Origin of the sequence: Streptomyces sp. NPDC006610 (genome assembly GCF_040611575.1) — a bacterium.
Taxonomy (GTDB): domain Bacteria; phylum Actinomycetota; class Actinomycetes; order Streptomycetales; family Streptomycetaceae; genus Streptomyces.
The window spans coordinates 55,419-111,562 of the sequence record NZ_JBEXOP010000022.1; the positions used below are offsets into that span (position 1 = coordinate 55,419).

General features: G+C 73.7%; 53 protein-coding genes, 1 other RNA gene, 2 pseudogenes and 1 riboswitch (2 of these 57 cut by a window edge). Of the genes and pseudogenes, 31 read left to right on the plus strand and 25 right to left on the minus strand.

The genetic code is table 11. From position 1 onward, the window contains the following. Positions 1-168 carry the 3' end of a hypothetical protein gene (locus tag ABZY13_RS19150; protein WP_356632157.1) on the plus strand. 492 nt of this gene lie to the left of the window's left edge, so the window shows 168 of its 660 coding nt (coding positions 493-660); its start codon lies beyond the left edge, outside the window; the stop codon is at positions 166-168. Further along, the gene (locus tag ABZY13_RS19155) at positions 165-779 is read left to right on the plus strand and encodes a hypothetical protein (RefSeq protein ID WP_356632159.1); all 615 of its coding nucleotides are present in this window, start codon (positions 165-167) and stop codon (positions 777-779) included. Before ABZY13_RS19150 ends, ABZY13_RS19155 begins: the two co-directional genes overlap by 4 nt. Positions 780-1,235: 456 nt before the next feature. On the opposite strand, the gene rnpB is transcribed toward ABZY13_RS19155, so the two are convergent. The 4 genes and pseudogenes from rnpB to ABZY13_RS19175 all read right to left on the minus strand — a co-directional run bounded on the left by rnpB (position 1,236) and on the right by ABZY13_RS19175 (position 5,102). After that, an RNA gene (rnpB, locus tag ABZY13_RS19160) (RNase P RNA component class A) lies at positions 1,236-1,640 on the minus strand. 115 nt (positions 1,641-1,755) lie between these two features. Beyond that, positions 1,756-2,535: pseudogene (locus ABZY13_RS19165) on the minus strand (DMT family transporter); the annotation flags it as partial. A gap of 19 nt (positions 2,536-2,554) precedes the next feature. Next, positions 2,555-3,397 (minus strand): AraC family transcriptional regulator, encoded by an 843-nt coding sequence (locus ABZY13_RS19170; protein WP_356632283.1) that lies wholly within the window; start codon positions 3,395-3,397, stop codon positions 2,555-2,557. Positions 3,398-3,662: 265 nt separating this feature from the next. Then, entirely contained in the window at positions 3,663-5,102 is a 1,440-nt protein-coding gene (locus ABZY13_RS19175; RefSeq protein WP_356632161.1) for an RNB domain-containing ribonuclease, read from the minus strand. 135 nt (positions 5,103-5,237) lie between these two features. On the opposite strand from ABZY13_RS19175, the gene yaaA reads away from it, so the two are divergent. Then, on the plus strand, positions 5,238-6,020 hold the full coding sequence (yaaA, locus tag ABZY13_RS19180; protein WP_356632163.1) for a peroxide stress protein YaaA: 783 nt from the start codon (positions 5,238-5,240) through the stop codon (positions 6,018-6,020). Between the two features lie 723 nt (positions 6,021-6,743). Continuing rightward, positions 6,744-7,472 (plus strand): bifunctional 4-hydroxy-2-oxoglutarate aldolase/2-dehydro-3-deoxy-phosphogluconate aldolase, encoded by a 729-nt coding sequence (eda, locus tag ABZY13_RS19185; RefSeq protein WP_356632165.1) that lies wholly within the window; start codon positions 6,744-6,746, stop codon positions 7,470-7,472. Here eda and ABZY13_RS19190 read toward each other — a convergent pair. The 3 genes from ABZY13_RS19190 to ABZY13_RS19200 all read right to left on the minus strand — a co-directional run bounded on the left by ABZY13_RS19190 (position 7,447) and on the right by ABZY13_RS19200 (position 10,355). Continuing rightward, positions 7,447-8,607 carry a bifunctional RNase H/acid phosphatase gene (locus ABZY13_RS19190; RefSeq protein WP_356632167.1) on the minus strand — a complete coding sequence of 387 codons (1,161 nt, stop codon included), beginning with the start codon at positions 8,605-8,607 and terminating at the stop codon, positions 7,447-7,449. The two genes, eda and ABZY13_RS19190, sit on opposite strands and share 26 nt — an antisense overlap. Before the next feature lie 168 nt (positions 8,608-8,775). Continuing rightward, entirely contained in the window at positions 8,776-9,519 is a 744-nt protein-coding gene (locus ABZY13_RS19195; RefSeq protein WP_356632285.1) for a C4-type zinc ribbon domain-containing protein, read from the minus strand. Further along, positions 9,516-10,355, minus strand: a complete 840-nt coding sequence (locus ABZY13_RS19200; protein ID WP_356632169.1) for a Nif3-like dinuclear metal center hexameric protein — start codon at positions 10,353-10,355, stop codon at positions 9,516-9,518. Before ABZY13_RS19200 ends, ABZY13_RS19195 begins: the two co-directional genes overlap by 4 nt. 187 nt (positions 10,356-10,542) lie before the next feature. Here ABZY13_RS19200 and ABZY13_RS19205 point away from each other — a divergent pair, with 187 nt between their 5' ends. Further along, positions 10,543-11,790: a hypothetical protein gene (locus ABZY13_RS19205; RefSeq protein WP_356632171.1), complete on the plus strand. Its 1,248-nt coding sequence runs from the start codon at positions 10,543-10,545 to the stop codon at positions 11,788-11,790. 98 nt (positions 11,791-11,888) lie between these two features. Next, positions 11,889-12,077 (plus strand): hypothetical protein, encoded by a 189-nt coding sequence (locus ABZY13_RS19210; protein WP_356632173.1) that lies wholly within the window; start codon positions 11,889-11,891, stop codon positions 12,075-12,077. A gap of 177 nt (positions 12,078-12,254) precedes the next feature. Here ABZY13_RS19210 and ABZY13_RS19215 read toward each other — a convergent pair whose 3' ends face one another. Beyond that, positions 12,255-13,178 (minus strand): MaoC/PaaZ C-terminal domain-containing protein, encoded by a 924-nt coding sequence (locus ABZY13_RS19215; protein ID WP_356632175.1) that lies wholly within the window; start codon positions 13,176-13,178, stop codon positions 12,255-12,257. A 154-nt stretch (positions 13,179-13,332) separates the two neighbouring features. On the opposite strand from ABZY13_RS19215, the pseudogene ABZY13_RS19220 reads away from it, so the two are divergent. From ABZY13_RS19220 to ABZY13_RS19235, 4 genes and pseudogenes are all read left to right on the plus strand, one after another. Further along, a pseudogene (locus tag ABZY13_RS19220) lies at positions 13,333-13,764 on the plus strand (response regulator); the annotation flags it as partial. A gap of 71 nt (positions 13,765-13,835) precedes the next feature. Next, positions 13,836-14,486 carry a class I SAM-dependent methyltransferase gene (locus tag ABZY13_RS19225; protein WP_356632287.1) on the plus strand — a complete coding sequence of 217 codons (651 nt, stop codon included), beginning with the start codon at positions 13,836-13,838 and terminating at the stop codon, positions 14,484-14,486. A 37-nt stretch (positions 14,487-14,523) separates the two neighbouring features. Beyond that, positions 14,524-15,465 carry an N-acetylmuramoyl-L-alanine amidase gene (locus tag ABZY13_RS19230; protein WP_356632177.1) on the plus strand — a complete coding sequence of 314 codons (942 nt, stop codon included), beginning with the start codon at positions 14,524-14,526 and terminating at the stop codon, positions 15,463-15,465. A gap of 154 nt (positions 15,466-15,619) precedes the next feature. Next, positions 15,620-16,468: a hypothetical protein gene (locus tag ABZY13_RS19235; RefSeq protein ID WP_356632179.1), complete on the plus strand. Its 849-nt coding sequence runs from the start codon at positions 15,620-15,622 to the stop codon at positions 16,466-16,468. Between the two features lie 83 nt (positions 16,469-16,551). On the opposite strand, the gene ABZY13_RS19240 is transcribed toward ABZY13_RS19235, so the two are convergent. From ABZY13_RS19240 to ABZY13_RS19250, 3 genes are read right to left on the minus strand one after another with little or no spacing between them, the layout of a single operon-like run. Continuing rightward, on the minus strand, positions 16,552-17,328 hold the full coding sequence (locus ABZY13_RS19240) for a hypothetical protein (protein WP_356632181.1): 777 nt from the start codon (positions 17,326-17,328) through the stop codon (positions 16,552-16,554). After that, positions 17,315-18,901 (minus strand): VWA domain-containing protein, encoded by a 1,587-nt coding sequence (locus ABZY13_RS19245; RefSeq protein ID WP_356632183.1) that lies wholly within the window; start codon positions 18,899-18,901, stop codon positions 17,315-17,317. The genes ABZY13_RS19240 and ABZY13_RS19245 overlap by 14 nt, the downstream gene beginning before the upstream one ends. Further along, entirely contained in the window at positions 18,898-20,193 is a 1,296-nt protein-coding gene (locus ABZY13_RS19250) for a hypothetical protein (protein WP_356632185.1), read from the minus strand. The genes ABZY13_RS19245 and ABZY13_RS19250 overlap by 4 nt, the downstream gene beginning before the upstream one ends. A gap of 157 nt (positions 20,194-20,350) precedes the next feature. On the opposite strand from ABZY13_RS19250, the gene ABZY13_RS19255 reads away from it, so the two are divergent. Next, a complete protein-coding gene (locus ABZY13_RS19255; protein WP_356632187.1) occupies positions 20,351-20,644 on the plus strand; it encodes a hypothetical protein in 294 nt (97 codons plus the stop codon). 157 nt (positions 20,645-20,801) lie between these two features. Here the strand turns inward: ABZY13_RS19255 and ABZY13_RS19260 are convergent, their stop codons facing one another. From ABZY13_RS19260 to ABZY13_RS19270, 3 genes are read right to left on the minus strand one after another with little or no spacing between them, the layout of a single operon-like run. Then, positions 20,802-21,878 (minus strand): prenyltransferase, encoded by a 1,077-nt coding sequence (locus ABZY13_RS19260; RefSeq protein ID WP_356632189.1) that lies wholly within the window; start codon positions 21,876-21,878, stop codon positions 20,802-20,804. Further along, the gene (locus ABZY13_RS19265; protein WP_356632191.1) at positions 21,875-22,609 is read right to left on the minus strand and encodes a methyltransferase domain-containing protein; all 735 of its coding nucleotides are present in this window, start codon (positions 22,607-22,609) and stop codon (positions 21,875-21,877) included. The genes ABZY13_RS19260 and ABZY13_RS19265 overlap by 4 nt, the downstream gene beginning before the upstream one ends. Beyond that, complete coding sequence (locus tag ABZY13_RS19270) at positions 22,603-23,991, minus strand: glycosyltransferase family 4 protein (protein ID WP_356632193.1); 1,389 nt, start codon at positions 23,989-23,991, stop codon at positions 22,603-22,605. Before ABZY13_RS19270 ends, ABZY13_RS19265 begins: the two co-directional genes overlap by 7 nt. A 166-nt stretch (positions 23,992-24,157) precedes the next feature. On the opposite strand from ABZY13_RS19270, the gene ABZY13_RS19275 reads away from it, so the two are divergent. From ABZY13_RS19275 to ABZY13_RS19310, 8 genes are all read left to right on the plus strand, one after another. Next, the gene (locus ABZY13_RS19275; RefSeq protein WP_356632195.1) at positions 24,158-24,793 is read left to right on the plus strand and encodes a TetR family transcriptional regulator; all 636 of its coding nucleotides are present in this window, start codon (positions 24,158-24,160) and stop codon (positions 24,791-24,793) included. Between the two features lie 117 nt (positions 24,794-24,910). Then, positions 24,911-24,983: riboswitch (cobalamin riboswitch) on the plus strand. Positions 24,984-25,115: 132 nt separating this feature from the next. Beyond that, positions 25,116-26,357, plus strand: coding sequence for a prenyltransferase/squalene oxidase repeat-containing protein (locus ABZY13_RS19280; protein ID WP_356632197.1), 1,242 nt, complete (start codon positions 25,116-25,118; stop codon positions 26,355-26,357). Beyond that, positions 26,354-27,001 (plus strand): SCO2322 family protein, encoded by a 648-nt coding sequence (locus tag ABZY13_RS19285; protein WP_356632199.1) that lies wholly within the window; start codon positions 26,354-26,356, stop codon positions 26,999-27,001. The genes ABZY13_RS19280 and ABZY13_RS19285 overlap by 4 nt, the downstream gene beginning before the upstream one ends. A 1-nt stretch (position 27,002) precedes the next feature. After that, positions 27,003-28,109 (plus strand): CbiQ family ECF transporter T component, encoded by a 1,107-nt coding sequence (locus ABZY13_RS19290; protein ID WP_356632201.1) that lies wholly within the window; start codon positions 27,003-27,005, stop codon positions 28,107-28,109. Then, on the plus strand, positions 28,106-29,956 hold the full coding sequence (locus ABZY13_RS19295; protein ID WP_356632203.1) for an ATP-binding cassette domain-containing protein: 1,851 nt from the start codon (positions 28,106-28,108) through the stop codon (positions 29,954-29,956). Before ABZY13_RS19290 ends, ABZY13_RS19295 begins: the two co-directional genes overlap by 4 nt. Further along, complete coding sequence (locus ABZY13_RS19300; protein WP_356632205.1) at positions 29,953-30,888, plus strand: ECF transporter S component; 936 nt, start codon at positions 29,953-29,955, stop codon at positions 30,886-30,888. The genes ABZY13_RS19295 and ABZY13_RS19300 overlap by 4 nt, the downstream gene beginning before the upstream one ends. A gap of 282 nt (positions 30,889-31,170) precedes the next feature. Beyond that, a complete protein-coding gene (locus ABZY13_RS19305) occupies positions 31,171-31,587 on the plus strand; it encodes a transglycosylase SLT domain-containing protein (RefSeq protein WP_356632207.1) in 417 nt (138 codons plus the stop codon). Positions 31,588-31,928: 341 nt separating this feature from the next. Further along, positions 31,929-34,244 (plus strand): RICIN domain-containing protein, encoded by a 2,316-nt coding sequence (locus ABZY13_RS19310; RefSeq protein ID WP_356632209.1) that lies wholly within the window; start codon positions 31,929-31,931, stop codon positions 34,242-34,244. Between the two features lie 48 nt (positions 34,245-34,292). Here the strand turns inward: ABZY13_RS19310 and ABZY13_RS19315 are convergent, their stop codons facing one another. Then, positions 34,293-34,625 (minus strand): DUF397 domain-containing protein, encoded by a 333-nt coding sequence (locus tag ABZY13_RS19315; protein ID WP_356632211.1) that lies wholly within the window; start codon positions 34,623-34,625, stop codon positions 34,293-34,295. Further along, the gene (locus ABZY13_RS19320) at positions 34,597-35,433 is read right to left on the minus strand and encodes a helix-turn-helix transcriptional regulator (RefSeq protein ID WP_356632213.1); all 837 of its coding nucleotides are present in this window, start codon (positions 35,431-35,433) and stop codon (positions 34,597-34,599) included. The genes ABZY13_RS19315 and ABZY13_RS19320 overlap by 29 nt, the downstream gene beginning before the upstream one ends. A 91-nt stretch (positions 35,434-35,524) precedes the next feature. Between ABZY13_RS19320 and ABZY13_RS19325 the strand changes: the two genes are divergently transcribed. Next, the gene (locus ABZY13_RS19325) at positions 35,525-35,932 is read left to right on the plus strand and encodes an ATP-binding protein (protein ID WP_356632215.1); all 408 of its coding nucleotides are present in this window, start codon (positions 35,525-35,527) and stop codon (positions 35,930-35,932) included. Positions 35,933-36,262: 330 nt separating this feature from the next. Beyond that, entirely contained in the window at positions 36,263-36,805 is a 543-nt protein-coding gene (locus ABZY13_RS19330; RefSeq protein ID WP_356632217.1) for a hypothetical protein, read from the plus strand. Between the two features lie 96 nt (positions 36,806-36,901). Here the strand turns inward: ABZY13_RS19330 and ABZY13_RS19335 are convergent, their stop codons facing one another. Further along, positions 36,902-37,570 (minus strand): MOSC domain-containing protein, encoded by a 669-nt coding sequence (locus tag ABZY13_RS19335; RefSeq protein ID WP_356632219.1) that lies wholly within the window; start codon positions 37,568-37,570, stop codon positions 36,902-36,904. A gap of 96 nt (positions 37,571-37,666) precedes the next feature. Next, entirely contained in the window at positions 37,667-39,733 is a 2,067-nt protein-coding gene (locus tag ABZY13_RS19340; protein ID WP_356632221.1) for a phosphatase PAP2 family protein, read from the minus strand. Positions 39,734-40,074: 341 nt separating this feature from the next. Between ABZY13_RS19340 and ABZY13_RS19345 the strand changes: the two genes are divergently transcribed. Together ABZY13_RS19345 and ABZY13_RS19350 are read left to right on the plus strand one after the other, a co-directional pair. Further along, complete coding sequence (locus tag ABZY13_RS19345; RefSeq protein WP_356632223.1) at positions 40,075-41,292, plus strand: DUF2330 domain-containing protein; 1,218 nt, start codon at positions 40,075-40,077, stop codon at positions 41,290-41,292. Between the two features lie 86 nt (positions 41,293-41,378). Continuing rightward, a complete protein-coding gene (locus tag ABZY13_RS19350) occupies positions 41,379-42,053 on the plus strand; it encodes an O-methyltransferase (protein WP_356632225.1) in 675 nt (224 codons plus the stop codon). A 21-nt stretch (positions 42,054-42,074) separates the two neighbouring features. On the opposite strand, the gene ABZY13_RS19355 is transcribed toward ABZY13_RS19350, so the two are convergent. Further along, complete coding sequence (locus tag ABZY13_RS19355; protein WP_356632227.1) at positions 42,075-42,467, minus strand: hypothetical protein; 393 nt, start codon at positions 42,465-42,467, stop codon at positions 42,075-42,077. Positions 42,468-42,587: 120 nt separating this feature from the next. Between ABZY13_RS19355 and ABZY13_RS19360 the strand changes: the two genes are divergently transcribed. Beyond that, positions 42,588-42,995 carry a DUF1992 domain-containing protein gene (locus tag ABZY13_RS19360; RefSeq protein ID WP_356632229.1) on the plus strand — a complete coding sequence of 136 codons (408 nt, stop codon included), beginning with the start codon at positions 42,588-42,590 and terminating at the stop codon, positions 42,993-42,995. Between the two features lie 37 nt (positions 42,996-43,032). Here ABZY13_RS19360 and ABZY13_RS19365 read toward each other — a convergent pair whose 3' ends face one another. Next, positions 43,033-43,683: a hypothetical protein gene (locus tag ABZY13_RS19365; RefSeq protein ID WP_356632231.1), complete on the minus strand. Its 651-nt coding sequence runs from the start codon at positions 43,681-43,683 to the stop codon at positions 43,033-43,035. 5 nt (positions 43,684-43,688) lie between these two features. Further along, positions 43,689-44,405, minus strand: coding sequence for a hypothetical protein (locus ABZY13_RS19370; protein ID WP_356632233.1), 717 nt, complete (start codon positions 44,403-44,405; stop codon positions 43,689-43,691). A 122-nt stretch (positions 44,406-44,527) separates the two neighbouring features. Here ABZY13_RS19370 and ABZY13_RS19375 point away from each other — a divergent pair, with 122 nt between their 5' ends. Next, a complete protein-coding gene (locus ABZY13_RS19375) occupies positions 44,528-45,034 on the plus strand; it encodes a GNAT family N-acetyltransferase (RefSeq protein WP_356632235.1) in 507 nt (168 codons plus the stop codon). A gap of 182 nt (positions 45,035-45,216) precedes the next feature. On the opposite strand, the gene ABZY13_RS19380 is transcribed toward ABZY13_RS19375, so the two are convergent. Beyond that, entirely contained in the window at positions 45,217-47,250 is a 2,034-nt protein-coding gene (locus ABZY13_RS19380; RefSeq protein ID WP_356632237.1) for an MDR family MFS transporter, read from the minus strand. A 266-nt stretch (positions 47,251-47,516) separates the two neighbouring features. On the opposite strand from ABZY13_RS19380, the gene ABZY13_RS19385 reads away from it, so the two are divergent. After that, a complete protein-coding gene (locus tag ABZY13_RS19385; RefSeq protein WP_356632239.1) occupies positions 47,517-48,494 on the plus strand; it encodes a peptidoglycan-binding domain-containing protein in 978 nt (325 codons plus the stop codon). 183 nt (positions 48,495-48,677) lie between these two features. Here the strand turns inward: ABZY13_RS19385 and ABZY13_RS19390 are convergent, their stop codons facing one another. Both ABZY13_RS19390 and ABZY13_RS19395 read right to left on the minus strand, forming a co-directional pair. Next, positions 48,678-49,337, minus strand: a complete 660-nt coding sequence (locus tag ABZY13_RS19390; protein WP_356632241.1) for an HAD family hydrolase — start codon at positions 49,335-49,337, stop codon at positions 48,678-48,680. A 230-nt stretch (positions 49,338-49,567) separates the two neighbouring features. Further along, positions 49,568-50,149 (minus strand): TMEM165/GDT1 family protein, encoded by a 582-nt coding sequence (locus tag ABZY13_RS19395; RefSeq protein WP_356632243.1) that lies wholly within the window; start codon positions 50,147-50,149, stop codon positions 49,568-49,570. A 608-nt stretch (positions 50,150-50,757) separates the two neighbouring features. On the opposite strand from ABZY13_RS19395, the gene ABZY13_RS19400 reads away from it, so the two are divergent. The 5 genes from ABZY13_RS19400 (at position 50,758) to ABZY13_RS19420 (ending at position 55,910) form a co-directional block, all read left to right on the plus strand. After that, positions 50,758-51,402 carry an HNH endonuclease family protein gene (locus ABZY13_RS19400; protein ID WP_356632245.1) on the plus strand — a complete coding sequence of 215 codons (645 nt, stop codon included), beginning with the start codon at positions 50,758-50,760 and terminating at the stop codon, positions 51,400-51,402. A gap of 213 nt (positions 51,403-51,615) precedes the next feature. Next, entirely contained in the window at positions 51,616-53,286 is a 1,671-nt protein-coding gene (locus ABZY13_RS19405) for an alkaline phosphatase D family protein (RefSeq protein WP_356632247.1), read from the plus strand. A gap of 226 nt (positions 53,287-53,512) precedes the next feature. Beyond that, positions 53,513-54,280 (plus strand): histidine phosphatase family protein, encoded by a 768-nt coding sequence (locus ABZY13_RS19410; protein WP_356632249.1) that lies wholly within the window; start codon positions 53,513-53,515, stop codon positions 54,278-54,280. After that, complete coding sequence (locus tag ABZY13_RS19415) at positions 54,277-54,570, plus strand: hypothetical protein (protein WP_356632251.1); 294 nt, start codon at positions 54,277-54,279, stop codon at positions 54,568-54,570. Before ABZY13_RS19410 ends, ABZY13_RS19415 begins: the two co-directional genes overlap by 4 nt. Further along, on the plus strand, positions 54,567-55,910 hold the full coding sequence (locus ABZY13_RS19420; protein WP_356632253.1) for a zeta toxin family protein: 1,344 nt from the start codon (positions 54,567-54,569) through the stop codon (positions 55,908-55,910). Before ABZY13_RS19415 ends, ABZY13_RS19420 begins: the two co-directional genes overlap by 4 nt. 120 nt (positions 55,911-56,030) lie before the next feature. Here ABZY13_RS19420 and ABZY13_RS19425 read toward each other — a convergent pair whose 3' ends face one another. Beyond that, positions 56,031-56,144: the final stretch of a superoxide dismutase family protein gene (locus ABZY13_RS19425; protein ID WP_356632255.1), read on the minus strand. 399 nt of this gene lie beyond the right edge of the window; the window shows 114 of its 513 coding nt (coding positions 400-513); its start codon lies beyond the right edge, outside the window — the gene reads right to left on this strand; it ends in the stop codon at positions 56,031-56,033.

Genomic DNA, 56,144 nt, shown 5'->3' on the forward strand with positions numbered 1-56,144 from the left:
GCATCTCGCAGAGTGGAATACATGGTGTCCGTGCCGAACGACCCCGACCGCTGGTTCGTCGTCGCCTTCTCCACCGTGGGCGGCGGGAATCCGCGGGATGAACTGGCCGATGCGCTCGTCGAATGGTTCGATGCCGTAATGGGCACCCTTCGCTGGAGCCATGGATGAACGGCTTCTTCGCAGTTCTCGACATCGAGCACATCAACCTCGATCCGTGGACGGTGCTTCCTCCCCGCTCTGACGAGGAGAGCCCGTTCGAGGCATGGGTCGACATCGCCGCCTGGTGTCGCGAAGAGGCGGAGGATCTGTGGGAGGAACACGGACTCGCCCCTGACTCGCACAGTGTCGAACTTCTCGGCGGGACCCTCCAGCGCTGTGCCGAAGCCTTTTCACCGCCCGGATCGGACCACTGGCTCTTCCTCCACCACTCCACACCGTCCGATCTGCCCCTGCCCGTATGCGCGGTCATCGGGCAGGCCTCGGGTCCTCGCGAGGAAACCCTGCGCGCCCTGACCCTGGCGGACGATCCGCAGGCCGTCGAACCCCCGGTCGTCAAGCGTTTTCGGTCGGAGCACCTGGGCGAAGGGCTGTCGGTGTTTCGTTATGTGGCGGAAGACGGCTCGGCCCGCCTGCGCGCTTGCGTGCGCTACGCATGGCGGGTCGAGGAGTACGCGGCCGACGTCGTGATCTGGACCGCCTCGGACGACACCGCTCGCATCCTGCGGGCGGCCGAGGACATCGAAGAACTGGCGCGCTCGTTGACGATCTTCGATCCATGACCGGTCGCCAACGCCTGCCGGGCCCGACCCTCGGTAAAGGTTGTGGCGCAGGCACACGGGTCGGCCGGGTACGGCAACCGCGTTGCTGCCGGCCACCAAAGAGATATGCACATGGCTGCGTCACTCCTCAGTCCACCGAAACCCGTCGATGCCGTGCATTTCGCCTTCCTCGCCCTGGTCTCGCTGCCGCCCCATAAGGCGCACGCCCAGGGCGAGAGCACCGGTGAACAGCCCGCAGACACACCAGTCCGACCACAAGCCCGAACAGAGCAACCAGCCCCTGGGCAGCGAAGTGCGCCGCGATGTTGACGGGGTTCATCAACCGCATGCGAGCATGGGCCGCATGCGGTCTCGCGGCACCCACCATGTTGTGGGCTCATCCCATATCGCCGCCGCACGGTCATCCTTCCGCGAGGATCTCCTCGCGGTCGGCCGGAGCTTCGCCGCAGGCAGCGGCAGACGAGTCGGGCTGTACGCCGGGTCCTGTTCCCGGGGTTCCTCGCGGAGCCCCGGGTGACGGCCATCCATCTAGGGCCGGTGTTGCCACCGGCCTCGTGCGGTCTACCCGCGGACTCGGGCGGGCAGCCCTCGAACGTCCGCGCAGAGCGCCTGTTACGGCGCTCCTTTTGACCTTGCTCCGGGTGGGGTTTACCTAGCTGCCCAGGTCACCCTGGGCACTGGTGGTCTCTTACACCACCGTTTCACCCTTACCGAGGACCGAGGTCCCCGGCGGTCTGTTTTCTGTGGCACTGTCCCGCGGGTCACCCCGGGTGGCCGTTAGCCACCACCCTGCCCTGTGGAGCCCGGACGTTCCTCGGGAAGCCCCCTAGGGGGACTCCACGCGGCCGTCCGCCCGGCTCGTCTGCCGTGTCGACCATGGTACCCGGCGCGGCGCCCGCCGCGGCGCCGTCGCCGTGGCCAGGACCGAGCCGGCGAGGATCAGGGCGAAGGCGGCCAGGACCGTCCCGGTCAGGTGTTCGTCGAGGAGGACGGCCCCGGCCGCCACCGCGACCGCCGGGTTGACGTACGTGATGACCGACGCGCGGGCCGGGCCGGCCTCCTTGATCAGTTCGAGGAAGGCGACGAAGGCGACCGCCGTGCAGACGACGCCCAGGGCGGCGAGGGCGCCCAGGGTCTCGGGTGAGGGGAGGGCGGCCGGGCGGGTGGCGATGGCGGCGGGGGCGTAGACGAGGGCCGACAGGGTCAGGCAGGGGGTGATGAGGTGCAGGGTCGGGACGTCCTTGAGGTGCCGTGCCGCTATCAGGGGGGCGGTGGCGTAGCCGACGACCGTCAGCAGGACCTCCGCCAGCGAACGGGCGTCGCCGCCGGTCAGGTGCGGGAGGGTCAGGACGGCCACGCCGGCCAGGCCCAGCCCCAGGCCCGTGAGTCTGCGGGCGCCCAGGGACTCCGCCCCGCCGAAGAACCGGGCCAGCGCGACGCCGACGATCGGCACGCCCGCTATCAGCAGGCCCGCGGTGGAGCTGGAGAGGTGGCGCTCGGCATCGGTCAGGGTGTACCAGGGGCCGACGATCTCGATGACCGCGAACGCCAGCATCGGCTTCCAGTGCGTCCGCACCGAGCGGACCATGCCGGGCCTGCGCAGGGCGAACGGGAGCAGCAGGGCCGCGCCGAGCACGCAGCGCGCGAACACCACCGCCGACGGGGACAGCTCGTCCACCGCCACCTTGATCAACAGGTAGGGGATGCCCCAGACCACTCCCATCAGGGAGAACAGGAACCAGCCGCGTGCAGTCATGCGGCGAGTGTCGGCCCGGTCAGCGCGCGCTGTCTTGAACGCTGTTGCGGTACGCCGCCGGCGTCACCCCCAGCACGCGCCGGAACCAGCGCGTCAGGTGCGCCTGGTCGGCGAAGCCGACGAGCCCGGCCGCCTCGGCCGGGCGCAGCCCCGCCTCCAGCAGGCCGCGGGCCCTGGTCACCCGGTGCTGGGCCAGCCACGCGTACGGCGGCACGCCCACCGTCGTACGGAAGGCGCGCAGGAGCTGGTAGCGGGACAGGCCGAGGTCTGCGGCGAGGTCGGCCAGGGAGGGCGGGGCGAGGAGTTCGTCGGCGAGGCGGTCGCGGACGACCCGGGCGATACGGTCCGCGCCGGGGATCGCGTCGTCTTCGGCTCGGGCGGTGGAGTGGCGGCGGGCGAGCGCGGTGAGCAGCCACGGCAGCCGGGACTCCGCCTCCAGCGGGTCGGGGCGGGCGCTGACGTCGGTGTGCGCGCTGCGCAGCGCGGCGGCCAGCTCGGGGTCGTCCAGTACGGGTTCGCGGAAGTGCGGCCGGCCGGGGCCGCTGACGCCGTCGGCGAGGAGGGCGGGGCCGGCGTACAGGGCCCGGTAGGCGTAGCCGTCGGGGGCGGCGGGACCGCCGGTGTGCATTTCGCCGGGTTCCAGGACGACGATCGAACCGGGGCCGGCGTGGATCCGTCCCCCGCGGTACGCGATGACCTCCAGTCCGCCGACGGTCACCCCGATCGTGAACTCCTCATGGGCGTGCGGAGCGTACTCGTGCCGGCTGAAGCGGGCGGTGAGCAGGTCGAGCGGGGGGCCGCAGCGCCCCAGCCTGGCCCGAGTCCAGCGGGCCTGCTCCCGCACCGGCACCCGCTCCCCCATCGGCTCGCGTACGTCGTCCACCTCGCACCCCCGCCCGCAGGGGACACCCCCGCCCACAAAGGATCAGAGGAAATCAGAGGAAGTCACCGGTGTCCAGGTTGAAGGCGAAGGGCTCGGGGAGGGGCGGGGGTCGCCGAAGGAGCACTGGAGCAGGCGCCGGTAGTCGTCGTTCTCCGGTTCGCTGAAGAGGCCGCGAGACCGGCACCCCGTTCCCTCGACCGTGGCCGGCACGGGCCACCCGGTCCCGCCGGCTCTGTCCCGCCGCTCACACCGGCGCGAACCGTACCCGTGCCCGCACCGGATCCGCCTCCGTCAACCGGGCGCGGATCGGGTGCCCCAGGGGGAGGGGGCGGTCGGCCTCGATGGGGGCGACCACTGCCGGGGAGGTGAGCTGGACGGTGCCGCGGGTGGGGCGGCGTTCGTCGACGTCGGTCACGTGGGCCTCGAAGACCTCACCGACACGGTCCTTGAGCAGGGCGGCCTCGACGGCGTCGAGGCAGGCGCGTTCGACCTGGCCGGCGCGGCGGGAGCCGGTGGTCATCTCGGCGGGGAGGGTGTCCAGGGCCGACCGGACCCAGTCGGGCGGGGGGCGGTCGGCTGCGGCGGCGAGGCAGAGTTCGGTGGCGTAGCGGTCGGTGAGGCGGCGCAGCGGGGCGGTGCAGTGGGTGTAAGGGGCGGCGACGGCCGCATGGGTGGTGATCGGCGGGAGGACGCCGTCGTGGAAGACCGTGTAACCGGCGCCGCGCAGCAGGGTGGTGCACTCCTGGAGGAAGGCCGCGTGGGCGGGGCGGTGCGGGTCGAGGGAGCGGACCAGCGCGGCGTACGAGACGTGGTGCGGCCAGTCGATGTCCAGGGCGCGGGCGGTGCGGCGCAGGCGGCCGACGGCGCCGTCGGGCGCGGCGGGCAGGGTGCGCAGGACGCCGGTGCCGTACGCCAGCATGAGGTCGGCCGCGGCCATGCCGGTGAGCAGGGAGATCTGGGCGTTCCAGCCGTCGGCGGGGCGCGGGGCGCGGTAGTGGAGGGCGTAGGTGCCGTCGTCCTGGCGGACGATCTCCTGTTCGGGGACGTTGAGGGAGATGCCGCCGCGGTCGGCCTCCAGGCGTTCGCGCAGGGTGCCGACCGTTTTGAGGAGGGCGACGGGTTCCTCCGCGGCGCCCGTGTCGATCTGCCGTTGTACGCCCTCGTAGTCGAGTTTCGCGCGGCTGCGGACCAGGGCGCGTCGGAGGTCGACGGCGAGGGTGCGGCCGTCGGCGTCGAGGTCGATGGTCCACAGGGCGGCTGGGCGGGTCCGGCCGGGCAGGAGGCTGGCGGCGTCCTCGCTGAGCGCCGGCGGGTGCAGGGGGACCTTGTCGTCCGGGAAGTACAGGGTGAGCACCCGGCGATGGGCCTCCGCGTCGAGGGCGCCGCCGGGTGCGACGAACGCGGCGACGTCCGCGATGGCGTACCGGACGCGGTAGCCGTCGCCCTGCCGGGCCAGGTGCAGGGCCTGGTCGAGGTCGGTGGAGGCGGGCGGGTCGACGGTGAAGAACGGGATGTCCGTGGCGTCGTGCTCGGGCAGGTCCGGCGCCCTCGCCGCGCGGTCGGCCTCGGCCAGGACGTCGGCGGGAAAGGCGCCGGGCACGTCGAGATCCGCGCGCACCGCGGCGAGGGCGGCCCGCAGCGGGTCCTCGGAGGCGTCGGTCACACGGAGCGGGCGGCGAGGCATACAGCGAGGGTAGGGCGGGGCCGGTGCGGTGGCATCCGCGGGGCCGGTGCGGTGGCATCCGCGGGGCCGGTGCGGTGGCATCCGGGGCGTGGGGCACGCCGTACCCTGGCGCGGAGCTCGATCGAAGGAGTACGTGTGCTTGTCCTGCTGCCGCCCTCGGAAGGCAAGGCGTCGTCCGGCCGGGGCGCCCCGCTGAGGCTGGAGTCGCTGTCGCTGCCGGGGCTGAACGCCGCCCGGCAGGCCGTCCTCGGCGAACTGGTCGACCTGTGTGCGGGGGACGAGGACAAGGCACGCGAGGTGCTCGGGCTGAGCGAGGGGCTGCGGGGCGAGGTCGCGAAGAACGCCGGGCTGCTGGGCGCGGGGGCGCGGCCGGCCGGGGAGATCTACACGGGGGTGCTATACGACGCCCTGGGCCTGGCCTCGCTGGACGCGGCCGCCAAGCGGCGTGCGGCGCGTTCGCTGCTGGTGTTCTCGGGGTTGTGGGGCGCAGTGCGGGTGACCGACCGGATTCCGTCGTACCGCTGTTCGATGGGGGTGAAGCTGCCCGGGCTCGGGGCGCTGGGGGCGCACTGGCGGGCGCCGATGGCGCAGGTGCTGCCCGAGGCGGCCGGGGGCGGCCTGGTACTGGACCTGCGGTCGGCGGCGTACGCGGCGGCGTGGAAGCCGAAGGGCGAGGTCGCGGGGCGGACGGCGACGGTGCGGGTGCTGCACGCGCCGACGCGGAAGGTCGTCAGCCACTTCAACAAGGCGACGAAGGGGCGGATCGTCCGGAGCCTGCTCACGGCCGGGGTCGCGCCGAAGGGGCCGGCCGATCTGGTGGAGGCGCTGCGGGATCTCGGGTACGCGGTGGAGGTGTCGGCGCCGGGGAAGGGCGGGGTCGCCTGGGCGCTGGATGTGCTGGTGGACGAGGTGCACTGAGGAGCCGACGGTGTTGGTCCTGGGCGGGGAGCACCGCTCGGGACCAGGGGCACGGCCGTGGGCGAGAGCACTGCTCCAGACAGGAGCACCGCTCCGGACCAGGGCACGGTCCTGGACGGGGAGCACCGCTCCGGACCTGGAGCACGGCCGTGGGCGAGAGCACTGCTCCAGAGCACCGCTCCGGACCCGGAGCACGGCCGCGGGCGGGAGCACTGCTTCAGACCAGGAGCACCGCTCCGGACCAAGGGCACGGTCGTAGGCGGTAGCACCGCTCTGGACCCGGAGCACCGGTCCTGCTTGAGAGCACCGCTCCACGGCTCCGGGAGAGAGCACTGCTCCATGTCGGGTACGCCCTCCAGGGTGGGAGCACCCTTCCGGCTACTGACACGCGGCGCCCCCCAGTTAGAGCACCGATCCCGGGGCGGAGCACCGCTCCCGGCGGGGGCGCCGCTCCGGGGCGAGAACAACGTTCACCGTCCGGAACGCCGCTCCAATGCGGCAACACCACCTCCAGAGCGGTGTTCCAGCCACGGAGCAGCGCTCTCATTCAGGATCGGCGCTCCCACTCCAGAGCAGCGCTCCCACTCAGGAGCAGCGCTCCGCCTCACGAGCGGCGCCCGCAACTGAGTAGCGGCAACGGCACGTGCTACGGAGAAGCGGAGCGAATTGCGCCCTGCGCAACGAGCGTTGCATGCTGCGCCCGGCGTCGGCAGGATCGCATCCATGTCCCCACCCGACGTTCCCTCCCCCGATGTTCCCTCCCCCGATGTTCCCTCCCCCGACGTGCTTTCCCCCGCCCCCCTCCCCACGTCTCCTTCCTTCCTGGACCTCGCGGCCGGTGTTCCGGTCGTGCCCGTCGTCGTGGTCGACGATCCCGACGACGCCGTGCCGTTGGCGCGGGCGTTGGTCGCGGGCGGGCTGCCGGTGGTCGAGGTGACGTTGCGGACGCCGGGGGCGCTGGAGGCGATCGGGGCGATCGTCCGGGCGGTGCCGGAGGCGGTGGTCGGGGCGGGGACCGTGATCACGCCGGGGCAGGTGGCGGAGGCGGTCGGGGCCGGGGCGCGGTTCGTGGTGAGCCCGGGCTGGACGGACGTACTGCTGGAGGCGATGCGGGGATCGGGGGCGCCGTTCCTTCCGGGGGTGTCGACCGCGTCGGAGGTGGTGGCGCTGCTGGAGCGGGGCGTGCGGGAGATGAAGTTCTTCCCGGCTCAGGCGGCGGGCGGCACGGCGTTCCTCAAGTCGCTGTACGGCCCTCTGCCGCAGGCCCGCTTCTGTCCCACCGGCGGGATCGGGGCGGCGACCGCGGCGGAGTATCTGGCGCTGCCGAACGTGGCTTGCGTGGGCGGGAGTTGGATGGTTCCGGCGGACGCGGTCGCGGCGCGGGACTGGGGGCGGGTGGAGGCGCTGGCGCGGGCGGCGGCCGGGGTCAGCGCAGGTGCGAGGTGTCGTTGAGGAGGCGGACGCTGGGGTTGCCGTCGGCGTAGTACGCGACGACGGAGATCGACGCGGCCGACAGCTCCATGCGGAACAGGGACTCGGGCGGGGCGCCGAGGGCGAGGCGGACCAGGGTCTTGATGGGGGTCACGTGGGTGACCAGCAGGACCGTGCGGCCCGCGTACGCCGCGACCAGCTTGTCCCGGGCGGCGGCGACACGGGTCGTGGTGGCCGCGAAGCTCTCGCCGCCGCCCGTGGGTTGGGCCTCCGGCGAGGAGAGCCAGGCGCTCAGGTCCTCGGGGTGGCGTTCGTGCACCTCGGCGAAGGTGAGGCCCTCCCACGCGCCGAAGTCGGTCTCGCGCAGCCCGTCCTCGATGGCGACGTCCAGGCCGAGGCGGGCGGCGACGATGCCGGCGGTCTCGCGGGTGCGGGCGAGGGGGGAGGCGACGATCGCCTCGATCGTCCCGCGCCTCGCCAGCGCGGCGGCGACGTGCTCGGCCTGCTCCCGGCCGGAGTCGGAGAGGGAGGGGTCGCTGCCGCCGCTCCCGGAGAACCGCTTCTGCGGCGTCATCGGGGTCTCGCCGTGGCGGAGCAGGACGAAGGTGGCGGGTGCGCCGAGGTCGGGGGCGCCCCAGCCGACGCCGGGGGTGGCGACGTTCCGGGCGGCGCGTACGTCGGCGTCGCGGGTCGCGTCGGCCGTGGCGCCGTCGCCGATCCCCCCGTCCCGCGGAGCCCACCGCTCCCCTCGCGCCCCCGCGTCCATCGCCTCGTTCGCGAGCCGGTCGGCGTGTTTGTTGGACTCGCGCGGAATCCACTCGTACGTCACCCGATCCGCCGGGAAAATCCCCGCCGCCTCCGTCGCCAGCGGCCTCATCGCGGGGTGCTTGATCTTCCAGCGGCCGGACATCTGCTCGACGACCAGCTTGGAGTCCATGCGGACGCGCACCCGCGCCGAGGGGTCCAGGGCGTGGGCCGCGCGGAGGCCGGCGAGCAGGCCGCGGTACTCGGCGACGTTGTTCGTCGCCGTGCCGAGGTACTCCGCCGCCTCGGCCAGCGTCTCCCCCGTCGCCGCGTCCAGCACGACCGCGCCGTATCCCGCGGGCCCGGGATTGCCCCGTGACCCGCCGTCCGCCTCGACGATGAACTCCCGCACCGGGAAGGCTCCTCCGCTCCCAAGGCCGACCCTGCTCAGGCCTGCCGCTCCAAAAGACCCTGCCGGGCAGGCAAGCCCCGCATCCGAAAGATCTCGCCGGGCAGGCAAGCCCCGCAGGCCCTACCGTCCCACCGCCCTACCGTCCCACCGCCCTGCCGCTCTACCGCCTTACAGCCCCGACTCCGACGTCCGCACCAGGATCCGGCGGCAGTTCTCGCAGCGGATCACCGTGTCCGGCGCGGCCGAGCGGATCTCGTTCAGCTCGGTGATGGCCAGCTCCTGCCGGCAGCCCTGGCAGCTGCGCTGGTAGAGCCGGGCCGCGCCGATGCCGCCCTGCTGCTGGCGCAGCTTGTCGTACAGCTTCAGCAGCTCGGCGGGGACCGAGGCCGCGACGACCTCGCGCTCCTTGGTCACCGAGGCGACCTCGCCGTCGATCTCCTCGCAGGCGGCGTCGCGCCGGGCGGTCGCGTCGTCGATCCTGCCCTGCACCGAGCCGACGCGCTCGGTGAGTTCGGCGACCCGCTCCTGCGCGGACTCACGGCGCTCCATGACCTCCAGGACGACGTCCTCGAGGTCGCCCTGGCGCTTGGCGAGGGAGACGATCTCGCGCTGGAGGTTCTCCAGGTCCTTCGGGGAGGTGACGGCGCCGGAGTCGAGGCGCTGCTGGTCGCGGGCGGCGCGCTGGCGCACCTGGTCGACGTCCTGCTCCGCCTTGGTCTGCTCGCGGGCGCAGTCGCTCTCCTCGGTCTGCGCGGCCACCAGCAGGTCGCGCAGCTGCGTGAGGTCCTTCGTCAGCGACTCGATCTCGGCGTGCTCGGGCAGCGACCGGCGCCGGTGGGCCAGCTGCTGGAGGCGGACGTCGAGGGCCTGGACGTCGAGGAGTCGGATCTGGTCGGCGGGCGCGGCGTTCAGTTGGGGGCTCCAGGTGAAGGGGAGTGGCTGGTCCAGGGGTCGGTGACCGTCTTCGAGACGTGGACGCGCAGGTCCCATCCGTTCCGGTCGGAGATCTCGTCGAGTTGGGCTGCGGCCAGCTCGCACCAGGGCTGCTCGGTGGCCCAGTGCGCCGCGTCGAGCAGCGCGAGGGGCGTCCGGGCCCGTGCCTCGGACGCCGGGTGGTGGCGCAGGTCCGCGGTGAGGAAGGCGTCGACGCAGGCCGCGCGGACGTGGTCGAAGAGGCTGTCGCCGGAGCCGCCGCTGACGGCGACCGTGCGGACGAGCGCCTCGGGGTCGCCGGCGACCCGGATGCCCTGCGCGGTGGCGGGCAGCCGTGCGGCGGCGCGGGCGGCGAACTCGCGCAGCGGCAGCGGGTGGTCGAGTTCGCAGATCCGGCCGAGGCCGCGGCGGCCCTGCGGGTCGGTGGCGTCGGGCACCAGGGGCCGTACGACGCGCAGGTCGAGTGCGCCCGCGAGGGCGTCCGAGACGCCCGGGTCCGCGGTGTCGGCGTTGGTGTGGGCGACGTGCAGCGCGACGTCGTTCTTGATCAGGGTGTGCACGACCCGGCCCTTGAAGGTGGAGGCCGCGACCGTCGTCGTGCCGCGCAGGTAGAGGGGGTGGTGGGTGACGAGGAGGTCCGCGCCGAGCCGCACCGCCTCGTCGGCGATCTCCTGTACGGGGTCCACGGCGATCAGGACCCGGGTCACCTCCTGGACGGGATCGCCCACGACCGTGCCGACCGCGTCCCAGGACTCGGCCCGCTCGGCGGGCCACAGGTTCTCCAGCGCGGCGATGACTTCAGACAGACGGGGCACGGAAGACAGGCTACCTGCCTGTTTCGCCCCGCTGTACCCGTGCCGTCACCGCCGGCCCCGGCAGCACACCGGCCCCCGTTCCCTCAGCCGAACCACCGTGGGGCCACCCGTATGTGTGAAGCGTTCGGCGGGCGCCGCGCCGCCTGTGCGTGCGAAAACTAGCGTCCTCACTGGAGGTGATCGAACGATGACGGCCTGTGCGTCTCCCGAGTATCCGGCTGCGCTGAAGCGAGAGGCGCCCCGCTCGACCCGCGCGACGGACGAGGACGCCGCGACCCCGGCCCCGCGGCCCCGCCGGCGGCCGGGCTGCGTGATCACGGTGGACGGTTCCTACGCGGCCCGGCTCGCGGGCGGCGGTGACGCGTGGTTCCCGGAGCGCTGGACGCTGGACGGCCCCGAGCCGTACGCCGTGCCGCTGCCCGCGCACCAGCCGGAGGAGCCCGGCACCGAGGTGCAGCCGATGGGCGACGGCCGGGTGCTGATCCATCGGGTCGCCGACGGGCGCCACCTGTTCGCGCTGCTGTACCCGACCGGACCGGGCACCGGTGAGCTGCCGCTCGGCGCGGTCGACTGCCGGGACGACGACACACTGGTACGGCTGCTGCCGCCCGCGCCGGGCGGCGAGCGGGCGTACGCCCTCGCCGTGGGCCGGCACGCGAGCGCCGTGTGGCTGGTGGCGGGCGGCGCTTTCGGGCCGGAGCATCTCGCGGAGATCCCCGGGCGTTGCTCGGGCGGGGTGTGGCTGGACGACTCGGGGCGGATGCTGGCCCTGGACCGGGAGGTCGACGGCCGCACCAAGACGGTCGTGGTGGACCTCGCGCGGGGCGGCGAGATCACGCCGCTGCTGCAGATCGCCGCCGGCAGCGACGACCGGCTGCTGCTCGCCGACGTCGACAGCGGGCTGCTGCTGATCCACTCCGACGCACCCGCGCCGGGTGAGGGCGGCCGGCTGGGCTGGGGGGTGCTGGGGAGCATGCTGCCGGTGCGGTTCCCGGAGTCGCTGCGGATCGAGGGCTGCGCGCTGACGCCCTTCGCGGTGCAGCCGGGGCAGGTGCTGACGCCGGAGAGCTGCGCGGTGGCGTTGCGGGTGGACGGGCCGGGCGGCGGCTGGGTGGGCATGTGGCGCCCGGCCGACCGGCGCGTACGCCATCTCGCCGCGCCCCAGGGCTGGTTGGCGGGCTCGGGGGTGTGGACCCGCGACGGTGTGCTGCGGCTGCCGTACGCCACCGCGGCGACGCCCTGCGGGGTGGCCGAACTTCCCCTGGAACCAGCGGAGTTCCCGGTTCCGGGGGACACGAGCCCGGAGGGTCCGGTCCCGGACGACGGCACGGCTTCCGCACCTGGGGAGCCGACGGAACCGGACCCTCCGGAACCACTCGCGCCCCGCCCCGTTCCGCTGCAACAGGCCCCGCTGGACCGGCTTGTAACGAAGTAGCGGCAGTCGGCGTGGCCGCCTGGATTCGCCCCGTGTGCGGCCGGTTAAACTCGCCCGGCTGTAGGAAAGATCATGTTTTGACGGGGTGAGTTCTTCCGATGCTTCCGACGAGCGACGTCAGCACGTCCAGCACGTCCAGCACGTCCCAGCAGCCGCACGACGCCCAGCAGCCCGGTCCCGGCCACGGCCGGCACCGGGGAGCGGTCTCGGCGCACGACACCGAGACGGCCCCGCGCGGCCGGCACCGCAAGCCCGCGGAGCAGCCGGCCGGCGCACGGCAGGGTTAGGCGACGAGCAGTACGGACGACGAGTAGCAGGTTCGACGAGCAGTACGTACAACGAGTAGCAGGTACGACGAGTAGCAGGTCGACGAGTAACCCGCTCAGCGAGCGGTGACCGAGGCCCCGTTCGCCATCCGGCGAACGGGGCCTTCGCCTTCGTCCGCCGTCTTCGTCCCGTCGCCCTCACCCGCAGCCGACGACCGTCTCCGTGAGCACCGGCGCGTCGCCCCGCTCGACCGCGGTCACCTCCACCCGCACCGGTACGTCCGCCCCCGGTGGCGCCGCCGCCCCCGCCCTCTCCCGCCGCATCCGCACGCGCAGCGTCTCCCCCGGATACGCCACCCCCGCGAACCGGGCGTCGTACGACCGCACCCGCGTCACGTCCCCGTCGAGCAGCGTGTCCACGACCGCCTTCAGGGTCATGCCGTAGGTGCACAGCCCGTGCAGCACGGGCCGGTCGAAACCGGCGGCCCGTGCGAAGGCGGGATCGGCGTGCAAGGGGTTGAGGTCGCCGGAGAGCCGGTAGAGCAGGGCCTGCTCCTCGCGGACGGGTAGTTCGACGGTCCGGTACGACGACGAGTCCGTCGGCGCGTCCGATGGCGCGTCCGATGGCTCGCCCGGCGGCGTGGGCCGGTGCGTCGGTCCCGGGTCGCCGCTCCATCCGCCCTCGCCCCGCACGAAGACCCGCGCCTCCTCGGTCCACAGCGGCCCGTCCGCGTCGGCGGCGTCGGTGCGCAGGACCAGCAGCGCGGCCGTGCCCTTGTCGTACGCGGCGGTGAGCCGGGAGGTGACGGCGGCGCGTCCCTCGGGCGGGACCGGGCGGTGCAGGCGCAGGGACTGGCCGGCGTGCAGGACGCGGGCGAGGTCGACGTCGACGCCGGGGACGGAGAGGGCCTCGATCACTCCTGGGGCGCCGGCTCCGGCGACGGTGGCGAAGGAGGGCAGGACGTGGAGCCGGGACTCCAGGGTGTAGCGGAGTTCGCGCGGGTCGGTGGCGGGACGGCCGGCGCCGATGCCGAGGTGGTAGAGGAGGACGTCCTTGGGGGTCCAGGCGATCTCACGCGAGTGGGGCTCGGCGGCGAGGGCCTTGGCTGCGTCGAGGGGCATGGCCTGTGCCTACCCCGGCGTGGGGGTCGACCGGCCTCCGCACGCACGAACGCACGAACGCACGGACGGCCGGACGGCCGGACGCACAGACGGCCGGACGGCCGGACGGCCGGACCGACAGGCCGCATCACCCCCTGCGGCCTACGCTGACCCCGTGAACGAGATGCCCCGCGACCACCGCCCGGCCCGGTCCGTGCGGGTGCTCCTGGCCGAGGACGGGAGCGTCGGTCGCGGGGCGTTGGCCGTGCTGCTGCAGCTGGCGCCGGACCTGCGGGTGGTGGCGCAGGTGCCGGCCGGGGCGGACGTGGTGGCGGCGGCGCTCACGCACCGCCCGGACGTCGCCCTCGTGGACGCCGAGCGGCCCGGTCCGCACGGCACGGACGGGGTGGACGTCGCGGTCGAGTTGCGCGACCAGGCGCCGGACTGCCGGGTGCTGATCCTCGCCACGGCCGCCCGCCCGGGCCTGCTGGAGCGGGCCCTCGCCGCCGGCGCCGCCGGTTTCCTCATCAAGGACGGCCCGGTGAACGACCTGGTCACGGCCGTCCGGCAGGTGCTGACCGGCGAGACGGTGGTCGACCCGGCCCTCACGCCGAGCGGCGCGTACGGCAGCATGGTGCGCCCACAGGGACGTACGACGGAAGGACCCCCATGCCCCCCATGACCGCGGCGCCGAAGCCGGAGATCCTGGCCGCGTTCGAGGGTGCGAAGGGGTTCATGCCCGTCGACGAGGGGCTGGCGCTGTACGGGGCGGCCGTGGCGGCGGGGCGGCTGGGGCTGCCGCTCCTGGAGGTCGGCACGTACTGCGGGCGTTCCACGGTCCTGCTCGCCGACGCGGCCCGCGCGGCCGGGGTGACCGCGCTCACGGTCGACCATCACCGGGGCAGCGAGGAGCAGCAGCCCGGCTGGGACTACCACGACCCGGAGACGGTGGACCCGGAGATCGGCCTGATGGACACGCTGCCCACGTTCCGCCGCACGCTGCACCGCGCGGGCCTGGAGGAGCACGTCGTCGCGCTGGTCGGCCGTTCCCCGCAGATCGCGCGGCTCTGGAACGCGCCGCTGGGCCTGGTCTTCGTGGACGGCGGTCACACCGACGAGCACGCGAACGCCGACTACGAGGGCTGGGCGCCGCATGTCGCCGAGGGCGGTCTGCTGGTGATCCACGACGTCTTCCCGGACCCGGTGGACGAGTTCACGGGGCAGGCCCCGTACCGCGTCCACCTGCGCGCGCTGGCCTCGGGCGCGTTCACCGAGGTGTCGGCCACCGGTTCGCTGCGCGTGCTGCGGCGTACCGGGCAGGGGATCTGAGCACGGGCGCTCGCAGGGCACGGTTAGGCTCGCGGACGTGTCCTACACCGGTCCGGAATTCGACGTCCCCCCGCGCCGGCGCCGCCGCACGGTGCTGATCGTGGCGCTCGCCGCGCTGGCGCCGGGGGCGCTGCTGGGTTGGCTGGCGTACGAGACCGTGGGCGGGCCGGGCGAGGGCAGCGGCTCCCGTGCCGCGACCGCCCCGGCCGCCTCCACGGCCCCGGCGGGCTCGACCGGCGCGACGTCCCTGCCCTCCCCCGAGGGGAAGGAGCCGACCGGCTCTCCGGCCCCGGCCGCCTCCGGCCCCCTGGCGGGCAAGGTGATCGTCCTCGACCCCGGCCACAATCCCGGCAACTTCACCCACACCACCGAGATCAACCGCCCGGTGGACATCGGGACGGCGCGCAAGGAGTGCGACACCACCGGCACGGCCACCGACTCGGGTTACCGGGAGGCCGAGTTCACGCTGGACGTGGCGCGGCGGATGCGGGAGCTGCTGCGGGAGCAGGGCGCCACGGTGAGGCTGACGCAGGACGACGACCGGCCGTACGGACCGTGCATCGACGAGCGGGCGCGGATCGGGAACGAGGCGCGCGCGGACGCCGTGGTGTCGATCCACGCGGACGGATCCGGGGCGGGCAACCGGGGGTTCCACGTGATCCTGCCGGGCGCGGTCGACGCGGGCGCGGCCGACACCCGGCGGATCGTCGCGCCCTCCCGGGAGTTGGGCGAGCGGATCGCCGGCGAGCTGGTGCGGGTGACGGGCAGCGCGCCCTCCAACTATGTGGGCGGCGGTACCGGTCTCGTCACACGTGAGGACCTGGGCGGTCTCAATCTGTCAACGGTTCCGAAGGTGTTCGTCGAGTGCGGCAACATGCGCGATAGCAAGGACGCGGCACTGCTGACCAGCAGCGCCTGGCGGCAGAAGGCGGCGCAGGGGATCTCCGAGGGAATCGTGGGTTTTCTGCGCGGACGGTGATCGACGCCTCGGTCCCGGCGGACAGCGTGATCGGACGGACGATAGTGTCGTCCCGACGATGAGGGGCCACCCCCGCGCTTCCCACCCGGCCTGACGGCGACACGGTGACAGCGACGCCTCTGCCGACGACGAGACGACCTACGAAGGACCTGAAGTGAATATCCGCTCCCTCACTCGAGGCGACGGCGTGGTGATCGGAGCAGCGGTGTTGCTGTTCATCGCGTCGTTCCTCGACCTGTACTCGCTCGACGACGCCCCCGACAGCCTCGACATCCCGAACCTGTGGAGCAGCGGGCCGGTCCTGCTCGGTGTCGTCCTGGCCGGGATCATCGGCGCCGCGCTCGTCGTCGTCGCCCGGGGGCTGCCGCAGCCGCCGAAGGTCGCGGGCCTCGACCTGGGCCCGTTCGGGGTCGCCTTCACCGTCTTCGCCGCGTGGAGCGCGCTGGGCAACGTCTTCGACGTGATGGGTGGCGCCGACAACTTCGAGGGCGCGAGCGACAGCGACATCGGTGCCGGCGTCGGCCTGATCCTGGCGCTCGTGGCCACGCTGGTGATGGCCGCTGCCGCCCTGGCCTCCCCCCTGGTCCCCGCCCTCAAGGCCCCCCTCGTCCCGGCCCCGCGTCCCGCCGCTCCGCAGCCGCCCTACGGCGGTCAGCCGCAGGGCGGTTACGGCTACCCGGGCGCCCAGCAGCAGCCGTCGTCCTTCGGCGGCCAGCCGCAGCCGGGCGGTCCCGCCGCCGCTCAGCCCTACGGCCAGCAGCAGCCCCAGCCCGGCCCGGCCGCGCAGCCGCAGCAGCCGGCCGGGGACTTCTCCCCGTTCTGGTTCGCGGTGCCGGTGCCGCGTCCGCTGTTCGCGGAGGACGGCTCGCCGACCCCGATCGCCGAACTGGCGCCGGGCACCTGGTACCTGGCCGTCGAGCAGCGCGGCGCGGCGCTGGTCGCGCAGACGCAGGACGGCCGCCGGGGCGTGCTGCAGGACACGAGCGGCATCCAGCGCGGCTGACGCCCTACGCCGACGCGCGACGGCCTCCCACCCCGCCCGGGGTGGGAGGCCGTCGCACTCTCCGCTGCGCTGCTCCGCGTCGCTCAGCGGAAGATGGCCAGCGGGTCCAGCGTCAGCTCCCGGCGCTCCGGGATCCAGGTGCGCACCATGCCGAGGCAGCGGGCCTGGAATTCGCCCTGGTAGTAGTCCGGGTTGCGGAACTCGCCGCGCCCCTCGGCCTCGTGGCAGATGACCACGACGTGGGCGGCGGGTTCGCCGGTGCCGTAGCGGGCGCGCAGCAGGACGTCGCCGTTCTCGGTGCGGCTCGCGGTGAAGCGGCCGGTGACGGAGACCCACTCCGTGGTGACGGCGCTCAGCGGGATCCGGCCGTCCTCGGAGCCGGCCGGGGGGTCGTCGGAGAGGGCGCGGTTGAGGACGAGGCGGCCGGTGATGAGGTCGGCGTCGACGACCATGTCCTCCTTGCGCATGGTGTCCATGAGGACGCCGATGACGTTCATGGGGGTGCTCTCCCGCAGGTACGTCGTGACGCGTTCCTTGGTGACGCCCCGGTCGGCCTTGCCGGTCCAGGAGAACAGCTTGCCGACGAAGCCCAGGTTGGTCGTGACGTTCATCCGGTCGGCGACCTCCTCGGCGAGGGCCTCGGAGAAGCGGCCGGCCTCGTAGATGTCCATGACCCGCTGTTTGTGCAGGTAGAAGCACATGCCGAGGACCGTGCGCCCGCTCCGCCTCCGGGGCCTGCGCAGCCAGCCCAGGCGCAGCAGGGCGTACCGGAGCAGGACGGCGCAGCAGACGGCCGTCAGGGCCCAGACGAGCAGCCACGGCCACCACAGGCCCCACCACTGACTGTCAATGACACCCACGGATCTCCTTGAACGCGTCGGTGAGGGAGGAGCGGCCCGCGTCCACCACGCGGCCTCCGGTCGCGTCGGCGACCCGGTCGAGGGCGGTGGCGTCGGCCTCTCCGAACTGGACGGGGAAGACGGGGACTTCGTCGGCCTCGGAGCCGAGGGTCTCGTGCCGGCGCAGGAACTCCTCGTACGACAGGCCCGCGTTGTTCTCTCCGTCGGTCATCAGCACGATCGACACCGGTCGTCCGGGGTCGTCGCGGACGGCGTCGGCGGCGACGCGGTAGCCGTGGTCGAGGGCGGTCCACACGGCGGTGGCGTCGTCGTAACCGCCCCCGGAGACCGTCCTGTTGAGTTCCCGCAGGTCGGCGTCGCCGTGGACGGTCACCGTGCGTTCCTCCAGGACCCGCCCGCCGAACCGTACGACGGTGAGGCGTTCCCCGCGGTAGAAGCGGGCGAACTTGCCGGTGGAGGTGTCGTCGGCGCCGCTGAGCCCGGCGAAGGCGGCGCGCAGTTGGTCCATGCGGGCGCCGCGCATGGAGGTGGAGAAGTCGAGGACGAAGACGACCTGGTCGGCGGCGCGGGTGGCGGGGTCGCCGTAGTCGGCGACGAGGCGTTCGACGATGGAGAGCCGGTCGGGGAAGGAGAGGGCGTTGCCGACGGCGGTGCGCAGTTCGGGGGCGGGGGCGACGTCCTGGTGGACGGGGCGGCGGAAGGTGGCGCGCATCATGTCGCGCTGTGCCTCGTCGCCGAGCAGCCAGTCCGTCGCCCTGCGGTAGGCGTCCCGCCGGTCGGGGTCGAGGAGGAGGAGCGGGAAGTCGGAGAGGACCATGCCGTCGTCGGGGTGGACGATCTCCAGCGGTTCGGCGAGGTCGCCGGAGCGGTTGAGGGAGAGCAGTTCGGACTCGTGGGCGATGAGCGCGTCGGCGCGGGCGGGGTCGCGGGCGTAGCGGTCGAGGAGGTCGCGGGAGCTGGGCGCGGTGAGGGTCTGGCCGGAGCGGAAGCCGCGCAGCCGGTCGCAGGAGACGTCCTTCTCGCGCAGGGCGGTGCCGGTGCCGGCGGCGGCGGTGGCGACGCCGACGAGGGCGGCGCGGCCGGTGTCGCTGGTGCGCGGGTCGGCCATCCCGAACCGTACGGCGCCTTCGGCGGCGGCGTCGGCGACGTCGGCCCAGGAGATCCGCCCGCCGGGGGCGTCGGCGCGCAGGGTGCGGGCGAGGGCGGGGCGCAGTCCGACGACGACCGGTGAGCGCATGATCGCGGTGCTCTCGGGCCGGGTAAGCCGTCCGCCCGAGTCCTGCACCCGCAGGAGGAAGGACCGGTCGGAGGCGAGCCAGGCCAGGTCGTACGGCTGTGTGCCGGGCGGTGCCGGGTACTGGCCGTCGAGGTCGGCGTTGGCCGCGTAGTCCAGGTGCAGTTCGACGCCGGTGTCGTCCTCCAGGTCGTCCAGCAGTGGTTGCAGGTCGGCGAGTTCGGGGCTGGCGAGGACGCGCAGGGTGACGTGGTCGGGGTCGTCGGTGCAGGAGGTGAGGGCGGCGCCGAGGAGGGTGAGCGCGAGGGCGGCCGTGAGGGCGCGGGTGAGGCGGCTCATGGGGCGTCCTTGACGGGGGGCGGGCAGTTGCCGACGTGGTCGATGATCTCCTCCAGGACCTCCAGGGCGGGTTCGTAGACCTTGGTCTGGTCGCGGTTGGGGGTGGGGACCTGGATGCCGTGCCGCTCCAGGTGGGCGTTGAGCTGTTCGCTGGTGCCGTCCTCGCCGGAGAAGCGGACGCGGAAGCCGAGTTCTATGGCGCGGCGGCGCAGCCGGTCGTCCTCCTGCATCACGCGCACGAGGCGGTCGCCCTCGCCGCTGAGGGCGATCAGCTGGGGTTCGGTGAGGGCGTAGGGCGTCGGGTAGAGCAGGACGCGGTCGGTGTCCTGCCGGTCGTGCTTGTCGTGGTGGGCGGTCTGGTGGGCGAGGTACTGGTGCTCGTAGATGAGGGAGACGGGGGAGATGGACTCGCCGAGGTCGGAGAAGTAGCTGTCGGCCTGTTCGTCGGCCCACATGCCCTGGAGGTTGATGAGGGGTTTGATCTCGGCGGCGAGCCTGCGCACGGCGGCGCGGTCGCCGGTGCCCGGGGTGCGGTTGCCGTTGGCGACGAAGGAGAGGAGGCTCAGGTAGGTGCCGGCGGCGTTGGACTCGCAGACGCTGGAGGTGCGGACGAGGACGCGGCCGGTGTTGCTGCGCTCGCCCCCGGTCATGTCGTCGAAGCCGATGCCGTTCCAGGTGTCCGCCTCCGGGCCCCGGCCGTCCTTGGGGTCGTCGGGGTCGTCCGCGCCGTCGAGCAGCTTCTGGAACCTGGTCATGTCCAGGTTGTAGTAGAGCGTGGGGGAGCCGTCGGCCGTGGGCTGGGGCGTCGCGACGCCGGCCGTGACGAGGGTCTTGGCGTAGTCGCGGAAGGTGCCGAGGACGAGCGGCGAGACGAAGGGGCGTACCGAACGCACGGACCGGTTCTGCCGGTTGAGGATCAGCCGGGCCGCGGGCTGTCCGGAGGGGAAGACGACGTCCATGCCCGTGAGGGACTGGGTGGCGACGCCGCGGGAGCCGAGGCGGTGGATGTCGACCCGTATGCCGTGCTCCAGCAGCAGCCGCTCCACCTCCGGGTCCTTGAAGTAGTCCGACTTCGACGCCATGCGCGCCTCGATCACGGTGACGCGTTCGAAGGGGCGCAGGACGTTGCCCGACACGAGCAGGGAGAGCAGTCCGGCGACGGCGAGCGGCAGGGCGAGGAGCACGTGCCGGGGCAGGCGCCGGCGTGCGGTGCGGCGGGTGGTGAGCCGCGGTTCGCCGGTCGGGGGCGTGCCGACCGGGGGAGTTCTGTCGGGGGTTCGGTCCTCGGACAACGGCCCTCCTGCCGCTCAGGGGGCCAGGATCATCAAGGACCCCGGCGAACATCATCCCCCGGAGGGGTCGACTCCGCGCCAACGGGAGGTGAAGGGCGATCAACGATGATCGTCAACTGCCTCGTTTCAGCCAGCATTTGGCGGCAACACGGAGGGCATGTCCCCTCGATATCACAGCGGCGCCAACCAGGCGGGTCGCGTCATCGCGATCGTGGCCGACGTCATGGCCCTGATCCTGGTCCTGTGGATCCTGATGTACCTGCTGGACGCCAATCCGGCCAACGACTTCGTCCAGTTCGTCCACGACGCGGCACGCTGGCTGGCGGGCTGGTCGCACGACCTGTTCACCTTCGACGAGGCCTGGGCCCGCGTGGTCGCCGGCTACGGCCTGGCGGCGGTGGTCTACCTGTTCGTGGGCCATGCGGTGGCGGGACGCATGCACCGCCACTGACGGTGCGGGCGGTGGTGGACGGACCCGGGCGCCACCACCGCCGACGGACCTCTGCGCAGGGGGCCGAAAAGCGTCCCCCGGCGTCCTCGGCCCCGGCCCGGGCCGGGGCATCCCGGCCCGCCCCGGGCATCCTCGGGCCCGGCCGGCCCCCGTGTCCTCAGCCCGCCCCGCAGCAGTCCGTCTCCAGCCCCCGCGGCAGCCGTTCCCCGCCGAACACCGCGCACGTCGCCTCGTGGCCGCCCAGGGCCGCGACCGCGAGGAGCAGGGAGCCGGCGGTCCAGGTGGTCAGTTCGCGGGGCCAGATGGCGTCGTCCTCGAAGACGTAGCCCGTCCAGTACAGGCCGGAGCCGTCGTCGCGCAGGTGCTGGATGGACTGGAGGATCTCCAGGGCCCGGTCGGACTCCCCCATCGCCCACAGGGCCAGGGCGAGTTCGGCGGACTCGCCACCGGTGACCCACGGGTTCGGGTGGACGCAGCGCACGCCGAGGCCGGGCACGACGAAGCGGTCCCAGCTCTCCTCGATGCGGGACTTCGCCTCCGCGCCGGTCAGCGCGCCGCCCAGCACGGGGTAGTACCAGTCCATGGAGTAGCGGTCCTTGTCCAGGAACCGCTCGGGGTGGCTGCGGATGGCGTGCCGCAGCGCGCCGGCCGCCAACTCCCAGTCGGGCTGCGGTTCCTCGCGCTGCTCCGCGATGGCGAGGGCGCAGCGCAGCGCGTGGTGGACGGAGGAGGAGCCGGTGAGCAGCGCGTCCGCGGCGGCCGTGCCGTCGTCGTCGCGCCGCCAGCCGATCTGTCCGCCGGGCTGCTGGAGCCGCAGCACGAACTCGACGGCGGCGTAGACCACGGGCCACATGCGGTCGAGGAAGGTGTCGTCGCCGGTGGAGAGGTAGTGGTGCCACACTCCGACGGCGACGTAGGCGACGAAGTTGGTCTCCCGGCCCCGGTCCGTGACGTCGGCGAAGTCGCCGTCGGCGTAGGCGGCGTACCAGGAGCCGTCGTCGTTCTGGTGCCGGGCCAGCCACTCGTAGGCCCGTCCGGCGGCCTCGTGTTCGCCGGCCGCGTCCAGTGCCATCGCGGCCTCGGTGTGGTCCCACGGGTCGAGGTGGTGGCCGCGGAACCAGGGCAGCGCGCCGTCGTCGCGCTGGACGGCGAGGATCCCGGCGACGGTCGCGGCGGCCTGTTCGGCGGTGAGGACCCCGGGCAGGACCAGGTGTTCCGTCCGGGAGGTCGTCACTTGGCGTCCACCCGGGGCAGGTGCGGCTTGGTCGCGTAGGCGACGAAGCTCTTGCCGATCAGCGGGTTGAGCGCCTGCTCGGCGACCCGGGTGGCCAGCGGCTTCTTCATGATGTCCCAGACCAGCAGTTTGTGGTACGCCCGCACGGGCAGCGCCTTGTCGTTGTCGACGCCGAAGGCGCACTTGAGCCACCAGTACGGCGAGTGCAGCGCGTGCGCGTGATGGGTGCCGTACGGCTTCAGCCCGGCCTCGCGGATGCGGGCGAGGAGTTCGTCGGCCTTGTAGATGCGGATGTGGCCGCCCTCGACCTCGTGGTAGGCGTCGGACAGGGCCCAGCAGACCTTCTCGGGGCCGTAGCGCGGCACGGTGATCGCTATCCGGCCGCCCGGCCTGAGCACCCGCGCCATCTCGGCGAGGACGCCCTTGTCGTCGGGGATGTGCTCCATCACCTCGGAGATGATGACGACGTCGAAGGACTCGTCGGGGAAGGGCAGCGCGAGGGCGTCGCCCTCCATGGCGGTGGCGGTGGCGCCCTCGGGGGCCTCGCCGGCCTCCTTCATCGCGGCGAACCACTTGGCGACCTCGCGGATCTCCTCACCGTTGCGGTCCAGCGCCACCACCTGCGCGCCGCGCCGGTAGCACTCGAACGCGTGCCGTCCGGCCCCGCAGCCGAGGTCCAGGACGCGGTCGCCCGGGGCGAGCGGGAACCGGGAGAAGTCGACGGTCAGCACGAGGCCCTGCTTTCACGGTGGGAGTCGGCGGTCACTTGTACGGTCGGGGGCGTCGCCGCCGCCGCGCCCCCGCCTTCGGCGGCGGAGCGGGCGACGGCCTCGCGGTAGTGGGCGACGGTGCCCTCGGCGGCGCGCGCCCAGGTGAACCGGCGCAGCACCCGCTCGCGTCCGGCGGCCCCGAGCCGCTCCCGCAGCCCGGCGTCGCCGAGCAGCCGATCGAGCCCGGCGGCCAGCGCCCCGGCGTCGCCCGGCGGCACGGCGAGACAGGTCTCCCCGTCGGGCCCGGCGACCTCGGGGATGGCCCCGCCGGTCGTGGCGAGCAGCGGCGTGCCGGTGGCCATGGCCTCGGCGGCTGGCAGCGAGAAGCCCTCGTACAGCGACGGCACGCACGCCACCTCGGCGGAGCGGACCAGGTCGACCAGTTCGGCGTCGGAGATGCCCTTGACGAAGTCGACGGCCCCGTCGAGGCCGTAGCGCCGGATCGCGCGGGCGACCGGCCCGTCCTCGGGGCGCTTGCCGACCACGACGAGGTGCGCGCCGGGCTGTTCGGTGCGCACCTTGGCCAGCGCCTCCACGAGGAAGACCAGGCCCTTGAGCGGCACGTCGGCGCTGGAGGTGGTGACGATGCGGCCGGGGACGCGGGGCACGGACGGGTCGGGCGAGAACAGGTCGGTGTCGGCGCCGATGTGCACGACGTGGACGCGGTCGCGGCGGATGCCGAGGTGCTCGACGATCTCCTGGCGGGAGGTGCCGGAGACGGTGAGGACGGACGGCAGCCTGCGGGCGACGCGCTTCTGCATCCGGGTGAAGGCGTACCAGCGGCGCACGGACCAGCGGCGGGCCGCTCCGCGCGCCGCGTCCAGCTCCAGCTGCCGGTCGACGGTGATGGGGTGGTGGACGGTGGTGACCAGGGGTGCGCCGAGGTCGCCCAACAGGCCGTAGCCGAGGGTCTGGTTGTCGTGCACGACGTCGAAGTCGCCGCGCCGGGCGCGCAGATGGCGGCCGGCCCGCAGGGAGAAGGTGAGCGGCTCGGGGAAGCCGCCGGTCCACATGGTGGCGACCTCGAGGGCGTCGATCCAGTCGCGGTACTCGTCGCGCTTCGGGGTGCGGAAGGGGTCGGGCTGGCGGTAGAGGTCGAGGCTGGGCAGCTCGGTGAGGCTCAGGCCGTCGTAGCCCTCGTCGAGGACGGGGTAGGGCTGGGCGCCGATGACCTCGACGCGATGGCCGAGGCGGGCGAGTTCGCGGGAGAGGTGCCGGACGTAGACGCCCTGGCCGCCGCAGAACGGGTTCCCCTTGTAGGTCAGGAGCGCGATGCGGAGCGGTCGCTCGCCATCGGCGGCCGGGTCCTGGCTGGTGCCCGTCCGACTGGCCTCAGCGGTCACTCTGGGTCCCCTTCTGCCTGCACTGTCCCGCGAGACTACGCCGGGACGATAATCTAGAACAAGTTTCAGACTTGATCGTTCGAGAGGCTCCGAATCTACCGGCAGGTAAGGCCACTGTCAGAAGTGGATCAGGTGATTCACGCCACGACAACCGGGGGTGCGCAGGGTGGGGAAGGCAGACCGGGGGGACGCGGCGGAGGCCGCGCCCCTGACCGAACGGCAGGAGGCGCGCCGGCGCCGCATCCTGCGGGCGAGCGCCCAGCTGGCCGGGCGGGGCGGCTTCGACGCGGTGCAGATGCGGGAGGTCGCCGAGTCCTCGCAGGTCGCCCTGGGCACGCTCTACCGCTACTTCCCGTCGAAGATCCATCTGCTGGTCGCGGTGATGCAGGACCAGCTGGAGCGGCTGCACGGCACGCTGCGCAAGCAGCCGCCGACCGGCGAGACGGCGGCCGAACGGGTCGCGGAGACCCTGATGAGGGCCTTCCGGGCGCTGCAGCGCGAGCCGCATCTGGCCGACGCGATGGTCCGCGCGCTGACGTTCGCGGACCGCAGCGTGAGCCCCGAGGTAGACGAGGTGTCCCGCCGTACGACGGCGATCATCCTGGACGCGATGGCCCTGCCGGGCGAGCCGACGCCCGCCCAGCTGGCCGCCGTCCGCGTCATCGAGCACACCTGGCACTCGGCGCTGGTCACCTGGCTGTCGGGGCGGGCGTCCATCGCCCAGGTGGGCGCGGACATCGAGACGGCGTGCCGGCTGATCGAGGTGCCGGTCGGGGCGTCGGGACGGCAGGGGCGGGGCTGAGGCGGCGGGGGTCGCCGCGGCTGCGACGAAGGGCTCGACGGGGCCGGGGGACGGCGCCCACCGGCCGTCTGCCTACGGGCCGGTAAAGTGGCGGCGAAGTCATCACACCCGTACGGGGGGAAGCCGGTGCGAATCCGGCGCTGACCCGCAACCGTGAACCGCGCCCGCCGGGCCGGTGAGCCGGACTGCCGCGTACGGGACCGTGACCGGCTCACGTGCACCGGCGCCGCCGGTGCGCGGCACCGTCGAGGTATACGGAGCCGAGCCGCCGGGGGTGCCCCGTGCTGCCCGCGCTCCCCGCAGGGAGAGGCACCCGCCGATCATGAACGTCCGCCGCAGCGCCGCGGCTCTCGCCGCCACCGCCGTGATCGGCGCCGCCGGGACCGGCGTCGCCCACGCCGCCGACCCGAGCCCGTCCGCCTCGCCGTCCGTGACCGTCCCGTCCGGGCTGTACGGCGACGCCGACCCCACCTACGACGGCGTCTGGCGTCAGTCCCTCGCCCTGCTCGCGCAGGACGCGGTGGGCGTGCGGCCGGCCGCGGAGGCCGTGGACTGGCTGACCGGGCAGCAGTGCGCGAACGGCGCCTTCGCGGCGTTCCGCGCCGAGCCCGCCAAGGCGTGCGACGCCAAGACGATGGTGGACACCAACAGCACGGCCGCCGCCGTCCAGGCGCTCGCCGCGCTCGGCGGCCACGACAGCGCTACCGGCAAGGCCGTGGCCTGGCTGAAGTCCGCGCAGAACGCCGACGGCGGCTGGGGCTACACCCCCGGCGGCCCCAGCGACGCCAACTCCACCTCCGTCGTCGTCGGCGCCCTCGCCGCGGCCGGCGAGAAGCCCGCCGAGGTCGTCAGGAAGGGCAGGTCCCCCTACGACGCCCTGCTCGCCCTCGCCCTGCCCTGCGGCGGCGAGGACGGCGGCGCCTTCGCCTACCAGCCCGACAAGAAGGGCAAGTTGGCGGCCAACGCGGACGCGACGGCGGCCGGCGTGCTCGGCGCCCTCGGCAAGGGCCTGGCCGCCGGGGCCGCGAAGCCCGGGAAGCCCGCCGGAAAGCCCGCCTGCGCCAAGGCCACGACCCCGGAGCAGGCCGCCGCCAACGGCGCCGCGTACCTGGCGACGGCGACGGCGAAGGACGGCCACCTGACCTCCGCCCTCCCCGGCGCCGAGGACCAGCCGGACTACGGCAACACCGCAGACGCGGTCGTGGCGCTCGCCGCGCAGGGCGGCGCCGAGCGGGCGGCCGGGCCGCTGGCCTGGCTGGAGAAGAACTCCGCCGCCTGGGCGAAGCAGAGCGGCCCCGCCGCCTACGCCCAGCTGATCCTCGCCGCCCGCGCGGCGGGCGCGGACCCGCGCGCGTTCGGCGGCACGGACCTGGTGCAGCGGCTCGGCGCCACCGGCCCCGCCCCGCAGCAGGCACGGACCGAGGCCGCCGAGGAGAAGGAAGACAAGGAGACGAAGGACGAGGACGGCGGCTCCGACGTCTGGTGGATCATCGGCGTCGGCCTGGTCGCCGGCATCGGCATCGGCTTCCTGCTCAGCGGCCGCAACAAGAGGCAGCGGCCGTGATACGCCGGTGCCTCGCCCTCGCCCTGGCCGCGCTGCTCCTCACCCTGGGCGGCGCCGGCGGGGCGAGCGCCGCCGGCTACCGCTACTGGTCCTTCTGGGAGCGCGACGGCGACCGCTGGACGTACGCCACCGAGGGCCCCGCCACGGCCCGCCCGTCCGACGGCGACGTGCAGGGTTTCCGCTTCTCGGTGAGCGCGGACTCCCAGGACTCCGCCAAGCCGCGCGGCACGGCCCGCTTCGACGAGATCTGTGCCGGCACGCCCGCGAAGGACGGCCGCAAGCGCGTCGCGCTGGTCCTCGACTTCGGCACGGCGGCCGACGCCCCCGCGGGCGAGACCCCGCCGCCCGCACGCACGGCCTGCGCCCGGGTCGGCCCGGACGCGACGACGGCCGAGGCGCTCGCGGCCGTCGCCAAGCCCCTGCGCTACGACGCCAACGCCCTGCTGTGCGCGATCGCCGGCTACCCGCGCAAGGGCTGCGGGGAGCAGGTCGGCACGCAGGAGAAGCAGCCGGCCCGCTCCACGGCGGAGCAGGACTCCGGCGAGGGAGAGGGCCCGTCCGTGGGCCTGATCGCGGGCGGCGCCGCGGTCGTCGCGCTGGCCGCGGCGGCCGTATGGCAGGCCCGGCGACGCCGGGATGCGTGACGTGCGGGCGGCGGCTGGCAACCGGTCCGGCAACGGCGTCCACCCCGGCGCCTGGTGGCTGTGGGCGCTGGCCCTGGGCACCGCCGCCACCCGCACGACCAACCCCCTGCTCCTCGGTCTGCTCGTCGCGGTCTCCGCGTACGTCGTGGCCGCCCGCCGCCCGCACACCCCCTGGTCCCGTTCCTACGGCGCCTTCCTCAAGCTGGCTCTCGCCGTGCTGCTGGTCCGGCTCGTCTTCGCGGTGGCCCTCGGCTCCCCCCTGCCCGGCACGCACGTCCTGGTCACCCTCCCCGAAGTCCCGCTGCCCGACTGGGCGCAGGGCATCCGCCTGGGCGGCAGGCTCACCGCCGAGACGCTCGTCTTCGCCCTGTACGACGGCCTGCGCCTGGCCACGCTGCTGATCTGCGTCGGCGCGGCGAACGCCCTGGCAAGCCCGTCCCGGCTGCTGAAGTCGCTGCCGGGCGCGCTGTACGAGACCGGCGTCGCGGTGGTGGTGGCGCTCACCTTCGCCCCGCACCTGATCGCGGACGCCCAGCGCCTGCGCGCGGCACGCCGGTTGCGGGGGCGGCCCGACAAGGGGTTGCGCGGTCTGCTCCAGGTCGGGCTGCCGGTGCTGGAGGGTGCGCTGGAGCGTTCCGTCGCCCTGGCCGCCGCGATGGACGCCCGCGGCTACGGCCGTACCGCCCAGGTCCCCGTGGCGGTGCGGCGGACGACGGCCGCGCTCACCCTCGCCGGTCTGCTCGGCGTGTGCGCGGGGACGTACGGCCTGCTCACGGCGGAGGGCGGCAGCTACGGCGTCCCGGTGCTGCTCGGCGGGGTCGCCGCCGCGCTGGCCGGGCTGAAGCTGGGCGGACGCCGGTCGCCGCGCACCCGCTACCGCCCCGACACCTGGAACCCGCGCTCGTGCGCGGTCGCCGCCTCGGGCGTCGCGGTCGCCGCCCTGCTGTTCCTGGCGGCCTCCACCGACCCGGCGGCCCTCAGCCCTGGCGTGATCCCGCTGACCGCCCCGGTGCTCCCCCTGTGGCCCGCGGCGGCCGTCCTGCTGGGCCTGGTCCCGGCGTTCGCCGCCCCCGCCCCCGACTCCCCCTCCCCCAAGGAACCGTCGTGATCCGCTTCGAGGACGTCTCCGTCACCTACGACGGCGCCGCCGAACCGACCGTCGCCGGCGTCGACTTCGAGGTGCCCGAGGGCGAACTGGTCCTGCTCGTCGGGCCGTCGGGCGTGGGCAAGTCGACCCTGCTGGGGGCGGTGAGCGGACTGGTCCCGCACTTCACCGGGGGCACCCTGCGCGGCCGGGTCACGGTGGCGGGCCGGGACACCCGCACCCACAAGCCGCGCGAACTGGCCGACGTCGTCGGCACGGTGGGCCAGGACCCGCTGTCCCACTTCGTCACCGACACCGTCGAGGACGAACTCGCGTACGGCATGGAGTCGTTGGGCCTGCCCCCGGACGTCATGCGCCGCCGCGTCGAGGAGACGCTGGACCTGCTGGGCCTGGCCGCCCTGCGCGACCGCCCGATCGCCACCCTGTCCGGGGGCCAGCAGCAGCGCGTGGCGATCGGCTCGGTGCTCACCCCGCACCCGGGCGTGCTCGTGCTGGACGAGCCGACGTCCGCCCTCGACCCGGCCGCCGCCGAGGAGGTCCTCGCCGTCCTCCAGCGCCTGGTCCACGACCTGGGCACGACGGTCCTGATGGCGGAGCACCGCCTGGAGCGGGTCGTCCAGTACGCCGACCGCGTCGTGCTGCTCCCCTCTCCCGGCGCGGTCCCGCGCATCGGCGCGCCGGCGGAGGTGATGGCGGTGTCGCCGGTGTGTCCGCCGGTGGTGGAGCTGGGCCGGCTGGCGGGCTGGTCCCCGCTGCCGCTGACGGTCCGCGACGCCCGCCGCAGGGCGGGAGACCTGCGCACCCGCCTGGAGGGCAGCACCGCGCCGGACACCCGCCGCAGCACGCACGACCTCCACACCCGCCCGGAGGACAGCACCGCGCCGGACACCCGCCGCAGCACGCACGACCTCCACACCCACCCGGACGACAACACCCCGCCGGACACCCGCCGCAAGGCAGACGACCTCCACACCCACCCGGACGACAGCACCCCGCCGGACGCCCCTTCGCCCGTCCGTACGGCCGCCCCGCCCCGTCCCTCCCCCGGCCGCCGCCGTTGGCTGCGCGCCGGGCCGCCCGCCACCGGCGCCCCCACTCCCCATGTCGCCGAGGTCCGCTCCCTCGCCGTCCGCCGGGGCCGCGTCACGGCGCTGCGCGGAGTCGACCTGACCGTCTCCCCCGGCGAGACGATCGCCCTGATGGGCCGCAACGGCGCGGGCAAGTCCACGCTGCTGTCGGCGCTGGTCGGCCTGGTGGAGCCGTCGTCCGGCACGGTCCGCGTCGGCGGCGCGGTCCCGCACCGTACGGCCCCCCGCGACCTCGTACGCCGGGTCGGCCTGGTCCCCCAGGAACCCCGCGACCTGCTGTACGCGGACACGGTCGCCGCCGAGTGCGCGGCGGCCGACGCGGACGCGGGCGCCGCCCCCGGCACCTGCCGGGCCCTGGTCTCGGACCTCCTGCCCGGCATCGCGGACGACACCCATCCGCGCGACCTGTCCGAGGGCCAGCGCCTGACGCTCGCCCTGGCCGTGGTCCTCACGGCCCGCCCGCCCCTTCTCCTCCTGGACGAACCGACCCGAGGGCTCGACTACGCGGCGAAGGCCCGCCTGGTGTCGCTCCTGCGCGGGCTGGCCGCCGAGGGCCACGCGATCGTGCTCGCCACGCACGACGTGGAACTGGCCGCCGAGCTGGCCCACCGGGTGGTGCTGATCGCCGAGGGCGAGGTGATCGCGGACGGCCCCACGGCGGAGGTGGTGGTGTCGTCCCCCTCCTTCGCCCCGCAGGTGACCAAGATCCTCGCCCCGCAGCGCTGGCTGACGGTGGCCGAGGTCCGAAAGGCGCTGTCATGAGGCTCCCGGACCGACCGGCGCGGGACCCTCTCGTGGGGTCCTCGGACAGCCGGGCGCGGGACCCTCTCACGAGGTCCTCGGACAGCCGGGCGCAGGGCGCCGCCGCGCGGCCCCCCGACCGCCAGGCGCGCGCCGTCCGGCTGGGCCCCCGATCCCTCCTGGCCCTGACCCTGGTCAGCGCGGTCGGCGCGGCGGCCTTCTTCTGGCCCTTCCTCGCCCCGCCCACCGCCGAGATCACCGCTCACGCCCAGGACGCGCCCTGGCTCTTCGCGGGTCTGCTCGTGCTGCTCGTGGCCGTCGTCGCGGCGACGATCTCGGAGTCGGGCCTCGGCCCGAAGGCGGTGGCGATGCTCGGCGTGCTGGCCGCGACGGGGGCCGCGCTGCGCCCCATCGGCGCGGGGACGGCGGGCATCGAGCCGATGTTCTTCCTGATGGTCCTCAGCGGCCGGGTCCTCGGCCCCGGCTTCGGCTTCGTGCTCGGCGCGGTGACGATGTTCGCGTCCGCCCTGCTCACGGGCGGGGTGGGGCCGTGGATGCCGTTCCAGATGCTGGCCATGGGCTGGTTCACGATGGGCGCGGGCCTGCTGCCGGGCGCGGACCGCCTCCGGGGCCGCGCGGAGCTGCTGCTGCTGTCGGCGTACGGCTGCCTCGCGGCGTTCGCCTACGGGACGATCATGAACCTGGCGGGCTGGCCGTTCATGGGCGCGCTGGCCTCGTCCATCGCCTTCGACCCGGAGGCGGAGGTCCCCGCGAACCTGGCCCGCTTCCTCGCCTACTGCCTGGCGACGTCGCTGGGCTGGGACCTGGGCCGCGCGGTCGTCACGGTCGTGCTGACCCTGCTGCTCGGTCCGGCGGTCCTGCGGGCCCTCCGGCGGGCCACGCGCCGGGCCGCCTTCGAGGCCCAGGTCACATTCCGGGCCGGAAAACCGTAAGCAGCCGGTGAGGCGCCCCACAGGACGCACGTCACATACGAAGCGGCATAGGAGCCGATATCCCTGGCATGCTCACGTCGCCCACCGCGCTGACCTGCACGTTGAGAGCCAGGTCACACACGACACCAAAGCTCCTCATTCGACCACAACTAGTAAAAGGGGTCATTGCGGACCCTCGATCCGGCTGCTTCTCTGGATGACGTCGCACGGCGCCGACGAGCCCCCCGGGCCTCGGCGCCCACGCATGCCGCGACAGCCCTGTCCCCGAAGCAAAGGTTCGCCGTGACCGTCTCCCGCATTCGCCGTATCGCGTCCCCCAAGAAGTTCCTCACCGGTGTCGCCGTCGCCGCCGCCACCGCCGGTATGGCCGTCAGCGCCACCCCGGCCCACGCCGCGACCACCGCCTCCCCGGCCGACGCCAAGGCGATCGCGAAGAAGCTGATCCCGAACTCCGCGCAGTACCAGGCCTTCAGCAAGATCGTCGAGCACGAGAGCGGCTGGGACGTCGACGCGACGAACCCGTCCTCGGGCGCGTACGGCCTGGTCCAGGCCCTCCCGGCGTCGAAGATGGCCTCCGCCGGCTCGGACTGGAAGACCAACGCCGAGACCCAGATCGAGTGGGGTCTCGACTACATGAACTCCCGCTACGGCAGCCCGGTCGCGGCCTGGAACTTCTGGCAGGCCAACGGCTGGTACTGATCAGCCCCACCGGTACCGATCAGCCGATCGGCCGACCGGCGCCGATCAGCAGACCGGCCCCCTCCGACGAAGGCGGCGGCCCCCGATCCCCGGGGCCGCCGCCTTCTCGTATGCGCGCAACACGCCCCGTCTTGAAACGAATTCACGCCCACCCGGCCCGTTTTCCGCACGAGGTTGCCGCACGAGTCTTGCCGCCGCTCACCGCTCGGCCCTAGCCTCCATGGGAGCGCTCCCACCCCTTGCTGACCCGACCCTTTCCACAGCCAGAAAATGAATCGATTCAACCGCTCTGCGGGCGGGAGCGCAGCGTCTCTGCCCCCATCCACCTCGAGGAGCCGCACATGTACGTCGACCGAAGTCCGGGAAGAACAGCCCGCGGCCCGGCCGCCCTTCTGCTGGCGGTCCTGCTGGCCGCCGTCTCGCTCGTCGCCCTCCCCGCCTCGCGGGCGCACGCCGCCGTCATCGACACCGGCGCGACGTACGTGCTGGTGAACCGCCACAGCGGCAAGGCGATGGACGTCTTCGAACGCTCCACCGCCGACGGCGCGGCGATCGTCCAGTGGTCGCGGAACGACGGGGCCAACCAGCAGTGGCAGTTCGTCGACTCCGGCGACGGCTACTACCGCGTGAAGTCGGTGCTCAGCGGCAAGGTGCTGGACATCCAGGCCAAGTCCACCGCGGACGGTGCGACCGTCCAGCAGTACACCGACAACGGCGGCACGAACCAGCAGTTCAGGGTGGTCGACACCGACGGCGGCCACATCCAGCTGATCAACCGCAACAGCGGCAAGGCGCTGGAGGTCTGGGAGTGGTCCACGGCGGACGGCGCCCGGCTCTCCCAGTACACCGACCAGGACGGCGCGAACCAGCAGTGGCAGCTGGTCCGCGTCGGCGGCTCCGACAACCCGCCGCCGACCGGTGACGCCCAGCAGATGGAGGACCTGAACCGGGGCCTGGTCTCGGTGCGTTCGGGGACGGCGAACCTGGTGTCCTGGCGCCTGCTGGGCACCGAGACGTACGACACGGCGTTCAACGTCTACCGCAACGGCACGAAGGTGAACGCCTCTCCCGTCACGGACTCCACCAACTACCTCGACAACGGCGCTCCCCAGGACGCCGCGTACACCGTCCGCGCGGTGGTGAACGGCGTCGAGCAGGCCCCGTCGGAGGGTTCCCTGCGCTTCACCGGCGGCAACCACCTCGACGTGCCCCTCCAGATCCCCGGCTCGGGCTACACGCCGGTGGAGGCGAGCCCCGGCGACGTGGACGGGGACGGCCAGTACGAGCTGATCGTCAAGTGGGACCCGGACAACGCCAAGGACAACTCCCAGTCGGGCGTCACCGGCAACGTCTACCTGGACGCCTACCGGCTCAACGGCCAGCGGCTGTGGCGCATCGACCTGGGCCGCAACATCCGGGCGGGCGCGCACTACACCCAGTTCCAGGTGTACGACTACGACGGCGACGGCCGCGCCGAGGTCGCGATGAAGACGGCCGACGGCACCCGCGACGGCCAGGGCACGGTCATCGGCAACGCGAGCGCCGACCACCGCAACTCCAGCGGATACGTCCTGACCGGGCCCGAATTCCTGACGATGTTCAACGGCCTGACCGGCGCGGCGATGTCCACCGTCGGCTACGAGCCCCCGCGCGGCACCGTCTCGTCGTGGGGCGACAGTTACGGCAACCGCGCCGACCGCTTCCTCGCCGGCACCGCGTACCTCGACGGCCGGCGTCCGTCCCTGATCATGGCCCGCGGCTACTACACCCGCGCCGTCGTCGCGGCCTGGGACTTCCGGGACGGCCGGCTCACCCGCCGCTGGACGTTCGACTCCAACGCCTCGGGCAACGGGGCCGCCCACGGCCAGGGCAACCACCAGCTGTCCGTCGCCGACGTGGACGCCGACGGCCGCCAGGAGATCGTCTACGGTTCCGCGACCATCGACGACGACGGCCGCCTGATGTACGCCACCGGCTTCGGCCACGGCGACGCCCTGCACGTGGGCGACTTCGTGCCCTCCCGTGCGGGCCAGGAGGTCTTCACCATCCACGAGTCCGGCAACCAGCCCGGCTCCGACCTGCACGACGCCCGCACCGGCCAGGTCCTCCACCGCACCCCGACCAGCGGCACCGAGGGCCCGGGCCGCGGCGTGGCCGCCGACATCTACGCCGGCAATCCCGGCGCGGAGTTCTGGGGCGCGGGCCCCAACATGACCGAACTCCGCAACGCCTCCGGCGGCAACGTCGGACGCAACCCGTCCTCGGCCAACTTCCTCGCCTGGTGGGACGCGGACCCCGTCCGCGAGCTGCTCGACGGCACCCGCATCGACAAGTACGGCACCAGCGGCGAGACCCGCCTGCTGACCGGCAGCGGCGTGGCGTCGAGCAACGGCACCAAGTCCACGCCGGTGCTGTCCGGCGACCTGTTCGGCGACTGGCGGGAGGAGGTCATCTGGCGCCACACGAGCAACACGGCGCTGCGCATCTACGCGACGACCACCCCGACGACGACCAAGCTGCACACCCTGGCGCACGACGCCCAGTACCGGGTGGCGCTGGCCTGGCAGAACACCGCCTACAACCAGCCCCCGCACCCGAGTTACTTCCTGGGCGCGGGCATGACCCGCCCGCCCCAGCCGAACGTCTACCTGCCCTGACGCCCGCATGAGGTGGGCCGGGTGACCCCCGGCCCACCGACGCGCCCCCTAGGCGGAGGCGGCGGCCCAGGAGACGAAGGCGGAGAAGGCGGCGGGGTGGAGGGTCAGCACGGGTCCGACGGGGTTCTTGGAGTCGCGGACGGCGACGGTGGCGGGAGTTTCGGCGACTTCGAGGCATTCGCCGCCCTGGTCGCTGCTGTGGCTGGACTTGTGCCAGGTCAGAGGACCGGTCGGCGCGCACTCGATGCAGTCGCCGCCCTGATCGCCGCTGTACGACGACTTGCGCCAGGCCAGGGGGCCGACCGGCGCGCACTCGATGCACTCGCCGCCCTGATCACCGCTGTAGCTGGACTTACGCCACTGAATCGCGAGGGTCTCCATAGCGTTCCTCCATCACTCGCCGGATCAGCTCCGCCGAGTCCTTGAGGGAGAGCGCGGCGGCCCGGAGATGATCGTAACGGAGCGAACAGTCCTTGACGGTGTCCGGGTTGGCGGTCGGATGTCCGCTGCCATATCCCTCGGTGTAGAGGATCGTCGGGTCGCTCCCGAAGCGGAAGAGGGTGAATGAGCCTGTCAGCCCGGCGTGGGCCCCGGCCTCGAACGGCAGCACCTGGATGTTGACCAGGGGATTGCGCTCGAAGGACAACAGGTGGGCCAGTTGCTCGCGCATGACCTCGCGGTCGCCGATCTCCTGGTGGAGCGCGGCTTCACTGAGCACCGCCCAGAAGACGGGCGGCTCCCCCTTCTCGAAGATGCGCTGGCGGGCGAGCCGCACGGCGGTGCGGTCGTCGAGGTCGGTCTCGTCCAGCACACCGAGAACGGCGCGCACGTAGGCCGGAGTCTGGAGCAGCCCGTGCACCATGTGCATCTGGAAGGTACAGATTTCGACCGCCCTGGCCTCCAGCTCGGCCGTCTGCCGAAACCAGGCCGGAAGTTGACTGCGAAGCACCAGCTCAACGAGGCGCGAGAACAAGCCACCCGTCCCCAGCGCCGCGTCCACCCGTTCGCTGAACTCGACCGTGGGAACCTTGCGCGCGGTCTCGATCTGGCCGACCAACGAGCCGGTGTAGTTGAGGATGTCCCCGAGTTGCCGCTGCGTGAGCCCGGCGGCCTCCCGCAGCCGCCGCAGCTCGAAACCGTAGTAGTCCAGCGGCGAGGCGCCGGGGTCAAGGACGTTGATGTGGGTCACGCGCGGCCCCTCTCACGCAACCGGGCCCACGCGGGAACCCGTTGTATCTGTTCGATGGCAAAGAGTAGTCACGGCAGGCCAGCCTCGTCCCGTGAACGAAAAGATTCCCCTCGCCCCCGCTCCGGAGACGTACCGCCTGACCATCACGGCGGGCGAGCACTCGGCCCGGCACATCCGCAGGATCGTCCGCTGGCGCCTGGACGAATGGCAGTTGGCGGTGCTGACGGACGCGGTGGAGCTGGCGGTGACGGAGCTGGTGGCGAACGTCGTGCGGCATGTACCGGACCGGCGGTGCTCGGTGCTGGTGCTGCGCCGGGCGGCAGGGGTGCGTGTGGAGGTGACGGACGGGTCGGAGCGGCTCCCGGCGATGCCGCGGGAGCAGGACCTGGAGGCGGAGGGGGGCCGGGGCCTGCTGCTGGTGGAGGCGGTGGTGGACCGGTGGGGAGTGAGGCGGGAGCCGGGTGGCGGGAAGACGGTGTGGTTCGAGTGCGCGCTGTGACCGGGTGGTCCGGTCAGCAGCGCAGGCCCCGGTCCGGGCGGTCGGCGGGACCGGCGGCACGGAAGGCGGCCTCCGGTTCGCCGCGGCCGTGGATCGCGCCCGAGCTGCGCCGGTATCCCCGGGACGCGTGAGCGTGGCTGTCGTTCCGGTGACGGAGGAAACCGAGATACGGCGAAGAAAATCGGCGGCCGGAATTCCGGAATCATTGTCGCGCTCACCCCTCGACCTGGGCCTTTCGGCGCTCATCGAAAGGCGTGCTCTTCGGCGGTGCGCAATGCGAGAGTCTTCCTGCACGGCACATCACGGGAAAACTCGCATGAAGGGACCGACATGCTCAAGAACAAGGGCGCCGTTGGCTTTATCGGTGCGGCCGCGGCCGTCGTCGGGATGCTGACCGCCGCGGCGCCGGCCGGCGCCTCGGACATCTCCTCCCAGGCATCCAAGGCCGAGGGCAAGCACTGCGTCGTCGTCGTGGGCAAGGCCGCCAAGGGCGGCGTCTCCCCGGAGCTGTACCGGGGCTGCGCCGACACCGCCGCCGAGGCCCGAGCCCAGCTGAAGACCCCCAAGGTGCAGGAGCGGATCGGCACCAAGGCGTCGACGGCGCTGATGACCTGGTACGCCCACGCCGGCTACGGCACCCCAGCGACCACCGTCTACGGCAGCTACGGCACCTGCGACGCGTCGGGCTACCGTCTGCACCCCGATTCCTACTGGTCGTACAACATCAGCTCGGCCGTGGGACACGGGAACTGCACGGTGGCGACATTCCACAACCGCGCCCGCAACTACGCCGCCACCTGGCGACTCCCGGTTTCCAACCTGGGATCCGTGCTCAACGACAACGTCGGAATCATCGACGTCTGGCACGGCTGATTCCTGACCGGAAACTAATGGTCGGCGCGCTCCCGGTCCCCGTTTTCGGGACCGTGAGCGCGCCGGGCCCGGGAATGGGTGCACGCGGTCGTGGGTTCAGTTCCGCCCCCGGTGACCGGCCGTCCGCCGGCGCACCAGGTCCTTCAGCTCCTCGTGCAGCGCGTCGGCCGCCGCCGACAGCCGTGGCAGCAGCTCGGGTTCGCGCGTCGTCGCGCGGAAGGTGAGGGCCACGGTCACGTCGTGGTCGGGCCGGTGGACGATCTCTACCGGATCGCCGGCGCGGATCTCCCCCGTCTCCACGACTCTCAGATACGCCCCCGGCACCACGGCCTCCGTGAAGCGCCGCACCCAGCCGTCGCGCTCCAGCCAGCCCTGGAACGTTCCGCACGGGATGCGCGGACTGGTCACCTCCAGGACCACGTCCGGGCCGATCCGCCAACGCTCCCCGATCAGGGCGCCGTTGACGTCGAGACCGACGGTCGTGAGGTTTTCGCCGAAGACGCCGTTGGGGAGGGGGCGGCCCAACTCGGGCTCCCAGGCGTCGAGATCCTCCCGGGCGTAGGCGAGGACGGCCTGGTCGCACCCGCCGTGGTGGTTCACGTCGTACACCCTGTCCCCGGCGAGCCCGACCTCGCCGGCGCCCTTGGGACCGGGCCGTACGACGGCGACCGGTCCGTCGACGGGCCGCTTGTCGATGCCGGTGGCGCGGAGCCCTTTCCAGGGGTTGGGCCGAGGTGTGCCGACGTTGACGGAGAGCAGTCGCATGGGCACGACGCTAGGTCTCGCCGCGCCCGGACGGCGACTCATTTTCCGGACCCGGCCCGTGCCGCGCGGCCTGTGCCGGCTCAGCGGCCGAGCCCGTCAGGGAGCCCGCACCTCCCGCTCACGCCCCTCCCGCGCCGCAGTCCCGCCCTCGCCGGGCTCTCCACGCTCCCCCGCGCCGGCCCGCGCCCGCGGCCCCTGCGCCAGATACGCCAGAGCGAACCCCGCGCCCACCACCAGCGCGCCGCCCGCCGCGTCCAGCAGCCAGTGGTTGCCGGTGACGACGATGGCGCAGGCCGTGAGGAAGGGGTGGGTCATGCCGAGGATCTTCATCCAGGGGCGCGGGGCGACGATCGCGATGATCACGCCGCACCACAGCGACCAGCCGAAGTGCAGGGACGGCATCGCGGCGTACTGGTTGGTGAGGGCCGTCAGGGTGCCGTAGTCCGGCTGGGAGAAGTCCTGGACGCCGTGGACCGTGTCGATGATGCCGAGGTCCGGCATCAGGCGGGGCGGGGCCAGGGGGTAGAGCCAGAAGCCGACCAGGGCCAGGAGGGTCGTCAGGCCCAGGGTGGAGCGGGCCCAGCGGTAGTCCGCGGGACGGCGCCAGACCAGGACGCCGAGGACCGTCAGCGGCACGGCGAAGTGGAACGACGTGTAGTAGAAGTCGAAGAACTCGCGCAGCCAGCCGATCTTCGCCACCGCGTGGTTGGCCGCGTGCTCGATGTCCAGGTGCAGCGCGCGTTCCAGGGAGAGGATCTGCGCGCCGTGGTGCTCGGCGCGCTCCCGGCCGCCGGAGATCGTGCCGCCGGTCGCGGCCAGCCGCACCTGCGAGTACGCGGCGTAGGTGACGCGGATCAGGAGCAGTTCCAGCAGGAGGTTCGGGCGGTCCAGCACGCGGCGCAGGAACGGCAGCAGCGGTACGTGGCGGAAGCGGGCCGGGACCGGCTCGGCGTACCGCGTGGGGATCGGGTCGCGGTAGTGCGGCGACGTGCGCGACAGGAACGGCACCGCCGTGGCGGCGGCGAGCGCGGCGAGGAGGACGACGTTGTCGCGGACCGGGCGCAGCGTGCCCAGGTTGGGCAGGAGCATCGTCGTCGGCAGGGTCATCACCAGCACGACCGCGACCGGCCACACCGGACGGTCGCAGGCGCGTCTGCCGACCCGGCCGACGACCGCGAGCAGCACCCACAGGAGCTGGTGCTGCCAGGCGGTGGGCGCGACGACGATCGCGGCGCACCCGGTGACGGCCACGGCGAGCAGCAGCTGGCCGTCGTGGGCGTAGCGGACCGCCCGGCGCAGGCCGAGGACGGCGACCGCCGCGCCGAGGGACAGGAAGACGGCGATCTCCAGCGGGCCGGAGAGGCCGAGGCGCAGGAGCGCACCGTGCAGGGACTGGTTGGCGAGGTCGTCCGCCCGGCCGCCGAGACCGACGCCCGCCATGTGGTGCACCCAGTACGTGTGCGAGTCGTTCGGCATCGCCGCCCAGGCCAGCGCCGTGCAGGCGGCGAACGTCGCGCCCAGCGAGGCGGCGGCGCGGCGGCGGCCGGTGAACCACAGCAGCGCCGCGAACAGCAGCACCGTCGGCTGGAGCGCCGCCGCGAGCCCGATCAGCGCCCCGCTCGCCCGCTGCCCGCGCACGGCGAAACAGCCGAGCAGCACCAGCAGGACGGGGATGATGCTGGTCTGGCCCAGCCAGAAGGCGTTGCGCACCGGCAGCGACAGCATCAGCAGGCAGATCGCGACGGGCGCCGCGAACAGCGATGTACGGCGGCTGACCGGCTGGGGCAGCGCGCGGGCGACGACCAGGCCGAGGACCACGACGAGCAGCAGCGTGCCGAAGGTCCAGCCCCAGCCGAGCGCCTGTTCGGCCGATCGGGTGAGCGGTTTGAGGACGAGGCCGCCGAACGGCGTGCCGGTGAAGCGGGTGGAGTCGTACAGCGAGCCCTCGACGTGCAGCACGCCGTCCGGGCCCACCCACGTCTCCAGGTCGGTCAGCCGCTCGCCCCGTGGCGTGCCCAGGACGACGGCCAGCTGCCGTACGCCGAGGACCGCCGCCACCAGCCACAGGGCCACGCGGGTCGCGCGCAGCCGTGCGCTGGCCGTGCCGACGGCCGTCGCTCCGAGGGCTCCCGCCGGTCTTCCGCCGTGCTCCGCGTTCGCCACGCCCCGTCGGCCTCCCGCCCCGTCCGTCCCACGCGTCACCGTGCGTGGGGATGCCTTCGCGAACCCGTGCGGCTCGCACCACCCCATGGAGAAGGACGCGGGCAACCCTGATTTCACCTGACGCCCGTGCCGCATTCGTCTTTACGACGATAGTGGACCGTAGGCCCACGAAACCGCCCGCAACCGGCCGTAGTGGTGGGGAAATGGACCCGACAACGGCTCCGAGCGCCCGCCCCGGAGGGAACCGTCTCCGCGGTCACGCCGTCTGGATCGGTTGTTGGCAGCACGACAGCCGACTGGCAGGCACGCGGATCAGCGGCACGGGGAGCACGGGGGCGCGCATGGGCAGGAACGAGGACACCGGCGAGGACACGGACGCGGGCGCGAGAACGGGCGCCGGCTCCGTCGTCCGGCGGACCCGGCGCGGGCCGCGACGCAGGGTGTCGCACCCCCGCGCCCTCACCGTCGGCCTCGCCCTCCTGCTCACCCAGATCGGCTCCCTCGTCGCCCCGGCCTACGCCTGCGGGTGCGGAGCGATGGTCGGCGAGCGCGAGCAGCGGATCGTCGTGGACGGCGAGGAGTCCGTCGTCCGCTGGGACGGGGGGCGGGAGCAGATCGTCATGAGCCTGACGGTCGGCGGCGACGCCGAGAAGGCGGCCTGGGTCATGCCGGTGCCGAACCGGGCGACCGTCCGCCTCGGCGACCCCGAACTGTTCACGCAGGTGCGGGAGGCCGTCGAGCCCGTGTACCGCGACCGGTACTACTTCTGGCCCCGCGAGGGCGACTGGCCGCTCGACACGAACGACGGCGCGGGCGCCCCGCCCGGCGCCGCCGCCCCCGGCGACGCGGGTGTGGGCGTGGTCGGACGGCAGCGGCTCGGTCCCTTCGACGTGGCCCGGCTGACCGCCACCGACCCGGCCGCACTGGAGAACTGGCTGGAGGACAACGGCTTCGCCCTCCCGGAGCGCCTCGAAGCGGCCCTCACCCCGTACGTCGAGCAGCGCTGGGAGTACGTCGCCGTACGCCTCGCCCCCGACGCCGACGGCGGGAAGCCGCTCACCGGCACCTTGGACCCGCTGCATCTCTCCTTCGACTCGGACACCCTCGTCTACCCGATGCGCCTGTCCCGGCTGGCGACGACCCCGCAGTCGCTGGACCTGTACGTCCTCGCCGACCACCGCATGGAACCGCGCGACGCCATCGGCGGCGCGGCTCCGCGGGTCGAGTTCGCCGGGCGGGTGCCGCGGGGCTCCGGTGCGCTGGCCGAGTTCGCCGAGGGGACGCCGTTCCTGACCGCCATCAGCCAGAGCTTCCCGGAGCCGGGGCGGATCTCCGGGGACCACGAGCTGCGGCGGGCGGCCACCGACGCGGAGTACCAGCAGGTGTTCCACGTCGACAGACTGCGGCGCGTGGGCGGCATCCCGGCGTGGTTCCTGACGGTGGCCGGCGCGGCGGCCCTCGTCGTCGCCGGAGCGGTCGTCGCCGTACGGCGGGCGCGGGCCCGGCGTGGTGCTCTCGCCGGGGAACCCGCGCCCGACTACCTTCGTCGGAACAGTTAGTTAGCGCTTCTAATGAGAGTGGGAGCGGGAGCCGAGCCGTATGAGCCACGGGAGTCGAGCCGCATGAACGACGGGAGTCGAGCCGCATGAGCAACGATCAGTCCACCTGGGAAGCCGTCGACGCCTACTTCACCGGCCGGCTCTCCCCCGACGACGACGCCCTCGAGGCCGCCCTGCGCGACAGCGCCGCGGCCGGCATGCCGGAGATCGCCGTCAGCGCGCCCCACGGCAAGCTGCTGCACCTGCTCGCGCAGATCCAGGGCGCCCGCACCATCCTGGAGATCGGCACCCTCGGCGGCTACAGCACCATCTGGCTGGCCCGCGCCCTGCCCTCCGACGGCCGGCTGGTCTCCCTGGAGTACAGCGCCCGGCACGCCGACGTCGCCGTCCGCAACATCGCCCGCGCCGGGCTGGACGGCCTGGTCGAGGTGCGGGTCGGTCCGGCGCTGGAGTCGCTGCCCAAGCTCGCCGACGAGAACCCGCCCCCGTTCGACCTGGTCTTCATCGACGCCGACAAGGCCAACAACGAGCACTACCTGGAGTGGGCGCTGCGCCTCACCCGCGCCGGAAGCCTGATCGTGATCGACAACGTCGTCCGCGGGGGCCGGGTCGTCGACCCGGACAGCACCACGCCCGACGTCCTGGGCACCCGCGCCGCCCTCGACCTCATCGCCCGCAGCCCGAGGCTGAGCGGCACGGCGATCCAGACCGTGGGCGGCAAGGGGTACGACGGCTTCGCGCTGGCGCGGGTGCTGCCGTAGGCCCGGCCGTACCCGCCGTGCTCATGCCTCGTGGTAGAAGCCCACGTTCACGCTGCGCGGCCCGGTGCGGTCCTGGATGACGATCTCGCCGCTGCCGCCCCGCGGCAGCCGCACGCCGCCGCCGTACTGCAGCGGCTGCGCGTACTCCCCGGCCACCAGCCGGACCACCGACGAGGGGTCCGGCTGCGAGCCGCGCAGCCACGTCACCTGCCAGCCGCCGTCCGCCGCGCACAGGAACTCCAGGTGGACGCGGGAGACGAACAGCCAGTCGTCGGGCGTGACCAGCCGGCACACCGACCGGTCCCGGCCCACCCGCAGCACGGTGCCCGGCTCGCTGGACGCCTCGGCCATCTGCATGCCCGCGGTGGCGCCCGCATCCGTCCCGGAGACGGAAGCCATGGTCAGTTCGAGCACGTGCGCTCCCTCGTGTCGCGTCCCTGCGCGGGCCCAACGTCCTTGCGCGACGGCCCGATTGCCGGTCCCGCCGCCGCATGATAAATCGCCCCGCGGCGCGCCGTCCGGCACAATGGCCTCATGACCGAGCGAAAGCCACCCGGCGTCAGCTTCGAGTCCTGGACCGACAAACAGATCCGCGACGCCCAGGCGCGCGGCGACTTCGCCCGGCTGCCCGGCGCGGGCAAGCCCCTGCCGAAGGACGTCGAGGCGCCCTACGAGGAACTGTGGTGGGTCAAGCGCAAGATGGCCCGCGAGGGCCTGACCGTCCTGCCACCCACGCTCGCGCTGCGCAAGGAGGCGGAGGACGCTCTGCTGGCGGCGCTGCGGGCGCCGAGCGAGCGGGCGGCGCGCAAGATCGTCGAGGACGTCAACGTCAAGATCCGCGACATGATGTACAAGCCGCCGCCCGGCCCTCCGTTGGGTCTGAAGCCGTACGACGTGGACGACGTCGTACGGCGGTGGCGGGAGGGCCGGGCGGGGCGGTGACCGCCTTCACCGTGTCGGCTCCGCCGACACGGTGGGCTCAGTGGCGCAGGAGGCGGTCCGCCAGTTCCCGGTAGTCGCGCAGGGCGAGGCGGAGTCGCTCGGTGTCGGTGGAGGCTGACGTGCCCTCGTCGGTGGATTCCCAGGACCTGCGCAGCGTACGGCGGCGCTCGGTCACGGCGTCCGTGAAGCGGGCGGCGATCTCCTCCAGGACGTGGTCGGCCTCCTCCACGGCCGCCCGGGGGCCGTCGACGAACGAGGACACCGACTGCTGGAGCCGCTGAGCGAGCTTGTCGCACTCCTCGCGCGGGAGCAGGGGGGACATGCGGGAGCCCGGTGCGGAGGGGTTGGCGGGCGGTGAGCCGTGCGGGACCGTTGCGCCCCGCGGAGCGGAGGTGCTCTGGGGGGCAGGGGTGCTCTGCGGGGCAGGGGCGCCGTACGCGACGTCGGGCCTGCTCGCCGGTTCGGCCGGTGCGGTGGGTGCGCCGGGCGTCCCGGCCGCCGAGGACGTCTCCGGCACCGCCGGTGCGGCCGGGCTGCCGGACACCCCGGAGGTCGTGGGCGCCAGAGGGGTCTCCGACTCGGGCGCCTCGCGGGCCGTCGCCGGGTCCTCCGGGGTCACATGGCCGGTGAGGACCTCGCGCCGCTCGAAGCGGTCCTGCTCGCCCGTGGGGCGTGTCTCGTCGCTCATGTTCCTCAACTCCCCTTCGCGTGACGGGCCCACGGCAGGTGCAGCCCGCGCCCGCCGCCCGTGTGGGCCGGCGTCCCGGTCCGACCGGTCCGTCCGGCGTTCTCGGTGCGCGCGACCTCGGAACGTCCGTGGCGCTCGTCGCGGGTCGGCCGGAGCAGGTCGTCGAACAGGGCGCGGGCCTCGACCATGGCCTCGCGCATCTCCTCGGTGCCGACGGGACCGTTGCCCGCGCCGTCGGCTCGGCCGTCGTAGGCGCCGTTCACGGGCGCGTGGGCGATGCGGTGGACCCGGCGGTAGCCGTGGACGTGGTGTCCGTGGTGGACGGACAGGGCGTCGAGCTGCTCCTCGTACCGGCCGCCGTCCGGGAAGCCCCGGTGCGCGGCCAGCTCTCCGAGCAGCCGGTCGGCCTCGGCGACCGCCTCCTGCGGCGCGTCGACGAACCGCTCCTGCGCGGCCGTCCAACGGGCCTCGAACCGCTCCCGCTGCGCCGGCTCCAGCGGCCGTTCGCGCAGGTCGGCGTGGCGGTCCACGCGCTGGGCCAGCTCTCGTTCGGCGGCCTTGTGGTCGCCGTCGTGCCGGGCCACGACCCGGTCGTACTCGGGCCCGAAGCGCCGCTTCAGGTCCCGTCCGCCGTGTCCGCCACGGCGGCGCATCATCAGGGCGGCCGCCACGACGACGACCGCGGCAATCAAAATCAGAGCAATGATCAAGCCAGTGGACATGGATGCCTTCCCGGTTCTCGACCCGACCGGCCCTCGACCGGGCCGGTCGTTCGTCCGGGTTGCCCGCGGACCCCCGCCCAAACTGGTTGCGCCACGGGCCGGCCCCGCCCGCACAATGGCGCATGACCTGGACGATCTCCCCGGAACCCGTCGAGTCCCCCGCCGCGCGACAGCTGTGGCGGGCGTACTACACCGAGGTCAGCGACCGCTGGTACCTCCTCCACCGGGGCCACCGCACCGACCCGGCCGAGCTGGAGCGGGAGATGGCCGCCGGCGCCGCGAACGGCCCGGCCGTTCTCCTCGTCGCCCGGTACGACGGGGTCCCGGCCGGCACGGCGGGCGTCAGCCCGACCTCCGACCCGGCGACCGCGGAGCTGACCCGCGTGTTCCTGCTCCCGGAGGCCCGTGGGAAGGGCGGCGCGGCCCTCCTGGTCGCCGCCGCCGAGTCCGCCGCCCGCGAACTGGGCGCCCACCGGATGATTCTGGACACGCGCAGCGACCTGGTGGAGGCACGGACGCTGTACGCCCGCCTCGGCTACGAGGAGACGGCACCGCACAACGACGAGCCGTACGCCGAGCACTGGTTCAGCAAGCGGCTCGTGGACGCCGGAGGCGGAAGGAGCGTCTGAGGCGGAAGGGGCGGGGGCGTGCTGTGGGGGCGGGCGGGCTGCGGAGGCGGGCGGGGCGAGGGCGGGCTGGTGGAAGGCGGCCGGGGCAGGACCGGACTGGTCGAGGGCGACCGGGGCGAGGCTCGCCGGGGCGGGGGACGGGGAGATGCCCGGCCCGTCCGGCCGGCGGCGGCGTGCCCCGCTCAAGCCGGCCGCCCCACCGCCCGTGCGTCATGCGGCTGTTCGTGGACCGAGCCGCACAGTTCGCCGTTCAGCTCGTGGACCAGCTGGACGAGGTCGGTGGGCCGGTCCGGGCCCCACCAGTCGCCGAGGAGTTCGGCGAGGGACTCCTCGCGGGCGCGGGCCAGCCGTTCGGCGACCGCCGCGCCCCGCTCGGTGAGGATCAGGTCGAGGCCCTCGCGGACCGCCAGCCGCCGCTCCTCGACCTGCCGGGCGCCCTCGATGACGACGCTCAGCGGGACGGTGCTGCGCTCGGCGAGCACGGCCGGCTCGACCCGGCCGTACCTCTTCATCCGCAGCAGCAGCCAGCTCGCGGCGGGCAGCAGGTCGTACCCGGCCCGCGCGGTGATCTTCCGGTAGACCTCGCGCCGCCCCTCGCGGGTGCCGAGCACCGACAGGGCCCGGCACACCTCGTCGTACGACGACCGCTCGACCGGGTTGCTGGCCAGCGTCTCGGTGACGTCGGGCGCGGTGACCGAGCCGCGCAGCCGGTCCTCGCGCAGGAACCAGGCCAGCACGAACGCGATCAGGGCGACGGGGGCGGCGTAGAGGAAGACGTCGGTGATGGCGGTGGCGTACGCGTGGACGGCCGGCGGCTGGAGCGCGGGCGGCAGCGCCTCGATGCCGCGAGGGTCGGCCTCCAGGGCGTCGACGGAGACTCCGGGCGGGAGTCGGGCGCCCCGGAAGGCGTCGAGCAGCTCGTCGTCGAGGCGGTTGGCGAAGATCGTGCCGAAGACGGCGACGCCGAAGGCCGCGCCGATGGAGCGGAAGAAGGTCGCGCCGGAGGTGGCGACGCCGAGATCCTGATAGGAGACGGCGTTCTGCACGATCAGCACCAGCACCTGCATGACCAGGCCGAGGCCCAGTCCGAAGACGAGGAAGCAGCCGCTGATCGCCAGGTCGGAGCTGTTCTCGTCCAGTTCCTGGAGGAGGAGCAGGCCGAGGGTGGTGACGGCGGTGCCGGCCAGCGGGAAGACCTTCCAGCGGCCGGTGCGGCTGACGATCTGGCCGGATGCGGTGGACGCCAGCAGCATGCCGGCGACCATCGGCAGCATGTGCACGCCCGACATGGTCGGCGAGACGCCGAGGACGACCTGGAGGAAGGTCGGCAGATAGGTCATCGCGCCGAACATGGCGAAGCCGATGATCAGGCTGATCAGGGCGGCGAGGGTGAAGGTGCGGATGGCGAACAGCTTCAGCGGCAGCACCGGTTCGGCCGCCCGCCGCTCGACGGCGACGAAGGCGACGGCGAGGACGACGGCGGCCGCCGCGAGCCCGGCGATCTGCGGCGAGGCCCAGGCCCAGGTGGTGCCGCCGAGCGAGGCGACCAGGACCAGGCAGGTGGCGACGGAGGCGATGAGCAGGGTGCCGAGGTAGTCGATGCGGTGCCGGGTGGAGCGGCGCGGTACGTGCAGGACGGTGGCGATCACGGCGAGGGCGACGACGCCGACGGGCAGGTTGATGTAGAAGACCCAGCGCCAGCTGAGATGGTCGGTGAACAGACCGCCGAGCAGCGGCCCGAGCACGCTCGACGCACCGAAGACCCCGCCGAACAGCCCTTGGTAGCGCCCGCGTTCACGCGGCGACACCAGGTCCCCGACGATCGCCATCGACAGCACCATCAGCCCGCCGCCGCCCAGGCCCTGGAGGGCGCGGTAGGCGATGAGCTGCGGCATGTCCTGCGCGAGCCCGCACAGCGCGGAGCCGATCAGGAAGATGACGATGGCCGCCTGGAACAGCCGCTTGCGTCCGTACTGGTCGCCGAGCTTGCCCCACAGCGGCGTCGCGGCCGTCGAGGCCAGCAGATACGCCGTGACGACCCAGGACAGATGGTCCATGCCGCCGAGTTCGCTGACGATGGTGGGCAGCGCCGTCGACACGATCGTCTGGTCGAGCGCGGCGAGCAGCATGCCGAGGAGCAGCGCCCCGATGGAGACGAGGACGTGGCGGGACACGTGCTCCGTCTGCTCCGAGGCCTCGCGCGTTCCGTGGGCCATACGCACCTCCCGGGGCCGGTGACTGGTGGCCTGTCCGGCCGGCGGCCGGTCCAGTCGACGGCCGGTTCGGCCAGTGGCTGGTCTCTTCCCCTCCCATCGTGGGCGGTGTGCCCGTTTATGGCCCGTCGAGTCCGGAAGGCCACCCTCCGGAATCGATCGTTCCGCTACCGAGGGGCGACCTTCCCGAACACCGCGCACACGAGATCTGCATAATTTCTGCCGTTCGCCGAAATGCCGGGGAACGAACCAGGGGAGGGAACGAACGCGTGGCGGAGCCGAAGGGGACTGCGTGCCCGGACTGCGGGGCGCTTCGGGGTGCGGACAACACCCCGTCGTGCGCCTGCGCACAACGGGCTTCCGACGCCCTGCGCGACGCGCGCACGGCGGAACAGGCGGCGGCGGAGGACTTCGACCCGCTGCGCATCCGGCCGTACGTCGACCTGGGCGCCGGCGGCAAGGACACCGCCCCGCCGCCGGCCGAAACGCCGGTGGAGGCGACGATGACGCTGCGGCCGGTGCCCCCGGGGGCCACCGGGGCTGCGCCCGACGCACACGACCTGAGCCTGTTCGACGCCGAGCACGGCGAGGAGCCCGGCGCCGACGGGCAGCGCCCCGCCCCGGCCGACGCAAAGGACCCTCGCCGGTCCCGCAGGCGTCGTACGGCGCTGCTCGGGGCGGCGGGTGCGGCGGTGGCCGTGGTGGCGGCGGCCGGGTTCGCCGGCGGTCTGTTCTCGTACGACACTCCGTCGCGGGACAGCGCCCTGCCCGAGGACGTACGGGAGGCGGTCCCGGCCCCGACCAAGGCCGAGCAGACCGCTTCCGCCCCGTCGCCCACGGCCGCCGCGTCGGCGTCGCCCTCGGCCACGCCGTCCCCCTCGGCGACGCACAGTCCGTCCCCGACGCCGACCCCGTCGTCGTCCAGCGCCTCGCCGTCACCGTCGAAGACGGCCTCGCCCACTCCCACGGCGTCGACGGCACGCGCCACCGACTCGGCCCGCCCCGCCGACGCCCAGGTCCTGCGCCGGGGCGACCGGGGCCCGGAGGTCGTCGAACTCCAGACGCGCCTGAAGGCGGTGTACATCTACCACCACGCCATCCACGGCCACTTCAACGAGGAGGTCGAGGACGCCGTGCGCACCTACCAGGTGTGGCGCGGGGTGCAGGGCGACGAGCCCGGCGTGTACGGGAAGGCGACGCGGGAACGGCTCGAAGCCGAGACGGGGCACCTGCAGTCGGGGGGTTGAGGGCAGGTCGCGGGCGGAGGACCGAGGGCAAGGTCCTGGCGGGGGAACTGAGGCAGGATCCCGGCGGCGCAGGGGTGAGTACGGATCCCGGCCGGGAGCCGGGGGCACGGTCTCGGCGGCGGGCCTCGGCGGACCGCCGCACCCCCGGCCGTGGGGCGACCCCGCCCGGCCGGCTCCCCGGCCTCAGCCGGCGGACACCCGCAACGTCCCGTCCCCCACAGCCTCGACCCGCACCTGCGTGAGGTCCCGCACCGTCACGTCCGTCCGGTGGAGCCCGGCGCGCGGGCCGATCCCCACCACGCGCATCCCGGCGGCGCGTGCGGCGGAGATCCCCGCGCCGGAGTCCTCGAAGACGACGCAGTCGGCGGGCGCGACGCCCAGTTCGGCGGCGCCCTTGAGGAAGCCCTCGGGGTCGGGCTTGCTGGCGCCGACCGACTCCGCGGTCACCCGCACGGCGGGCAGCGGCAGCCCGGCGGCGGCCATGCGGGCGGTGGACAGCTTGACGTCCGCGGAGGTCACCAGGGCGTGCGGCAGCCCGCGCAGGGAGGCGAGGAACTCGGGCGCGCCCGGCACCGGCACCACGCCGTCCATGTCGGCGGTCTCCTCGGCCAGCATCCGGGCGTTGTCCGCGTGGTTCTGCTCCATCGGCCGGTGCGGCAGCAGCACGGCCATGGAGGCGTAGCCCTGGCGCCCGTGCACGACCTTCAGCACCTCGTCGCCGTCCAGCCCGTGGCGGTCGGCCCAGCGCCGCCAGACGCGTTCGACGACGGCGTCGGAGTTGACCAGCGTGCCGTCCATGTCGAGCAGGAGGGCACGGGCGGTGAGCACGACGGGGGCCGTCATCGGCAGCTCCAGGACGGGGGCGGGAGGAACCAAGGCGGCCCCGCCCGCCGGTCAGGGAAAACGGGCGGGAGCCACTTTGTTTCCTCACGGTACAAAACAACCCCCTCCCGACGCCACCGCCCGCGGCAACCTTTCACCTTCCGTTCAGCCGGCCCGAGGGCCGCGCCGGGCCGGGCGGGAGGCGCCGCGGCCGAGCCGGCCTCCGGTCGGACCGGGGCCGCACGCCCACGTCACCCCGTGACGGCCTCCCACAGGCTCCACGCCCCCAGCCCCAGCATCAGCAGCGCCGCGATCCGCGTGATCAGCTGGAGCGGCACCCGCTTCATCAGCGCCTGTCCGCCGACGATCCCGAGCCCGGCCACCGCCCACAGCGCCAGCACCGCGCCCAGGCCGACGGAGAGCGGGTCGTCGTAGCGGGCGGCGAGGTTCGCGGTCATGATCTGCGTCAGATCACCGAACTCGGCGACGAGGATGAGCATGAACCCGGCCCCGGCGACCTTCCAGAAGGACTGGTCCTCCGGCTTGCGGATCTCCTCGTCCCCGTCAGTCTTCTTGAGCATCAGCATCGCCGCGCCGCCGAGGAAGAGCACGCCGGTGAGCGCGTGCACGAGCTGCTGCGGCAGCAGCGTCAGCACACTGCCCGCCGCGACGGCGAGGACGACGTGCAGCGCGAAGGCGGCGGCGACGCCGGCGAAGACGTAGGAGGCCCGGTAACGGGTGCCGAGGACGAGGCCGGCCAGCGCGGTCTTGTCCGGCAGCTCGGCCAGGAAGACGACGCCGAAGACGAGCGCCGTGACGGTGAAGCTGATCAAGGTTCCTCAATCGGTCGGGTGCGCCCCGCCGAGAGTGTGCTGCGCACTGCGTTCACGACACCTCGGCACGGCGGCACACACGGGGCCCGCGCCGGACGGCACGGACGTGCACTGCTGGCCGAAGGTCTCGCCGGCCGACCCCCGCGTCCCCTGACGCTGGGCCTGCCTCCGGGCGCCGGCTCAGACGAGCTGAGCAGTATGTCGACGGTCCGGCGAAGAGCTACTCCCCTTCTGCGCCGTCCATCGTACGCGATCCCGACCCACGCCTCGTCGCCGCCCGCCACTCGACCCCGGCCCGCATCTCACCCCCCGCCCGCCACTCGACCCCGGCCCGGCCTCATTCACGCCCGGCCGCCCGTCCCGCCACGACTCCCACCGTGCGCCTCACCCCCCGCCCGGCGCCCGCCCCCCGCGTACGCCTCATCCCCGCCCGGCACGCCGTCCCCGCCTCCGGCACGCCGTCACTGCCACACGAACTCCCCCGCGCGACCTTGTTGTGTCATGCGCACGTCACTAGCTTCTTACTGTGCGCACACCCACGCGCAATGCCGTACCGCGAGCATTCCCTCGCTCGCACCCCGACACCCTCGTCCCCCAAGGGAGTTCGCATGTCCAGGTTCTACGCGCGTCGACGTTTCGGCGTCGTCGCGGCCTTCTGCGCCTTCATCGCCTCCGTGGCCCTCTTCCAGGCCCCCGCCGCCAACGCGGCCCTGCCCACCCCGGTCAGCGGCGCCACCGCCCGCTCCTACCTGGCCTCCCTCCCGGTGAAGACCGAGAACCGCACCGGCTACAGCCGGGACCTGTTCCCGCATTGGATCACCATCAGCGGCGCCTGCAACACCCGCGAGACCGTCCTCAAGCGCGACGGCTCGGGCGTCGTCACCGACTCCTCGTGTGCCGCCACGAGCGGCAGCTGGTACTCGCCCTACGACGGCGCCACCTGGTCCCTCGCCTCCGACGTCGACATCGACCACCTCGTCCCGCTCGCCGAGGCCTGGGACTCCGGCGCGAGCAGCTGGACCACCTCCCGCCGCCAGGCCTTCGCCAACGACCTCACCCGCCCGCAGCTCCTCGCGGTCACCGACAACGTCAACCAGGCCAAGGGCGACCAGGACCCGGCCACCTGGATGCCGTCCCGCACCGCCTACCGCTGCACGTACGTCCGCGCCTGGGTCCAGGTGAAGTACTACTACGGCCTCTCCGTCGACTCGGCGGAGAAGAGCGCGCTGACGAACTACCTGGCGGGCTGCTGACGCCGACTGCCCGGCGGGCCGCCGAGGCGGAACCCGGCGGACCTCGGACGCGGAACCGCCCGGCGGGTTGCCGGCCCGTGTGTTCCGCCCCGTTCCGCCCGGACACCCGGCCGCCCGATCTCGATCCGGCAAACCCTGTGGGTTCCGCACCGGAATCTCCCCACGGCCCTCCGTCGTTCCGTACCGTACGGGGCGACGGAGGAGGGCGATGACGTGGCGGAACTGCGCCTGGGGCCACTGCTGAGGTACGTCGACGGCTCGTCCGCGACCGTCTGGGTCGAGGCGAGCCGTCCGTGCACCGCCGAGGTGCGCTGCGCGGACGGCGCACGCGCCGAGGCGCGCACCTTCCAGGTCGGGGGCCACCACTACGCCCTGGTGCCGGTGACCGGCCTCACCCCGGACACCTCCACGGCGTACGAGGTCCTCCTCGACGGCACGCCGGTCTGGCCGCCGCCCGACTCCCCCTACCCGCCCTCCCTCATCCGCACCTCCCTGGCCGACGGCCCGCTGAGGGTCGCCTTCGGCTCCTGCCGCTGGGCCGCGCCGCCGGCCCACGACTCTCCCGTCCACCGCTCCTCCGGCCACGAGAAGGACCCCGTCGGGCCGGACGCCCTGGACACCCTCGCCGCCCGCATCGCCGCCGACCCCACGGCCGAGCGCCCCGACGTCCTGCTCCTCCTCGGCGACCAGGTGTACGCCGACGAGACCTCCCGGGCGACCCAGGAGTGGCTGGCCGGCCGCCGCGACCTCGGCCGACCGCCGGGGCCCCAGGTCGCGGACTACGAGGAGTACACCCGGCTCTACTACGAGTCCTGGCTCGACCCCGAGGTGCGCTGGCTGCTGTCCACCGTGCCGACCTGCATGATCTTCGACGACCACGACGTCATCGACGACTGGAACACCTCCGCCTCCTGGCTCGCCGACATGCGGGCGACCGGGTGGTGGCGCGAGCGCGTCCTCAGCGGCCTGATGTCGTACTGGGTGTACCAGCACCTCGGCAACCTCTCCCCCGCCGAACTGGCCGCCGACCCGCTGTACCGCTCCGTACGGGACACCCCCGACGCCACCGACGTCCTGCGCGCCTTCGCCGACTCCGCCGACTCCGACCCCACCACCGCCCGCTGGAGCTACCGGCGCGACTTCGGCCGCGTCCGGCTGGTCATGGTGGACAGCCGCGCGGCCCGCGTCCTGGACGAACGGCACCGCTCGATGCTCGACCCGGGTGAGGCGCAGTGGCTGCGCGAACAGGTCCTGGACGACCGGGAGTCGTACGACCACCTCCTCATCGGCACCTCCCTGCCCTGGCTGCTGCCCCACCTGGTGCACGACGTCGAGGGCTGGAACGCCATGCTCTGCCGCGGCGAACGGGGCCGGCGCTGGGCCCGGCTCGGGGAGAGGATCCGCCGCGGGGCCGACCTGGAGCACTGGTCGGCGTTCCCGGAGTCCTTCGCCGCCCTGGCCGACCTGATCGCGGAGGCCGGTTCCGGCCCGGCGGCGCCCGCGACGGTGTGCGTGCTGTCGGGGGACGTCCACCACGCCTACATCGCCGAGCCGGCCTGGCGCGACGCCGCCCCCGACGCCCGCGTCCTCCAGCTCACCTGCTCCCCCGTCCACAACTCCGTCCCGCTGTCGATCCGGATCGGCTTCCGCTTCGGCTGGAGCGCCGTCGCGCGTGCCCTGGGCCGCGGTGTCGCCCGGCACGGCCGGGTCCCGAAGGCGCCGGTTTCGTGGCGGAAGACGGGCGGCCCGTGGTTCGGCAACCAGCTCATGACGCTGACGCTGCACGGACGTTCGGCGCGGCTGCGGCTGGAACACGCGCGGGCGGAGGCGGAGGGGGACGGGTCGCGGTTGGTGACGGTGGAGGAGACGTCGCTGGACAAGTGACACAGTGACGTCAGTGACACCAGTGACATCAAGTGACCTGCTGTCACGGTCGGTCGGTTCCCGCCACGGCCGGCGCACGACCGCTTCCGTGACGGCCGACGCACGACCGGTTCCCGCCACGGCCGGTGCACGATTGGTTCCCGACACGGCCGGTTCGACGACGCAGTGGCCGGAACCGCCCATGAACGCCGTGGCCTCACGAGTGACCCAGCTGCGAAGGGACGACATGAGCTTACGAACGCCGCCCGATGCGGTGCCGCCGGCCGGCCTGGTTCCGCCCTGCGCGCTGGGCGGTCTGTGGGCCGTGCGGCACGGGCAGAGCACGGCCAACGTCGCTTTCGCCGCGGCGGAGGCGTCCGGTTCCACCGCGCCGGTGCCCGGCCGGGACCGGGACGTTCCGCTGTCCGAGCGGGGCGCCGCGCAGGCCCGCGCGCTGGGCGGCTGGCTGGCCGGGCAGGCGCCGGAGACCGGGCCGGACCTGGTCGTGTGCTCCCCCTACGCCCGCGCGCTCCAGACGTGGGAGGGGATGGCGGCCCGCGCCGCGGAACTCGGCGGACCGCGGCCGGACATGCTCGTCGACGAACGGCTGCGGGACCGGGAGATGGGCGTCTTCGAACTGCATCCGCCGACCGCGCTGCGGGCCCGGGCCCCGGAGGAGGCGGCCCGGCGGGAACTGCTGGGCGAGTGGCACTACCGGCCACCCGGCGGGGAGGCCCTCACCGACGTCGCCGTACGCGTCGGCCAGTTCGTCTCCGACCTGGGGCGGGCCGCGCCCGGACGGCGGGTCCTGGTCGTCGCGCACGACGGCGTGGTCATCGCCCTGCGCCACGTCCTGGCCGGCATCGGCGCCGCCGCGCCCGGGGAACTCCCGCCGGTCCCGAACGCCTCGGTGTCCCACTGGAACGGCGACGGCCTCCGGCTGCGTCTGGCCGTTTGGGGCGACACCGCCCACCTGACCCCACCGGGCGACACGGAAGGAACGACGCACGCATGACCGACCACTCCCCCACCGACCCGATCCTCGCTCACGTCGAGCCGGTACCCGGCGGCCTGTACGGGGACCAGCCCTACGAGGCGGCCCTCGCCGACCTGCGGTCGGCCGTGGCGGAGGTCTCCGCCGCACTGCGCGACGCCGACGGCACGCGCGCCGAGCAGCTCACCCACTACCAGCGGGACCTCAACCGCGCCCAGCTCCAGCTGCGTCCGGACGACACAGCCGCTCTGGAGCGCGCGCACGCGCTGTCCCGTACGGTGCGCCGCTACCTCGCCGGCGGGGCCGCGTGAGCCCGACCACCGAGGGGCAGCTGCCGCCCGAGGAGAACCGGCGCATCTTCCGCGAGCAGATCGCGCCCGTCTACCTGGACGGCAGCACCCCGCAGCGCGCGCCGGTCGCCGTGATCGTGGCCGGGCAGACCGGGGCGGGCAAGACGGCCGTGACCCGCATGGTCAAGGACGCCCTTGACCGCAACGGGGAGACCGCCTGGATCAACATGGACTTCTACAACCCCCACCACCCCGACTACGCCCGCTGGCAGGCCGAACGGCCGCAGGAGGCCGACGCCCTGGTCCGGCCGGACGGAGACGCGTGGTGGGAGCAGGCACAGAGTTACGCGCTGGAGCGCGGCTTCAACATCCTGCTGGAGTCCGCCATGGTCACCGCGGCCGAGTACGAGGACATCTGCCGGCGCATCCGGTCGGCGCCGCTGCCGCCCGGCGTCGCCCCGTACCGGATCGAGACGGCCTTCGTCGCCGTGCCCGGCCCGGTCAGCCGACTGGGCATCATGTCCCGCTACGTGGAGGAACTCCAGGAACGCGGGCACGGCCGCCTGGTCGACCCGGAGATCCACGACGCCGCGCTCGCCGGGGTGGTCCGCGGTGCGGCGGCCTTCGAGGCGGAGGGCCTGGGCGACTACGCGGTCGTCATGCGCCGCGACGGCCACACCGTCCACGCCCAGCCCATCGCCGCCGGCCAGGCCGTACCGGAGGACCGGCTGCAGCTCGTGGCCGCGATCAGGAACGAGCACGCCCGCGTGCAGTCGCCCGCCGAGGCCGCCCAGTTCGCCGCCCGGCACGCCGCCGCGACGCTGATCGCGCCGGACTTCGCGGTGCCGGAGCTGGACTACATCGCCCGCGCCGCCGCGCCCCTTCTGCCGCCGCCGACCGCGCCGTGGCGGGAGGTGTCCGCGCGTGCCGCACAGCTGCGCGGCACGGCTCCGGCCGGGCCCGACCCGACGCTGCTCGCCCGCACCGACGCCGACGTCGTACAACTCCTCGCGCGCACCCTCACCGATCGCCACACCGCCCTGTCCACGGGCGCCGCGCAGGCCGCCGTACGGCATGAGGCGGCCGCTGAACGGTTCCTCGGGGAACTCGCCCGGCGCGGGGCGCTCACCCCCGACCAGCGGTCACAGGAACGGCAGCAGCGCCAGACCCTGCGCACCGCCGCACACCGCGCCGTCGGCGAACCGGGCTCGCCCCCGCCCGCCCTGCCCAGCGCCGCGGCCGCGCGCAGCCGGTCGGCCAGCGTCGTCCGGCCCCCGGGCAGCGGTCCGGCCACGCAGGGCCCGGCCGCCGCCCCACGGCCCGGTCACGGCACCGAGCAACGCCGCGGCCGCGGCAGATGACGCAGCGGACGACGCTGTTCGTCGTTCGTCGGTGGTGGTACGGGTCGTGCGGATCGCACGTGCCCCTGACCGCCGCGGACGACTGCCACGCATGCCCGCCGCGAACGACTGCCGCGGACGTCAGCCGAACGGCACCGTGAAGCAGGCGACGCGCTCCCCCGCGCCGCCGGGTACGTCGTGGATCACGACGGAGGACGCCTCACCACGCCGGAACCGCCAGTCGTGACGGGCGAC

Bases quoted from the DNA above. Each gene is read 5' to 3' on its own strand.
- ABZY13_RS19155 (WP_356632159.1), top strand. From the start codon at position 165: ATGAACGGCTTCTTCGCAGTTCTCGACATCGAGCACATCAACCTCGAT.
- ABZY13_RS19170 (WP_356632283.1), bottom strand. From the start codon at position 3,397: ATGGGGGAGCGGGTGCCGGTGCGGGAGCAGGCCCGCTGGACTCGGGCC.
- ABZY13_RS19175 (WP_356632161.1), bottom strand. From the start codon at position 5,102: ATGCCTCGCCGCCCGCTCCGTGTGACCGACGCCTCCGAGGACCCGCTG.
- eda (WP_356632165.1), top strand. From the start codon at position 6,744: ATGTCCCCACCCGACGTTCCCTCCCCCGATGTTCCCTCCCCCGATGTT.
- ABZY13_RS19205 (WP_356632171.1), top strand. From the start codon at position 10,543: ATGACGGCCTGTGCGTCTCCCGAGTATCCGGCTGCGCTGAAGCGAGAG.
- ABZY13_RS19210 (WP_356632173.1), top strand. From the start codon at position 11,889: ATGCTTCCGACGAGCGACGTCAGCACGTCCAGCACGTCCAGCACGTCC.
- ABZY13_RS19215 (WP_356632175.1), bottom strand. From the start codon at position 13,178: ATGCCCCTCGACGCAGCCAAGGCCCTCGCCGCCGAGCCCCACTCGCGT.
- ABZY13_RS19225 (WP_356632287.1), top strand. From the start codon at position 13,836: ATGACCGCGGCGCCGAAGCCGGAGATCCTGGCCGCGTTCGAGGGTGCG.
- ABZY13_RS19245 (WP_356632183.1), bottom strand. From the start codon at position 18,901: ATGAGCCGCCTCACCCGCGCCCTCACGGCCGCCCTCGCGCTCACCCTC.
- ABZY13_RS19255 (WP_356632187.1), top strand. From the start codon at position 20,351: ATGTCCCCTCGATATCACAGCGGCGCCAACCAGGCGGGTCGCGTCATC.
- ABZY13_RS19280 (WP_356632197.1), top strand. From the start codon at position 25,116: ATGAACGTCCGCCGCAGCGCCGCGGCTCTCGCCGCCACCGCCGTGATC.
- ABZY13_RS19300 (WP_356632205.1), top strand. From the start codon at position 29,953: ATGAGGCTCCCGGACCGACCGGCGCGGGACCCTCTCGTGGGGTCCTCG.
- ABZY13_RS19310 (WP_356632209.1), top strand. From the start codon at position 31,929: ATGTACGTCGACCGAAGTCCGGGAAGAACAGCCCGCGGCCCGGCCGCC.
- ABZY13_RS19315 (WP_356632211.1), bottom strand. From the start codon at position 34,625: ATGGAGACCCTCGCGATTCAGTGGCGTAAGTCCAGCTACAGCGGTGAT.
- ABZY13_RS19330 (WP_356632217.1), top strand. From the start codon at position 36,263: ATGCTCAAGAACAAGGGCGCCGTTGGCTTTATCGGTGCGGCCGCGGCC.
- ABZY13_RS19335 (WP_356632219.1), bottom strand. From the start codon at position 37,570: ATGCGACTGCTCTCCGTCAACGTCGGCACACCTCGGCCCAACCCCTGG.
- ABZY13_RS19345 (WP_356632223.1), top strand. From the start codon at position 40,075: ATGGGCAGGAACGAGGACACCGGCGAGGACACGGACGCGGGCGCGAGA.
- ABZY13_RS19350 (WP_356632225.1), top strand. From the start codon at position 41,379: ATGAGCAACGATCAGTCCACCTGGGAAGCCGTCGACGCCTACTTCACC.
- ABZY13_RS19360 (WP_356632229.1), top strand. From the start codon at position 42,588: ATGACCGAGCGAAAGCCACCCGGCGTCAGCTTCGAGTCCTGGACCGAC.
- ABZY13_RS19365 (WP_356632231.1), bottom strand. From the start codon at position 43,683: ATGAGCGACGAGACACGCCCCACGGGCGAGCAGGACCGCTTCGAGCGG.
- ABZY13_RS19370 (WP_356632233.1), bottom strand. From the start codon at position 44,405: ATGTCCACTGGCTTGATCATTGCTCTGATTTTGATTGCCGCGGTCGTC.
- ABZY13_RS19375 (WP_356632235.1), top strand. From the start codon at position 44,528: ATGACCTGGACGATCTCCCCGGAACCCGTCGAGTCCCCCGCCGCGCGA.
- ABZY13_RS19380 (WP_356632237.1), bottom strand. From the start codon at position 47,250: ATGGCCCACGGAACGCGCGAGGCCTCGGAGCAGACGGAGCACGTGTCC.
- ABZY13_RS19390 (WP_356632241.1), bottom strand. From the start codon at position 49,337: ATGACGGCCCCCGTCGTGCTCACCGCCCGTGCCCTCCTGCTCGACATG.
- ABZY13_RS19400 (WP_356632245.1), top strand. From the start codon at position 50,758: ATGTCCAGGTTCTACGCGCGTCGACGTTTCGGCGTCGTCGCGGCCTTC.
- ABZY13_RS19410 (WP_356632249.1), top strand. From the start codon at position 53,513: ATGAGCTTACGAACGCCGCCCGATGCGGTGCCGCCGGCCGGCCTGGTT.
- ABZY13_RS19415 (WP_356632251.1), top strand. From the start codon at position 54,277: ATGACCGACCACTCCCCCACCGACCCGATCCTCGCTCACGTCGAGCCG.